The organism is Streptomyces sp. NPDC111628 (assembly GCF_055635195.1).
In genome coordinates this window covers 481,795-539,267 of record NZ_JBVKBZ010000001.1, presented here as the reverse complement: position 1 = coordinate 539,267, position 57,473 = coordinate 481,795, and the positions used below count along the sequence as shown (strand labels likewise).

Here is a 57,473-nt window from a genome sequence, read left to right as displayed (position 1 = left end):
TGTTGCCGTACTCGGAGAAGTACTTCTCCACCAGGAGCTTGCCCTCGGTCACGTTCCACTTCGCCGGGTCGTTCAGGGTCAGGGTGAGCTCGCGGCGGATGATCGTGCGGGCGACCGGCCCGTCGGCGTCGTCGGCCCGGACCAGCGGGTAGACGAAGGTGTAGTCCGCGTTGACCTTCACCACGCCCGGTTCGCCCGCGGCGAGCGTCATACGGCCCCGGACCTTCACGACGTCACCGGCCAGGCGGGTCTCGTCGGGGTCGAAGCGGGTGAAGAGCCGGAGCGGGTCGTGGTCGGCGTCCGGGTCGCTCAGTGAGCGGCGCAGCTTGGGCAGCAGCTCCGGCTGCTTCGGGTCGAGCACGTCCAGCGCCTCGTCCGGCCGTTCCCCGCGCAGTACGGCGGGGTCCAGGTTGGCGGCGACCAGGAGTTCCTTGGTGCGGCGCAGCGCGAACGCCACGTCCTCCTTGCTCATGCCGGACAGCGCCTTCGCCGCCGGCACCTCGATGGCGTCGGCGCCCTCGGCCCACCGCTCGGCGGGCGAGCCGCGGAACGGGTGCTCGCGCGTGGCACGCTCGGCCCCGGCCGCCTCCCCGGGAGCGCCGGTCGGCCGCGCCGACTCGGCCGACAGGGTCGGCGACGCGGAGGCGTCGTCCCCGCCGGGCAGCCGGTCCAGGACCAGGGAGGGCCGTACGGCGACGACGGCGAGCGCAGCCAGCGCCACCACGCCGACCACCGTGCCCACCAGGCGCCGACGGCCGCGGCCGTCGCCCTTCGGGTTGCTCTGCGGGGCACGCCAGGGCGTCGGCTCCTGCTCCTCGCGCAACCGCCGGGCCACCATCCGCGCCCGCGCCGACGGCTCCTTGGGCGCGGTGCGACCACCACCGTCGGCGGCGTCCCGCAGGAACGCCTCCAACTGCTCGTCGGAGATCGAGGGGGCCGGTTCGTCGTCGGAACGGTCGGGGGGCGGGACGGAACTCACGGGCTCTCTTTCTGCCTCGGTGCGGGCGGGCGTCGACGGTGATCCATCCTGCCCCCGAGTGAAGAAAGAGTGCCGTTCCGTGCGGAAGTTGTGACCGAACCCGTACACCTTCGCTCGACCCGCGCCACCGCTCCGCGCCACCGAACCGCGTCAGCCCCGCAGGTAGGTCAGCACCGCCAGCACCCTGCGGTGCGTCTCGGTCGCCGGGGGCAGGTCGAGCTTGGCGAGGATGTTGCCGATGTGCTTGCCCACGGCCGCCTCGGAGACGACGAGTTCACGGGCGACGGCCGCGTTGGACCTGCCCTCCGCGATCAGGGCGAGCACCTCCCGCTCGCGCGGGCTGAGCCGCTCCAGCGGGTCCCGGCGGCGGCGCAGCAACTGGCGTACCACCTCCGGGTCGACGACCGTGCCGCCGTCCGCGACCTCGGCCAGCGCGTCGACGAACTCCTCGACCTGGCCGACGCGGTCCTTGAGCAGATAGCCGACGCCGGTGCCGTCGCCGGAGTCCAGCAGCTCGGCCGCGTAGGCCCGTTGCACGTACTGGCTGAGGACGAGGACGGGCAGGGCGGGCCGCTCCTCGCGCAGGCGTACGGCCGCGTGCAGGCCCTCGTCCTGGAAGCCGGGCGGCATGCGGACGTCGGTGACGACGATGTCCGGGGCGTGCTCCGTGACCGCGGCGACGAGTGCGTCCGCGTCGCCGACGGCCGCGACGACCTCGTGGCCGAAGCGGGCCAGCAGGCCGGTCAGGCCGTCCCGCAGCAGCACACTGTCCTCGGCGAGCACTACCCGAAGCGTTCGGTCCACTCGCAAGGAATCTCCACGCTCAGCAGGGTCGGTCCGCCCGGCGGGCTGGACAGGGAGAGTCTGCCATCCAGGACCGACACCCGGTCGGCGAGTCCGGTCAGCCCGCTGCCCGCCGCGACGTCGGCCCCGCCCCGGCCGTCGTCGCGGACGCGGAGGAGGAGCCGTCCGTCCCGGTGGCCGCCGGTCACCTCCGCGCGGTCGGCGCCGCTGTGCCTGCCGACGTTGGCGAGGGCCTCGCAGACCACGAAGTAGGCGGCGGCCTCCACCGCCCGGGGCAGCCGTCCGGGCAGTTCCAGGGCGACGTCGACGGGGACGGCGGAGCGGTCGGCGGCGTCGGCGACCGCCGCGGGCAGGCCGTAGTCGGCGAGGACCTTGGGGTGGATGCCGTGGATCAGCTCGCGCAGTTCCTCCAGGGCCCTGCCCGCCTCCCCGTGCGCCTTGGCCAGCTGGTCGGCCAGCGGACCGGGCGGCGCGTCCAGGCGGGCCAGGCCGAGGGCCATCGTCAGGGCGACCAGGCGCTGCTGGGCGCCGTCGTGCAGGTCGCGTTCGATGCGGCGCCGCTCGGCCTCGAAGGCGTCCACCAACCGGGCCCGTGAGCGGGTGAGTTCGACGACCCTGGCCTCCGGGTCGCCCTCGTGCGGGGCGGCCACGAGGACGCGGGTCAGCTCGGCCCGCACGCCCGCCGCCAGGCCCAGCGCGTAGCCGCCCAGGGCGAGGAGCAGCAGCCCGAGCGCGGCGACGCCGGACGCGGCCGGCCAGGTGGTGACCGTCCACTGCTTGAGGACCTTCGCCTCCTCGCCGCCGCCTGCGGTGGCCATCACCAGCGGGGTGGCGGCCAGGTGCAGCGGCGTCCCCAGGGCGAGGACGACGGCCAGGGCGTCCAGCGGCCACAGGAAGAGGGCGAACAGCAGCGCGTGGCCCAGCTCCCGCCAGGTCGCCCGCTCGCGCAGCCGGGTGATCAGCCAGGGCCACGGCCCGGTGGCGGACGGCTGCAGTACCGGCCGGGCGGGGGCGGGAGCGCGGTCGATCAGTCGCAGCCGCTGCCGCTCCAGGCGGGCCACGGGGATACCGGCGAGGGCGGTGAGCACCAGCAGCGGCAGCCCCACCAGCACGACGGTCAGGGCGCCCCCGACGACGAGGGCGACCGCGAGGCCCACCAGTGTCGCGGCGCCGGCCATCGCCCCGGTCACCAGGTAGGCGGTCGCCCGCCACGGCCAGGCGGAGAGCAGATAGCGGCGGGCGGACAGGGCCTGCCACAGGTCGCGAGAGCGCATGCGGCTCACCGTAGGACCGCGACCGGCGGCGCGGCCATCGGCCCAGGCGGAGCAACGGGGGTGGGGCAGGCCATACCCCCGCTCTAGCCCCTGCCGCACTGCGCCGGTGCCGCCCCGCGCGGTTTCGTTGGCGCACCGGGCACCCCATCGAACAGCTCGGACTTCGGGAAATGGAGACCGATGACCAGCGACGACGCGATCCGACTGAGTTCCGTCAGTAGACGGTACGGCGCGGGCGACAGCACCGTGACCGCCCTCGACGACGTGTCCCTCTCCTTCCGCCGCGGCAGCTTCACCGCCGTCATGGGCCCCTCGGGTTCGGGCAAGTCGACGCTGCTCCAGTGCGCCGCCGGACTGGACCGGCCCACGTCGGGGTCGGTCGTCGTCGGCGGCACCGAGCTGACCGGGCTGAGCCGGCGGCGGCTGACGCTGCTGCGCCGGGAACGCGTCGGCTTCGTCTTCCAGGCGTTCAACCTGCTGCCGTCGCTGACCGCCGCGCAGAACGTGGCACTCCCGATACGGCTGGCCGGACGCCGCCCGCCGCGGGGCCGGGTGCGCGAGGCGCTGCGCCAGGTCGGTCTGGCCGACCGCGCCCGGCACCGGCCGGCCGAGCTGTCCGGCGGCCAGCAGCAACGCGTCGCCCTGGCCCGCGCGCTGATCACCCGCCCCGAGGTGCTGTTCGCCGACGAGCCGACGGGGGCGCTGGACTCGCGCGCCGGCCGCGAGGTGCTCACCCTGCTGCGCGCCATGGCCGACGGCGAGGACCGGACGGTCGTCATGGTCACCCACGACCCGGTCGCCGCCTCCTACGCCGACCGGGTGCTCTTCCTCGTCGACGGCCGGGTCCACGACGAACTGACCGGCTCCGGGGCGGACGGCATCGCCGCCCGCATGACCCGCCTGGAGGCCGCGCCGTGCTGAACCCGCGCCGACCCCACCCGCCCGTCCGTCCAGACCGGAGGCGCCCGTGCTGACCGTCGCCCTGTGCACGCTGCGCACCCGTTGGGTCACCTTCACCGGGAGCTTCGTCGCGTTGGCGCTCGGGGTCGCGCTGCTGGCCGTGACCGGACGGGCCCTGGCGGCCTCGCTGGACGCGCCCGACCCGGCGCCGGAACGGTTCGCCGCGGCGCCGGTGGTGGTCCGGGGGCAGGACACCCTGCGGGTGCCGACGCCCTCCGGTGACCGTACGGAGGAGCTGGCGCGGCCGCGTGCCGTGCCCGCCGCGGTCGTGGCCCGGCTGGAGCGGCTCGGCGGCGTCGTCGAGGACCGGTCCTTCCCGGTGCGCGGGAGGGGCGGGCGCGGGCCCGGTGAGCTGGTCGGCCACCCCTGGTCCACCGCCGCGTTCGCCCCGTACCGCCTCGACGCCGGCCGTGCGCCCCGCGCCGCCGACGAGGTCGTCGTCACCGGCAGCTGGGCCGCGCCGGGCGAGCGGGTGCGCACGGACCGGGGCACCCTGCGGGTCGTGGGGACCGTACCCGGACTCGGCTTCGAGGACGCCGTCTTCTTCACCGACGCACGGGCTGCCGAACTAGCCCCGCTCAGCGTGCAGTTGGCGGTGGACGCGGAGGCTTCCGCCGTACGGGACGCGGTGCGGGGCGCGGGGCGGGAGGGTGCGGGCGTCCGGGTGCTCACCGGCGCCGAGCGGCGGTACGCGGACGCCGACCCGCACCGGGACGAGGAGGCGCTGACCGCGCTCAACGCACTGTTCGGCACGGCCGGCGGCGTCTGTGCCTTCGTGTCGGTGTTCGTCGTGTCCTCCACCTTCGCCTTCGCGGTCGCCCAGCGCCGCCGGGAGTTCGGGCTGCTGCGCACCGCGGGCGCGACGCCGGGGCAGCTGCGGCGGACGGTGCTCACCGAGGCCGCGGTGGTCGGCGTACTCGCCTCCGGCACGGGCTGCGTGCTGGGCGCGTACGGCGCGCCGCCGCTGACGCGCCGGGTCGTCGGCGAGGGCCTGGCCCCGGCCTGGTTCACCCTCGGCGACCACACCTGGCCGTATCACCTCGCCTTCTGGACCGGGCTTTTGGTCGCCCTGTGCGGGGCGGTCGCCGCCTCCTGGCGGGCGGGGCGCACCGGCCCCGTCGAAGCGCTGCGGGAGGCGGCGGCGGACACCGGGGCGACGACCCGGGCGCGGTGGCTGGCGGGGCTGGCGCTGCTGCTGACCGCACTGGTGACGCTCGGCCTCGCCCTCGCCGCGGACCCGGGCGACCTGCTGCACCGCAAGACCTACGTCACCCGGCCGATGCTGCTGATCACCGCGGCCGCGCTGCTCGCGCCGGTCGTGGTGCGCCCGCTGACGCGGCTGCTCACCCGGCTGCCGGCCCGCCTGCCGGGCGCCACGGGCCTGCTGGTCCGGGAGAACGCCGCGACCGGTGTCCGCCGCACCGCGGCCCTGGCGGCGCCCGTGCTGGTCACGGTCGCGCTCACGGGCTCCCTGCTCGGCGCCGTCGCGACGCTGGACGGGGCGAGGGCCGCCGAGACCCGGGCGCGGACCACCGCGGCCTTCGTGGTCGCGGCGCCGTCCGACGCGGGCTTCGACACGGCGACGCTGGACCGCCTGCGCGCGGTCCCCGGGGCGCGGATCTCCCCGAGCGCGGCGGGCGATGTGTACGTCCTGGAGGACGGCGTGGCCCTCGTCCGATCCGAGGCGCGCGCCGTCGACGGCCCCGGGGCCCTCGCGGCGACCGCCCGGCTCCCGGTGGCGGAGGGCCGGGTCGCCGACCTCGACGACCACTCGATCATCGTGAACGAGGAGTGGCAGGAGCACGCGGTCGGCCGGAGCGTGCGGGTCTGGCTCGGGGACGGCACCGAGCGGGTGCTGCGCGTCGCCGCCGTGATGGACACCGGCACCGGTGACAACGGCGTCTACGTCACCGCGGCCAACGCGCCCGGTGCCCCGGTCGACCGGGTGGACGTCGCGCTCACCGACGGCGCCGACCCGGACGCGGTGGCCGCCGGGCTGCGGGCGGCGGTGGCGCCGTCCGGCGGGCGGGTGTCGAGCGGGCACGCGTGGGCCGACGCGGCGTCCGCGGGCTCGGGGGGCGCGACGCGGGCCGGTCTCCTCCTGGTCCTCGGCATCGCGCTGCTCTACACGGGGATCTCGGTGGTCAACACCGTGCTGATGGCGGCGCCCGCCCGAGTCCGCGAGCAGTCGGTCCTGCGCCTCGCCGGGGCCACCGACGGGCAGGTGCTGCGCCTGGTGGCCGCCGAGTCCCTGACGGTGGTCGCGGTCGGCGCCCTCCTGGGCCTGGCCGTCGCCGGACTCGACCTGGCCGGGATGTGGGCGGCGCTCGCCCTTCTCTCGGTGCCCGCCCCTCCGGTACTGCCGTGGGCGGCCGCCGGCACGGCCGCGGGCGTCTGCGCGGTACTCGCGACCACCGCGTCGCTCGTCCCGGCCGCGGTGGCACTGCGACGGCCCGGCGGAAGCCTCGGCGGGTGACACGGCGGAACGGGCGGCGCGGCGGCGCGGCGGAGCGGGCGGCACGGCGGAGCGGGCAGAGCGGGCGGAGCGGCGAAGCGGGCAGAGCGGGCGGCGCGGGCGCAGCACGGTGGGAGCGGCGCGGGCGCAGCACGGTGGGAGCGGCGAGGGAAAGCGAGAGGAGACGAACACTCGGCAAACGCCGTCCGGCCATCGAGTTTCCCCTCGCGTTCGGGCATACGCGCCGAGGCCCGGGGACAGGAAAGGCAGTAATCGAACGGACGGTCGCTCCCGGTGTGGCGCGGGGAGTGTTGGGGGGAATGCGTGGTCGGGGAATCACCAGGAGCGGTCCCGGACGGGGAGCGCCCCTCCCTCACCCTTCTCGGGCCGCTCCAGGTGCACGGACCCGACGGCCCGCTCCACGTGACGCCGGGACGTCAGGAGGTCATCCTCGCCGCCCTGCTGCTGCGCGCCGGCCAGGTGGTCGGCACGGACCACCTGGTCGATCTCCTGTGGGGCGACGCCCCGCCGAAGACGGCTCGCGCGCAGGTGCAGATCTGCGTCTCCCGGCTGCGCACACTCCTCGGCCGGGCGGCCCGCCCGGCGACCATCGCGACCCGGCCCGCCGGCTACGTCCTCACCACGGAGCCCGGCAACGTGGACGCCGCACTCTTCACCGCCCTCGTGGCCGAGGCCAGAGGGCTCGGCCGGCAGGGCCACCGGGAAGACGCGGTGGCCCGGCTGCGCACGGCCGCGGCGCTCTGGCAGGGGGACTGCCTCAGCGGCCTGGACAACCACCGGCTGGCCCACCGGACCCGTCACCTGGACGAGGAGCGGCTGGCGGCCACGGAACTCCGTGTCCAGCTGGAGCTGGAACTCGACCGGCACGAACACCTGGCCGGGGAACTGGAGGTGCTCGTCGGCGAGCACCCGCTGCGGGAGCGGCTGCGGGGACAGCTGATGACCGCCCTGTACCGCTCCGGGAGACGGGCCGACGCCCTGCGGACCTACCGCCGGGGCCGGGACCTGCTGATCCGGGAACTGGGGCTGGAGCCCGGGGCCGAACTCAGGGGGCTGGAGGCCGCCGTCCTGGCCGACCGCCTCTCCCTGGGCGCCGCGCCCGGCATCCCCGCCGGGAGCGCCGTGCCACCCGCGCCGCGACCGCCGGACGCCGCCTCGGGCCCCGCCTCGGACCCGCCCGGACCCGGCCCCGTGGTCCCTCGCCAGCTTCCCGCCGACGTACCCGACTTCGTGACCGGACCGGGTCGTCCGACCGAGCTGGAAGCCGTCCTGACGGGCGGCGACAGGACGGCGGGCGAGGACAGGACGGCGGGCGGCGGAACGGGGAGGAGCGGGGGGCCGGTCGTGATCACCGGCAAGCCGGGAACCGGCAAGTCGGCCACGGCCGTGCGCCTGGCCCACCGGCTGGCCGCGACGGCCTTCCCCGACGGCCAGCTCTACTGCGACCTGCGCGGCACCACCGCCTCCCCCGCGACTCCCACGGAGGTGCTCGGCCGGTTCCTGCGGGCGCTCGGCGTACCCGGCGAGCTGATTCCCGACTCCCCGGACGAGCGCGCCGAGTCGTACCGCACACGGGTCGCCGCCCGCCGCATCCTGGTCGTGCTGGACGACGCCGCGGACGAGGGGCAGGTCCTGCCGCTGCTGCCCGGCGGCGGCCCGTGCCGGGTCCTCGTCACGAGCCGCTCCGGGCTGACCGCGCTGCCCGGCGCGCACCGGGTCGAAGTCGACGTCCTCGACGAGGAGCGTGCGCTGGAACTGCTCGCCCGTGTGGTGGGCCGGCCACGCGTGGACCGGGAACGGGCGGCGGCCGAGGCGCTCGTCCGCACGGTGGGGCGACTCCCCCTCGCGCTGCGCATCGTGGCCGCGCGGCTGGCGGCCCGCCCCCACTGGACGCTGGCCTCCATGGTCCACCGGCTGACCGACGAACGGCGTCGCCTGGACGAACTGACCCACGGCGGACTCACCGTGCGGGGCAGCCTGTCGCCGACGTACCACGCACTGGAGGAGAAGGACCGGCGACTGCTGCGGCTGCTCGGCATGGCCCGGACCCCCACCCTCCCCGGCTGGCTGGCCGGGGCCCTCACCGACGACCGCCGCCCGTGCCTCACCGACCTGTTCGACCCCCTGGTCGGCGCCGGTCTGCTGGACGTCGCCGGGGTGGACGGCGCGGGCGACTTCCAGTACCGGTTCCACGAGCTCACCCGCGTCTACGCCGGGGAGCTGCTCGCCGCTCAGGACGGTACAGAGCCGCGCGGCGCGGCCCTGGCCCGGATGGCCGGCGGATGGCTGCACCTGGCACAGGAGGCACACCGCCGGGTGCACGGCGGCGACTTCACGGTGCTGCACGGCGACGCACCCCGCTGGTCCCCGCCGAAGCCGTACGTGGACCGGCTGCTGACCGACCCCGTGGCCTGGCTGGACGCGGAACGCGGCGCCCTGTGCCGGATGGTGGAGCACGCGGCGGACGAGGGGCTTGACGACCTGAGCTGGGACCTGGCAACCACCCTGGTCACCCTCTTCGAGGTGCGCGGCCACCACGACCTGTGGGAGCGCACCCACCTGCGGGCGCTGGAGGCCGTGACCCGGGCGGGAAACCTGCGCGGCACCGCGGCGGTACGCGCCGGTCTCGGGTCGCTCCACCTGCGCCGGGGGCAGCCCGCCTCGGCCCGGAACCTCCTGGAGTCGGCGCTGGGCCTCTTCCTGGTCTGCGACGATCCCCGGGGCCGGGCCCTGTGCCGCCGGGACCTCGCGCTCCTCGCCCGGCGGGAGGGCGACCACGCCACCGCCGGGGAGCTGTACGCGCGGGCCATGGAGGACTTCGCGGCGTGCGACGACCCGGTGGGCCGGGCCTGCGTGCTCACCCAGAGCACCCATGTCCTGCTGCACGAGGGACGCGAGGACGCCGCACGGCGGCAGCTGGACGAGGCGTCCGGGATCTACGCGTCGCTCGGCCACACGATCGGCCGGGCCCGGACCCTGCACCGGTCGGGCCAGCTGCTGCTGGAGCGGGGGGACGCGGAGCAGGCGCTGGCCGCCCTCACCGAGGCGCTGGAGATGAGCCGCGGTTCCGGCGACGTCGTCGGGGCCGGACACCTGCTGCACGACGTGGGCCGTGCCCTCACCGCCCTCGGCCGGACCCGTACGGCGCGGGAAGAGCACGGGCGGGAACAGTACGAGCGGGAACCGGCGGCCCGTGGCGGATCACGCACCTGAGCGGCGACGCCGGGCCCCGTGAAGGCGAGGGCGGGGCCCGGACGCGTCGCGGCGTCCGGGCCCGCGTTCCGTTCGGACGGCCCGGGTCAGCCCAGCGGCAGCGGAGCCGGGGCGGCCGGGTCCGAACCCACCACCTGGTAGTTGTCGGCGTGCGTCAGCGAGAAGCGCTCCCAGCCGGCGACGCTGTCGCTGCGGGCCCGCAGCAGGCCCTCGTCCTGCCCGGTGAAGTTGGCCTCCACCGTGACGTACTTGCCGGTGAGCTCCGACCTCAGCGCGTAGCCCAGGCTCCCCTGGGGCACCAGGGTGAACATCTCCCAGCTGTAGGGGGTTTCGGTGCGGGCGCGGAGCATGCCCGTGTAGTCACCGGTCATGTTCTTCTCGACGCTGACGTAGCGGCCGTTGGCCTCGGAACGCAGCGCCACGGTCGTACCGCCGTCACGAGTGTGCAGGGTGAACTGCTCCCAGCCGTACTTGGTGTCACTGCGCGCCCGCAGCTTGCCCGCCTGGTCGCCGGTGGCGTTCAGCTCGGTCGACACGTACTTGCCGTTCACGTTCGCCTTCAGGGCCCAGCGGGCGACCTGGACGCCGATCCAGGACGTGATGTCGTCCAGCCGGGTGCCGACGGCGTCGGTGCTCGTGACGCTCTCGTCCGTGCCGAAGCAGCCGCCCTGCGCGGAGCGGCTGCTGACCGCGACCAGCTCGGCGCCCTGGGCGGTCTCGCGCAGGACCGGGCCACCGGCGTCACCGGCGCAGACCGCGGCGCCGTCCTGGCCGGTGATGCCGACCTCGGCGGCACCGACCGTCCCCGTGGTGAAGTCGCCGCCGTGCAGCGCCAGGGGCGCCCAGGCGTCGGCGGTACGGCCGTAGCCGGTGACCCGGAGTTCCTCGCCCGCCACCGGGGCCGAGGAGGCCAGCGCGACCGGGGTGACGTTGGTGATCCGCGAGGAGAGCCTGGCCAGGACCAGGTCGCGGCCGGGGTGCGGAACGAGTTCGACGACGTCGCGGACCGCCCCCGCGGTGCCGGTCAGGTCGGCACGGCCGACGGTGGCGGTGGTCGCCGACCGGGGCGCACCGGCCGGCACGTCCAGGCTCACGGCGGGGTCCTCGGCGAAGCAGCTGGCGGCGGTCAGCAGCCACTGCGACTCGACCAGGGTGCCCGAGCAGGCGCGGGTGCCGTCGCCGATGTCGAGGCGGGCGGTGAAGGCGTAGGCGGTCTCGCCGGCCGGTGGCGCGGGCGGGTCGGGGATCTCGGTGACGGGGGTCCCGCTCACCGCACCCGCGGGGGTCGCGAGCGGACCGGCGGCCAGGACGGCGGCCAGCAGGCCGAGAAGAACAGGTCTGGTACGTCGCATGAGTCTTCCTCGGACGGGGACCGACGGGGCCGGCCCGGCGGGTGGGCTTGGGCAACCGGCGCGGGCGGTGCGCTGCCGACGTCCCGCCCGGCGCCCGCGTGCGGACCACGCCGGCGGCACCGGTGCCCCATGATCGGCCGGGAACCGTCCACCGGACGATCACGGCGCCAACTCCGCGCCTTCACGGCCACCGCCCGGGCGGCGGCCGGACCGGGCCGCACACGACGAAAGGGCCCGTACGACCGAAGTCGTACGGGCCCTTTCAGGCATCAGCCCATGTCAGGTCGGGTCGACCGACAAGCAAGCGGAGCTTACTTGTTGATCTTGGTGACCTGGCCGGCGCCCACGGTCCGGCCACCCTCGCGGATGGCGAACTTCAGGCCCTCTTCCATGGCGACGGGCTGGATGAGCTCCACCTTCATCTCGGTGTTGTCACCCGGCATGACCATCTCGGTGCCCTCGGGGAGGGTCACGACGCCGGTCACGTCCGTCGTACGGAAGTAGAACTGCGGACGGTAGTTGTTGAAGAAGGGGGTGTGACGGCCACCCTCGTCCTTCGACAGGATGTAGGCCTGGGCCTCGAACTCGGTGTGCGGGGTGACCGAGCCCGGCTTGATGATGACCTGGCCGCGCTCGACGTCCTCGCGCTTGATGCCGCGAAGCAGCAGACCGACGTTCTCACCGGCCTGGCCCTCGTCGAGGAGCTTCCGGAACATCTCGATACCGGTGACCGTGGTGGTGGTCTTCTCGGTCTTGATGCCGATGATGTCGACGGTCTCGTTGACCTTGAGGATGCCGCGCTCGATGCGACCGGTGACGACGGTGCCACGACCGGTGATCGTGAAGACGTCCTCGATCGGCATCAGGAACGGCTTGTCGACGTCGCGCTCGGGCTCCGGGATGGCCTCGTCCACGGCCTTCATGAGCTCGAGGACCGAGTTGCCCCACTCCTTGTCGCCCTCGAGGGCCTTCAGAGCGGAGACCTTGACGACCGGAACGTCGTCGCCCGGGAACTCGTACTCGGAGAGGAGCTCACGCACCTCGAGCTCGACGAGCTCCAGGATCTCCTCGTCGTCCACCATGTCGGCCTTGTTCAGGGCGACGACGATGTACGGAACGCCGACCTGGCGGGCCAGGAGCACGTGCTCCTTGGTCTGCGGCATCGGGCCGTCGGTGGCGGCGACCACGAGGATGGCGCCGTCCATCTGCGCGGCACCCGTGATCATGTTCTTGATGTAGTCCGCGTGACCGGGGCAGTCGACGTGGGCGTAGTGACGCGCCTCGGTCTGGTACTCGACGTGCGCGATCGAGATGGTGATACCGCGCTGGCGCTCTTCGGGAGCCTTGTCGATCTGGTCGAACGCCGACGCCTCGTTGATGTCCGGGTACGCGTCGTGCAGCACCTTGGTAATGGCGGCCGTGAGGGTCGTCTTACCGTGGTCGATGTGACCGATGGTGCCGATGTTGACGTGCGGCTTAGTCCGCTCGAACTTCGCCTTCGCCACTGGGGTCCTCCTGTGGAGTGGTTCTGTACGCCTTACTCATCGGCGCCAGGTGATCTTTGCTGGAAAGCCCGGGTGCCGGGGGCATTCCGCCGGGTTCGCGGCGGAATGCCCCATGCAGGCTCCGGGGTCAAGCCTAAAGCGTGTTCACGGGGTCCGTTGAACGGAGGAGTCCGTTACTCGCCCTTGGCCTTCGCGATGATCTCCTCGGCGACGTTCCGGGGAACCTCGGCGTAGGAGTCGAACTGCATCGAGTAGCTTGCGCGACCCGACGTCTTGCTGCGGAGGTCTCCGACGTAGCCGAACATCTCCGACAGCGGCACGAGGCCCTTCACGACGCGGGCACCCATCCGCTCCTCCATGGCCTGGATCTGGCCACGGCGGGAGTTGATGTCACCGATCACGTCGCCCATGTAGTCCTCGGGCGTGGTGACCTCGACGGCCATCATCGGCTCGAGGAGCACGGGCGAAGCCTTGCGCGCGGCCTCCTTGAAGGCCTGCGAACCGGCGATCTTGAAGGCGAGCTCGGAGGAGTCGACCTCGTGGTAGCCACCGTCGATGAGCGTGACGCGGACGCCCGTCATCTCGTAGCCGGCCAGGATGCCGAACTGCATGGCCTCCTGGGCACCGGCGTCCACCGAAGGGATGTACTCCTTCGGGATGCGGCCGCCGGTCACCTTGTTCACGAACTCGTACGAGGCGTCGCCGCCCTCGATCGGCTCGATCGCGATCTGCACCTTGGCGAACTGACCGGTACCACCGGTCTGCTTCTTGTGGGTGTAGTCCACGCGCTCGACGGTCTTGCGGATCGTCTCACGGTAGGCGACCTGCGGCTTGCCGACGTTGGCCTCGACCTTGAACTCACGGCGCATGCGGTCGACCAGCACCTCGAGGTGCAGCTCGCCCATACCACCGATGATGGTCTGGCCGGTCTCCTCGTTGGTGTGGACCTGGAAGGAGGGGTCCTCCTCGGCCAGGCGCTGGATCGCGACGCCGAGCTTCTCCTGGTCGCCCTTCGACTTGGGCTCGATGGCGACCTGGATGACCGGCGCCGGGAAGTCCATGGACTCCAGGATGACCGGGCTCTTGTCGTCGGACAGCGTCTCACCGGTGGTGGTCTGCTTCAGGCCCATGACGGCGACGATGTCACCGGCGCCCACCGACTCGATCTCCTCACGCTTGTTGGCGTGCATGCGGTAGATCTTGCCGATGCGCTCCTTGCGGCCCTTGACGGAGTTCAGCACCGCGGTGCCGGACACCAGGCGGCCGGAGTACACCCGGACGAAGGTGAGCTTGCCGAGGTGCGGGTCGCTCATGATCTTGAAGGCGAGCGCGGCGAGCGGCTCCTCCTCCGACGGCTTGCGCTTGACGACGACCTCGGGGTCCTTGACGTCGTGGCCCTCGATGGCCTCGACGTCGAGCGGGGTCGGCAGGTAGCGCACGACCGCGTCGAGCAGGGGCTGGACGCCCTTGTTCTTGAACGCGGTGCCGCAGAACACCGGGGTGACCGTGGTGTCGCTGGACTTGCCGGAGGCGATGGTGATGCGACGGATCGCGGCGTACAGCTGCTCCTCGGTGGGCTCCTGGCCCTCCAGGAACAGCTCCATGACCTCTTCGTCGTTCTCCGCGACGGCCTCGACCAGCTTGCCGCGCCACTCCTCGGCGGCCTCGGTGTGCGTGGCCGGGATGTCGACGGTGTCGTACATCTCGCCCTTGGCCGCGTCGGCGGACCACACGAGCGCCTTCATGCGGACCAGGTCCACGACGCCCTTGAAGTCGGCCTCGGCACCGATCGGGAGCTGCATGACCAGCGGCTGGGCACCCAGGCGGTCCGAGATCATCTCCACGCAGCGGTGGAACTCGGCGCCGGTGCGGTCCAGCTTGTTGACGAAGCAGATACGCGGCACGCCGTAACGGTCGGCCTGACGCCACACCGTCTCGGACTGCGGCTCGACACCGGCGACACCGTCGAACACGGTCACGGCACCGTCGAGCACACGCAGGGAACGCTCCACCTCGACGGTGAAGTCGACGTGCCCCGGGGTGTCGATGATGTTGATCGTGTAGTCGTTGTCCTCGAGCGGCCAGTGACAGGTGGTGGCAGCAGACGTGATCGTGATGCCACGCTCCTGCTCCTGCTCCATCCAGTCCATCGTGGCGGCGCCGTCGTGGACCTCACCGATCTTGTACGAAACGCCGGTGTAGAACAGGATCCGCTCGGTGGTGGTCGTCTTGCCCGCGTCGATGTGGGCCATGATCCCGATGTTGCGGACCTTGGCCAGGTCAAGTGAAGTGGTAGCCATAAGGCTTCAGTCTTCTCTCGGTCTCGATGTGGGTAGCGACTACCAGCGGTAGTGCGCGAAGGCCTTGTTGGACTCGGCCATCTTGTGCGTGTCCTCGCGCTTCTTCACAGCGGCACCCAGGCCGTTGGAGGCGTCGAGGAGCTCGTTGAGCAGACGCTCGGTCATGGTCTTCTCGCGACGGGCGCGGGAGTAACCGACCAGCCAGCGCAGGGCGAGCGTGTTCGCACGGCCCGGCTTGACCTCGATCGGGACCTGGTAGGTCGCGCCACCGACACGGCGGGACTTGACCTCGAGGGTCGGCTTGATGTTCTCGAGAGCGCGCTTGAGCGTGATGACCGGGTCGTTGCCGGTCTTCTCGCGCAGGCCCTCCATGGCGCCGTAGACGATGCGCTCGGCGGTGGAGCGCTTGCCGTTCAGCAGCACCTTGTTGATCAGGGAGGTCACCAGAGGAGAACCGTAGACCGGGTCGATGATGACCGGGCGCTTCGGGGCGGGGCCCTTACGAGGCATTCTTACTTCTCCTTCTTGGCGCCGTAGCGGCTGCGGGCCTGCTTGCGGTTCTTCACACCCTGGGTGTCAAGCGAACCGCGGATGATCTTGTAGCGAACACCCGGCAGGTCCTTCACACGGCCGCCGCGCACGAGCACGATGGAGTGCTCCTGCAGGTTGTGCCCCTCACCCGGAATGTAAGCGGTGACCTCGATCCCACTGGTCAGACGCACACGCGCGACCTTACGCAGGGCCGAGTTCGGCTTCTTCGGGGTGGTCGTGAACACACGCGTGCAGACGCCACGACGCTGGGGCGAACCCTCGAGTGCGGGCGTCTTGTTCTTCTCGACCTTGTCCTGCCGGCCCTTCCGGACCAGCTGCTGGATCGTAGGCACTACTTCTCCGGTTTCTGTGTGCCGAATGGTGAAGCTAACCTGGAACGTCACCGACCCACGCGGTCGGGTGTGTCGAAGCCGCGAACTCCGGCCGCGAGGCGGAAGGAGACGCGAAATGCGGTGGCCACACACGGCCCCGGTGCGGCTGTAGACACGCACGAGGGCCAGGGCACACCCCAGGCACAAGGTCTGAGCGTACCTAGCGCATTCGCTGCGGTCAAAACAAATGGGCGACACCGGCGTCGCCGCCCGGTTCATCCCACTCTGTCCTGTTCGGCGAGCGTGTCGGCGGGACCGGGCGCGTGACCGGGCGCGGGTGCGGGCGCGGGTACGGTCGCCGCCGTGTCGTGGCGGACGAAATAGGTCGGCCGGTTCTGCACCGCCGTGTATATGCGCCCGACATACTCGCCGAGCAGGCCGACACAGACCAGCTGTACGGCGCCGATGAAGACGATGCCGGTGAACAGCGAGGTCCAGCCGGGCACCGTGCGGCCCAGCGCGAACGCGGTCAGCGTGTAGACCAGCAGCCCCAGGCAGACCACGAAGGCGCCGGCGCCCAGCCAGGTGGCGATGCGCAGCGGGGCCGCGGAGAAGCCGGTGACGCTGTCCACCGCCAGGCGGATCATCCGGCCCAGCGGGTACTTCGTGCGGCCCGCCGTGCGCGGCGCGCGCTCGTACGTCACCTGCCCGCTCGGGAAGCCCAGCCAGGGCACCAGGAGCCGGTACACCCGCTGCTGGTCCGGCAGGGCCTTGAGGGCGTCCACGGCGGCCCGGCTGAGCAGCCGGAAGTCGCCCGCCTGGGCGGGGACCGAGGGTCCCGCCAGGCGCCGCATCAGCCGGTAGTACACCCCCGCCGACCACCGCTTGAACCCGGAGTCGCTGCTGCGGTCGGCGCGCACGCCGTAGACGATGTCGAGGCCCTCCGCGCGGGCCAGCGCCAGCATGTCGGGGATCTTCTCCGGCGGGTCCTGGAGGTCGGCGTCCAGGCTGACCACGTAGGCGCCGCGGGCCCGGTCGAGGCCCGCCGTGAGGGCCGCCTGGTGGCCGGAGTTGCGCCGCAGGGCGACCACGCGCAGTTCCGGCCAGCCCAGCCGGAAGGCGTCGAGCAGTTCCGCCGTGCGGTCGCCGCTGCCGTCGTCGACGGCGACGACCTCGTGCGGGACGCCCAGCTCGGTGAGGACCGGACGCAGCCTGGTGACCAGCGCGGGCAGGACGTCTTCCTCGTTGAACATCGGAATGACGACCGACAGCACGACCGGTCCGTGCTGCTCCGCGTCCCGTCCCTCGGGCACCGCGCCTCCCTCCTCATGACCTTGAGTACAGATGTGCGACTCTTGTGCGATCTTATGGCAGCAATTGACGGTTGAGGGTGGCCCGAGGGGGATGACAGCCATGGACACGGCTGCCGACGACACGGTGACCGACGGGCCGGACGGTACCGGCGAACGTCCGGCCGGCGGCGAGGGCGCGGCACGCTCCTGGCGGAGCCGGCTCCCCGCCCTCCCGCCCGGCGCCCGGCCCTACCTCGCCCCGCTGGCGCTCTACGGCGTCACGAAACTCGTCGGCCTCGGGGTCTTCGCCTCCCTCCTCACCCACGCCGGGGACTTCCGGGGGAAGAACCCGCGCTTCGGCGGCGGCGCCCACTGGTGGGACGTGCTGGCCACCTGGGACGGCTGGTGGTACCTCCAGGTCGCCGAGCACGGCTACAGCCCCGCCCTGGTCCGGCTGGACTCGGACGGCCTGTTCACGGTCCAGCAGAACTCGGTCGCGTTCTTCCCGCTCTACCCGGCGCTCATCCGCATGGTCTCGGAGTCCACCGGCCTCGGCCTGTACGGCTCCGGAATCCTGGTCTCCGTCGTCTCCTCCTTCATCGCGGCGGCGGGGATCTACGCCGTGATCTCGCTGCTCGCGGGGGCGCGGGCGGGCACCGTCGCCGCCGGACTGTGGGCGGTGGCGCCGGGCGCGGGCGTCGAGTGGGCGGTGTACTCCGAGTCGCTGTTCGTCGCCATCGCCGCCTGGACCTGCTACGCCGTGATGAAGGGCCGCTGGGTGACCGCGGGCCTGCTCGCCTTCACGGCCGGCCTGAACCGGCCCACGTCCGCCGTCCTCATAGGCGCCGTGGGGCTCGCCGCGCTGGTGACCCTGGCCCGCCCCGCGTCCCGGCGCGAGCACGGCGTACGCGGCCCCGTGTACGCGATGCTCGTCGCGCCGCTCGGCCTGCTCTCCTACATCGCCTGGGTCGGCTGGAGCACCGGCGAGGCCACGGCCTACTTCACCCTCCAGCGCGAGGGCTGGGCGCACTTCTTCGACTACGGCGCCTACACCTGGGACGTGCTGCGCAACCTCGCGGTGGGCCGGGGCGACTACCCCTTCGCCTTCTCCACCCCGGACCTGCTCTCCCTCCAGCTGGTCCTGGCACTGCCCTTCCTCATCGCGCTGATGCTGCGCAAGAGGCCCCCGCTGGTCCTGGTCGCGTACACCCTGGCGACGATCGTCACGGTCCTGGGCACCCAGCAGATGTTCGGCAACACCATGCGTTACCTGCTCCCCGCCTTCCCCCTCCTCCTGGCCCCGGCCGCGGCCCTGAGCCGCCTGAAGCTCCCGGGCCTGATCGTCTTCTTCACCACGGCCTCGATCGCCTCCGGCTGGTACGCCCACTACGTCATCTTCGAACTGGGCGTGCCGTAGCCACCGTGCCGCGCGGCGCCGTCACAGCGTGAAGAGCAGCCCCGTCACCGCCGCCACCCACATCGCGCCCATGACGGCCGTCAGGGCCGTGTCGTACCCCACCCGCCGGGTCGCCTCGAACAGCAGCATCGCGCGCTCCGGGCGGACCGTGAGCTCCTGCCCGGCTCCGGCGGAGTACGTGCAGACGGCGCCCACGTGGCCGCCGCTCGGCCAGTAGTGGCTGACGCATTCGCCCTCGACGCGGGTACCCGCGGACTCCAGCCGCCTCGCCCTGCGCAGGGCGTACAGGTTGGTGCCCAGCACCAACGACGAGCCGCGGCCCGTGCACGCCGAAGGGCGGCCACCCGCACGGGGTGACCGCCCTTCGTTCGATCTGCTACCGCTTACTGGTTGTACGGACCGTAGTCGTAGTCCTCCAGCGGAACGGCCTGGCCGGAGCCCGTGCCGAACGGCGAGTAGTCGATGTCGTCGTAGCCGACGGCCGAGTACATCGCGGCCTTGGCCTCCTCGGTCGGCTCCACCCGGATGTTGCGGTAGCGGGACAGACCCGTACCGGCCGGGATGAGCTTACCGATGATGACGTTCTCCTTGAGGCCGATGAGGCTGTCGGACTTGGCGTTGATCGCCGCGTCCGTCAGGACTCGGGTCGTCTCCTGGAAGGAGGCGGCCGACAGCCAGGATTCCGTCGCCAGCGAGGCCTTGGTGATACCCATCAGCTGCGGACGACCGGAGGCCGGGTGACCGCCCTCCTGGACCACACGACGGTTCTCGGTCTCGAACTTCGTCCGCTCGACCAGCTCGCCGGGCAGCAGCTCGGCGTCGCCGGACTCGATGATCGTCACGCGGCGCAGCATCTGCCGGATGATGATCTCGATGTGCTTGTCGTGGATCGACACGCCCTGCGAGTTGTAGACCTTCTGGACCTCGCCGACCAGGTGGACCTGGACGGCACGCTGACCCAGGATGCGCAGCACGTCGTGCGGGTTGGTGGCACCCACGGTGAGCTTCTGGCCCACCTCGACGTGGTCGCCCTCGCCCACCAGCAGACGGGCACGCTTCGAGATCGGGAACGCCGTCTCGTCGCTGCCGTCGTCCGGGGTGACGACGAGCTTCTTCGTCTTCTCGGTCTCCTCGATCCGCACACGGCCGGAGGCCTCGGAGATCGGGGCGACACCCTTCGGGGTACGGGCCTCGAAGAGCTCGACGACACGCGGCAGACCCTGGGTGATGTCGTCACCGGCCACACCACCGGTGTGGAAGGTACGCATCGTCAGCTGGGTGCCGGGCTCACCGATGGACTGGGCGGCGATGATGCCGACCGCCTCACCGATGTCGACCAGCTTGCCGGTGGCCAGCGAGCGGCCGTAACACATGGCGCAGGTGCCGACCTGGGACTCACAGGTCAGGATCGAGCGGGTCTTGACCTCCTCGACGCCGTGGGCGACCAGGGCGTCGATCAGGACGTCACCGAGGTCGACGTTGGCCGGCGCGATCACCTTGCCGTCGATGACGACGTCCTCGGCGAGCATGCGGGCGTACACGCTGGTCTCGACGTCCTCGGCCTTGCGCAGCGTGCCGTCCGCGTCGCGCGTGGCGATCGGCAGCTTGAGACCGCGCTCGGTGCCGCAGTCCTCCTCGCGAATGATGACGTCCTGGGAGACGTCGACCAGACGACGCGTGAGGTAACCCGAGTCGGCGGTCCGCAGCGCGGTGTCCGCCAGACCCTTACGGGCACCGTGCGTGGAGATGAAGTACTCCAGCACGGACAGGCCCTCACGGAAGGAGGCCTTGATGGGACGCGGGATCGTCTCGTTCTTCGCGTTGGACACCAGACCACGCATACCGGCGATCTGACGCATCTGCATCATGTTTCCGCGAGCGCCCGAGTTCACCATCATGGAGACCGGGTTGGTCTTCGGGAAGTTGTCGTTCATCGCCTCGGCGACCTCGTTGGTCGCCTTGGTCCAGATCGCGATGAGCTCCTGCGTGCGCTCTTCCTTGGTGATCAGACCGCGCTCGTACTGCTTCTGGACCTTCTCGTCCTGCGCCTCGTAGCCCTTGACGATCTCCTTCTTCGCGTCGGGAACGACGATGTCGGAGATGGCGACGGTGACGCCGGAACGGGTGGCCCAGAAGAAGCCGGCCGCCTTCAGGTTGTCGAGCGTCGCCGCCACGATGACCTTCGGGTAGCGCTCGGCGAGGTCGTTGACGATCTCGGAGAGCTGCTTCTTGCCGACCTCGTAGTCGACGAACGGGTAGTCCTCGGGCAGCAGCTCGTTGAAGAGCGCACGGCCCAGCGTGGTCTTCAGGGTGAAGGTGTCACCCTGCTGCCACTCCGGCTCACCCTCCTCGCGGGCCGGGGGTTCGAAGCCGCGGGGCGGGATGGTTCCCACCGGGAAGCGGATGTCGATCTTCGCCTGGAGCGTCAGGTCTCCGGCGTCGAACGCCATGATCGCCTCGGCGGAGGAGCCGAAGGCACGGTTCTCGCCCTTGGGGCCACGCCCCTCGGAGTCGGTGGTGAGGAAGAACAGACCGAGGACCATGTCCTGGGTCGGCATCGTCACCGGACGGCCGTCGGCCGGCTTGAGGATGTTGTTCGAGGACAGCATCAGGATGCGGGCCTCGGCCTGCGCCTCCGCGGACAGCGGCAGGTGCACGGCCATCTGGTCACCGTCGAAGTCCGCGTTGAACGCGGTGCAGACGAGCGGGTGGATCTGGATGGCCTTGCCCTCGACCAGCTGCGGCTCGAAGGCCTGGATGCCGAGGCGGTGCAGGGTGGGCGCACGGTTCAGCAGAACCGGGTGCTCCGCGATGACCTCTTCCAGGACGTCGTACACGACCGTGCGGCCGCGCTCGACCATGCGCTTGGCGCTCTTGATGTTCTGCGCGTGGTTCAGGTCGACCAGGCGCTTCATCACGAACGGCTTGAAGAGCTCCAGCGCCATGGCCTTGGGCAGACCGCACTGGTGCAGCTTCAGCTGCGGGCCGACGACGATGACGGAACGCGCCGAGTAGTCGACTCGCTTGCCGAGCAGGTTCTGACGGAAGCGGCCCTGCTTGCCCTTGAGCATGTCGGACAGCGACTTCAGCGGACGGTTGCCGGGGCCCGTCACCGGGCGGCCACGACGGCCGTTGTCGAAGAGCGCGTCGACGGCCTCCTGGAGCATGCGCTTCTCGTTGTTCACGATGATCTCGGGCGCGCCGAGGTCGAGAAGCCGCTTCAGGCGGTTGTTGCGGTTGATCACGCGGCGGTACAGGTCGTTCAGGTCGGAGGTCGCGAAGCGGCCACCGTCCAGCTGCACCATCGGACGCAGGTCCGGCGGGATGACCGGCACGCAGTCCAGCACCATGCCCTTGGGGCTGTTGCTGGTCTGCAGGAACGCGGAGACGACCTTGAGGCGCTTGAGCGCACGGGTCTTCTTCTGGCCCTTGCCGGTGCGGATGATCTCGCGGAGGCGCTCGGCCTCCTCGTCGAGGTCGAAGGACTCCAGGCGCTTCTGCAGCGCGGCGGCGCCCATCGAGCCGTCGAAGTAGGTGCCGAAGCGGTCGCGCAGCTCGCGGTAGAGCAGCTCGTCGCCCTCCAGGTCCTGGACCTTGAGGTTCTTGAACCGGTTCCACACCTCGTCGAGGCGGTCGATCTCGCGCTGCGCACGGTCGCGCAGCTGCTTCATCTCACGCTCGGCACCCTCGCGCACCTTGCGGCGCACGTCGGCCTTGGCGCCCTCGGCCTCCAGCTCGGCGAGGTCCGTCTCGAGCTTCTTGGCGCGGGCCTCCAGGTCGGAGTCGCGGCGCTGCTCGATCTGCTGGCGCTCGACGGAGACGTGGGCCTCCAGCGAGGGCAGGTCGCGGGTGCGGCGCTCCTCGTCCACGAACGTGATCATGTACGCGGCGAAGTAGATGACCTTCTCGAGGTCCTTCGGCGCCAGGTCGAGCAGGTAGCCCAGGCGCGACGGGACGCCCTTGAAGTACCAGATGTGGGTGACCGGCGCGGCCAGCTCGATGTGGCCCATCCGCTCACGGCGCACCTTGGCGCGAGTGACCTCGACGCCGCAGCGCTCACAGATGATGCCCTTGAAGCGGACGCGCTTGTACTTGCCGCAGTAGCACTCCCAGTCCCGGGTCGGACCGAAGATCTTCTCGCAGAAGAGTCCGTCCTTCTCGGGCTTGAGGGTGCGGTAGTTGATGGTCTCGGGCTTCTTGACCTCGCCGTGGCTCCACTGACGGATGTCGTCAGCGGTGGCCAGACCGATCCGGAGCTCGTCGAAGAAGTTGACGTCGAGCACTATGCGTCAATCCCTCTCAGGGTTGTAAGTCTGTGGTCTGAAACGGGGGTCGCGGGATCGGCGGGGCCTGTGGATGACAGGCCCCGCCTGACTCCCGTCAGACCTCTTCGACGCTGCTCGGCTCGCGCCGGGACAGGTCGATGCCGAGCTCCTCCGCTGCGCGGAAGACGTCCTCGTCGGTGTCACGCATCTCGATGGACATGCCGTCCGAGGACAGCACCTCCACGTTGAGGCACAGGGACTGCATCTCCTTGATGAGCACCTTGAAGGACTCGGGGATGCCGGGCTCAGGGATGTTCTCGCCCTTGACGATGGCCTCGTAGACCTTCACGCGGCCGGTCACGTCGTCGGACTTGATGGTCAGCAGCTCCTGGAGGGCGTACGCGGCGCCGTAAGCCTCCAGCGCCCACACCTCCATCTCACCGAAGCGCTGGCCACCGAACTGGGCCTTACCACCCAGCGGCTGCTGGGTGATCATCGAGTACGGACCGGTCGACCGGGCGTGCAGCTTGTCGTCGACCAGGTGGTGGAGCTTGAGGATGTACATGTAGCCGACCGAGATCGGCTCCGGGAACGGCTCACCGCTGCGGCCGTCGAACAGCCGCGCCTTGCCGGACGGGAGCACCATGCGCTCGCCGTCGCGGTTCGGGATGGTGTGCTGGAGCAGGCCGGCCAGCTCGTCCTCGCGCGCACCGTCGAAGACCGGGGTGGCGACGTTGGTGCCGGGCTCGACCTTGTCGGCGCCGATCACCTGGAGGCGCTGCGCCCACTCCTCCGCGAGGCCAGAGACGTCCCAGCCGCGGCTGGCGAGCCAGCCGAGGTGGATCTCCAGGACCTGTCCCGGGTTCATTCGGGACGGGACACCCAGCGGGTTCAGGATGATGTCGACGGGCGTGCCGTCCTCCAGGAACGGCATGTCCTCGATCGGGTTGATCTTGGAGATGACGCCCTTGTTGCCGTGCCGGCCGGCGAGCTTGTCACCGTCGGTGATCTTGCGCTTCTGCGCCACGTACACGCGCACCAGCTGGTTCACACCGGGGGGAAGCTCGTCGCCCTCCTCGCGGTCGAAGACGCGGACGCCGATGACCTTGCCGATCTCGCCGTGCGGGACCTTCAGCGAGGTGTCGCGGACCTCACGGGCCTTCTCACCGAAGATCGCACGGAGCAGGCGCTCCTCCGGCGTCAGCTCGGTCTCGCCCTTGGGCGTGACCTTGCCGACCAGGATGTCGCCGGCGACGACCTCGGCACCGATGCGGATGATGCCGCGCTCGTCGAGGTCGGCGAGGACCTCCTCGGAGACGTTCGGGATGTCCCGGGTGATCTCCTCGGGGCCGAGCTTGGTGTCACGGGCGTCGACCTCGTGCTCCTCGATGTGGATCGAGGAGAGGACGTCGTCCTGCACGAGGCGCTGCGACAGGATGATCGCGTCCTCGTAGTTGTGACCCTCCCACGGCATGAACGCGACCAGCAGGTTCTTGCCGAGCGCCATCTCACCGTTCTCGGTGGCCGGACCGTCGGCGAGGACCTGGCCCTCGATGACGCGGTCGCCCTCGGCGACGATGACCTTCTGGTTGACCGAGGTGCCCTGGTTGGACCGGGAGAACTTGGCCAGGCGGTACGTGATGTACGTGCCGTCGTCGTTGGTCGTGGTGATGTAGTCCGCGGAGACCTCCTGGACCACACCCGCCTTCTCGGCCTTGACCACGTCACCGGCGTCGGCGGCGGAGCGGTACTCCATGCCGGTGCCGACCAGCGGGGACTCGCTCTTGATGAGCGGCACCGCCTGACGCATCATGTTCGCGCCCATCAGGGCACGGTTGGCGTCGTCGTGCTCCAGGAACGGGATCATCGCGGTGGCGACCGACACCATCTGGCGCGGCGAGACGTCCATGTAGTCGACGTCGTCACCGGGGACGTAGTCGACCTCGCCGCCACGACGGCGGACCAGGACGCGGGCCTCGGAGAAGCGCATGTCGTCGTTGAGCGTGGCGTTGGCCTGCGCGATGACGAAGCGGTCCTCCTCGTCGGCGGTCAGGTAGTCCACGTCGTCCGTGACCTGGCCCTCGACGACCTTGCGGTACGGCGTCTCGATGAAACCGAAGGGGTTGATCCGGCCGTACGAGGCGAGCGAGCCGATCAGACCGATGTTCGGGCCTTCGGGCGTCTCGATCGGGCACATGCGGCCGTAGTGCGACGGGTGCACGTCGCGGACCTCGAAGCCGGCCCGCTCACGGGAGAGACCACCCGGGCCGAGGGCGTTCAGACGACGCTTGTGCGTCAGCCCCGACAGCGGGTTGTTCTGGTCCATGAACTGGGACAGCTGGCTGGTGCCGAAGAACTCCTTGATGGAGGCGACGACCGGCCGGATGTTGATCAGGGTCTGCGGCGTGATCGCCTCGACGTCCTGAGTGGTCATGCGCTCGCGCACGACGCGCTCCATACGGGCGAGACCCGTACGGACCTGGTTCTGGATCAGCTCGCCGACGTTGCGGATGCGGCGGTTGCCGAAGTGGTCGATGTCGTCGGTCTCGACGACGATCTCCCGGCCCGACTCGCCGACCGTCTCGGTCTCACCGGCGTGCAGCTTCACCAGGTACTTGATGGTGGCGATGACGTCGTCGGTGGTGAGCACGCCGGCGTCCAGCGGCTCCTCCGCGCCGAGCTTCTTGTTCACCTTGTAGCGGCCGACCTTGGCGAGGTCGTAGCGCTTCGGGTTGAAGTAGAGGTTCTCGAGCAGCGTCTGCGCGGCCTCACGCGTGGGGGGCTCGCCCGGACGCAGCTTGCGGTAGATGTCGAGCAGCGCGTCGTCCTGGCCCTGGGTGTGGTCCTTCTCCAGGGTGGCGCGCATGGACTCGTACTCGCCGAACTCCTCGAGGATCTGCTCGGTCGTCCAACCGAGGGCCTTGAGCAGGACGGTCACGGACTGCTTGCGCTTGCGGTCGATGCGCACACCGACCATGTCGCGCTTGTCGATCTCCATCTCCAGCCAGGCACCCCGGGACGGGATGATCTTGGCGGAGAAGATGTCCTTGTCGGACGTCTTGTCGATGGAGGAGTCGAAGTAGACACCCGGCGAACGGACCAGCTGCGACACGACGACACGCTCGGTGCCGTTGATGACGAAGGTGCCCTTGTTGGTCATGAGCGGGAAGTCGCCCATGAAGACCGTCTGGGACTTGATCTCGCCGGTCTCGTTGTTGGTGAACTCGGCGGTGACGAAGAGCGGGGCCGCGTACGTGAAGTCGCGGTCCTTGCACTCGTCGATGCTGTTCTTGGGGGGCTCGAAGCGGTGGTCGCGGAACGTCAGCGACATCGACCCGGAGAAGTCCTCGATCGGCGAGATCTCCTCGAAGATCTCTTCCAGACCGGACTTGGTGGGGACGTCCTGACCGGACTCCAGAGCCGACTCGACGCGAGCCTTCCACGCGTCGTTGCCGAGCAGCCAGTCGAAGCTCTCGGTCTGCAGCGCGAGAAGGTTCGGAACCTCGAGGGGCTCCTTGATCTTTGCAAAGGAGATGCGCAGCGGGGCGGTGCTGGCAGCGTTGTTCGTATTCGCGGTCGAGGCATTGCGCGAGGCGGCCAAGAGGGGGTCCTTCCGAGGGCTCGGACTCACTACGCGCGTACCGGCCCCTCTTCCGTGCACGGAGACAGGGGGTGCCTGATGTGGCTAAAGAGCCAGGTCGGGCATGCTCTGGTCGTCAGTGCTCGGGCGAGGGCAGACCCCTGGTGACGGGCAGGGGGCAGCTAACAGGCAGCGCAAAGGGTCAGTGTAGCCACTTGGCACACTGATGTCCAGTGCGGTTCTCGGGGACCGTGTTCGCTCCTCGTTGTTCTCACCACCTGTGCGGCAAGGCCTCGCCCTCAACGCACCCAGATACTGCCCTCTTCGCCGTCGATCCATGCCTCGGATTCGGATCCTTGTGACGACGCCCTGAGAATTGCGCGCTGCGTGCGGTTCGTCAAGGCCCCCCTTGCCCAAACCGGTTGCCGCAAGGGGCTCTCAGGGCCCCGGCGACGGCACGACGAAGATCACCCTACTCTTCACCGTCACACGTGCAAGGCGACCGCCGCCGGACCCCGGATACGCCGAAGAGCGACCACCCGGATGGATGATCGCTCTTCGGTGCTACGGCGTTACAGACCCTGACGGATCCGTGGTGCCGGTGCGGTCCTACTTGACCTCGACGGAGGCGCCGGCGCCCTTGAGGGACTCGGCGGCCTTCTCGGCGGCGTCCTTGGCGACCTTCTCGAGGACGGGCTTCGGGGCGCCGTCCACGAGGTCCTTGGCCTCCTTCAGACCCAGGGAGGTCAGCTCGCGCACGACCTTGATGACCTGGATCTTCTTGTCGCCGGCACCCGTGAGGATGACGTCGAACTCGTCCTGCTCGGCAGCGGCCTCGACCGGGGCGCCCGGGGCGGCGGGGCCGGCCACGGCGACCGCGGCGGCGGCGGTGACGTCGAACTTCTCCTCGAAGGCCTTCACGAACTCGGAGAGCTCGATGAGGGTCATCTCCTCGAACTGGGCGAGCAGGTCGTCCTGGCTGAGCTTCGCCATGATGGCGGTCCTTCCACTAATTCGGCAGGTGCCGGATGTACGGGGTGTGGCGGGCGTACGTCGGCCCGCTGCGATCCGCGCCGCGCTCAGGCGGCCCGGACCAGAAAGCGAGCCGAGTTACTCGGCACCGCCCTGCTCGTCCTGCTTGGCACGGAGCGCGTCCACGGTGCGGACGAGCTTCGAGGGAAGCGCCTGGAAGAGCTGCGCAGTCTGGGACTGCTTGCCCTTGAAGGCACCCGCCAGCTTGGAGAGCAGAACCTCGCGGGACTCGAGGTCCGCAAGCTTCTTGATCTCGTCGGCGGACATCGCCTTGCCGTCAAGGACACCGCCCTTGATGACGAGATTCGGGTTGTCCTTGGCGAAGTCGCGCAGACCCTTCGCCGACTCCACCGGGTCACCGGTGACGAAGGCGACGGCCGTCGGACCAGCGAAGAGCTGGTCGTCGAGCGTGATCCCGGCCTCGTTGGCCGCAATCTTGGTCAGCGTGTTCTTCACCACGGCGTACTGGGCGTTCTCACCGAGCGACCGGCGCAGCGTCTTGAGCTGCGCCACGGTGAGACCGCGGTACTCGGTCAGCACAGCGGCGTTGGAGCTGCGGAACTTGTCCGTCAGCTCGGCAACCGCGGCAGCCTTTTCGGGCGTCGCCATAGAGCCTCGGCCTCCTTCCGGGTGATTCGGACCGCGCGGACCCGAAGGAGGACTGGGGAAAACGAAACGCCCCGGCGCAGGCGCACGGGGCGTGGCTCGACCGTTCGCCTTCCGCACGGGGCGGAGACTTCCGGGAGCTCATCCACAGTCACCTGCGCGGGTCGTCCGCAGTTCAGCGGATCCTTCGGCCACCGTGTCCTCTTTCGAACACACGGCAACGACCAGCGGTCTTTGGCTTCTGTGGAAGCGTACGTGAACGGGGCAGTGTCAAGCAAATCCGCCCCCGCGGCGACCGGAGCGGGCCGGGCGCGCGACGCCTCAGCCCTGCTGGGCCTCCTTCATCATGTCGGCCAGGTCGGCGACCTCCCCGGCCGGAGGTGCGGTGACCTTCACGGGCTCGTTGACGCCGAGGAAGGTGATGGTCATGTCCAGCGGGCCCTTCTTGGCGTCGCCGCGCATGCGGAACTGCTTGGTCTGGTCGTCGCCGTCGACCCACATGTCCATCGTGAGCTTGTCGACGCCCATCTTCTCGTACTGCTCGAGGCTCTTCTGGCGCTTGTCGCGGGTGGCCTTGTCCTCGTCCCCGAGGGACTTCTCCAGGTCGGCGAGGGAGACCGTGCCCTTGTAGTGGGTGGTCTTCACGCCCTCGACGGTCTCGGTGCCGACCTTCTCGACGTCCTTGGCCCCGGTGAGGAAGGTGGACTCGGTGGCCGGGTTCTTGTCGGCCTGGGAGGCGCCGCCCAGCTGGTTCAGCTCGTCGCCGGCGCCCATCGCGGCCAGGTCGAACTTGATCCAGCTCTTGCCGTCCATCTCCTTGGCCGCCTCGGGGCCGCCGCCGATGTACATGGCCTTGTCGACGAGCCGGATCTCCGCGGTCCCCTCGGCGCCCTGGTCGAGCGCCGTCATCTTCATGCTCATCGCGAGCGTCGGCTTGATCTGCATCTGGGCCTCGGCCTTGACCCGGCCCTCCTCGGGGACCTTGCCGGTCATGCGGTAGTGGAGGGAGTTGATCGCCTCCGTGTTCTTCGCCGCCTTGGCGACGGCGGCCGCGGGCGTCATCTCCGGGGACTCGGAGGCCTTGTCCTCCTTGGCACAGCCCACCGCCCCGGCGGCGAGCAGCAGCGCGGCGAGTCCGGCGCCCACGGGCACACGTACGGAAGTCTTCATCGATATCCCCCCACGGGATTCAAGGTGCACACAGGAGCTTGCAGGGCACAGGAGACGCACCGCCGCTCCACAGCATTCGTTTGTGACAAGGACGCGAGCGTAGCCGAATCGGTTCGAACGATCTTGTGATTTCTCCGCCGGACGGGCTTCAGCGCCCCTGTGACGCCAGCAGTTCCTTGAAGTCCGCCGTGTCCGCGGCCGGCGGGCGTTCGGCGGAGACCCTGACGCCGTAGTCGCTGTAGTACGCCGTCTGGGTCAGCTCCCCGGTCTCCGTGCGGCCCCGCTCGACCTTCTTGACCAGCAGGTCCCGGTCGTCGACCCAGATGTCGACGGTCTGGGCGGTGGCCCCGCCCATCGTGCCGGACCAGTGCGTGGTGCGCCGGCCGCGTGTCGTCTCCTCGCCCACCCTGCGCACGTCCTCGGCCGTCAGCAGGAGCTTCACGGCCTGGTGGGGCGTGGTGTTGCGCATCTGGTCGGCGAATCCGGCGCCCGCGCCGCCGCCGAGGTCCTCCAGGTCCTCGTACACGTACTTGATCCAGTGCCGGCCGCCCACCCGCTCGGCGAACTCGGCGCCCATCCTTGCGTAGTAGGCGTCGGGCAGGTACCGGGCCTCCATCGCGGTGGTGCCGAGGCGGCGCATGGTCTCGGCGGTCGTGCCGCCGGTGTAGGTGATCGTCAGGGTGCCGGTGAGGCCGTCGTCCCAGCCGAGGGCGCCCGCGGCCTCCAGGGACAGCTCGCGGCCCATCACGGTGGTGGACTCCACCCGCGCCGAACCCGCCCGCCCGGTGGCCCGCTCGACGGCCCGCAGGGCGTCCGCCGAGGGTCCGGTGAGGGCCGGAGGGCGGGAGGACGCCGGAGCGGAGGCGGACGGCCGGGCCGATCCGGCGGGGCCGGTGGCATCGCCGGAGTCGTCGGATCCCCCGGGGCCGGTGCACGCGGTGACGCACGCCAGCGCGGCCGACACCGCGACCGAGACGACCGTACGGCGTGCCGTCGTGCCCGTCATCCGCCCACCCCTTGCGCCCCGTACGGCCCCTGCGCCCCATGCGCGGGTCCGTTGTCCGCACGCTAACCCAGGGCGCCGGAAAAGGGGACGGGCCAAAAGGGACGGGCCCCGCACCTCGGAAGGTGCGGGGCCCGTGAACCGGTGGGCGAGCTGCTCGCTCAGACCGCGGCCGGGTCCTCCTCGACGAGGAGGTTGCGGGTGCGGTTGGAGTCGAGCGGGATGCCCGGGCCCATCGTGGTGCTGAGGGCGGCCTTCTTGATGTAGCGGCCCTTGGCGGCGGACGGCTTCAGACGGAGGATCTCCTCCAGCGCCGCGCCGTAGTTCTCCACCAGCTTGGTGTCGTCGAACGACGTCTTGCCGATGATGAAGTGCAGGTTCGAGTGCTTGTCGACGCGGAACTCGATCTTGCCGCCCTTGATGTCGTTGACAGCCTTGGCGACGTCCGGGGTCACGGTGCCGGTCTTGGGGTTCGGCATGAGACCACGGGGACCGAGCACGCGGCCGAGGCGGCCGACCTTGCCCATGAGGTCCGGGGTGGCGACGACGGCGTCGAAGTCCAGACGGCCCTTCGACACCTCGTCGATCAGTTCGTCGGAGCCGACGATGTCGGCGCCCGCGGCGGTCGCGGCCTCGGCACGGTCACCGGTCGCGAAGACCAGGACCCGGGCGGTCTTACCGGTGCCGTGCGGGAGGTTCACGGTGCCACGGACCATCTGGTCGGCCTTGCGCGGGTCGACACCCAGGCGGAAGGCGACCTCGACGGTGCCGTCGAACTTGCTCGTGGAGGTCTCCTTGGCGAGACGGACGGCCTCGAGCGGGGCGTAGAGCTTGTCCCGGTCGATCTTGGCGTCCGCAGCGCGGAGAGACTTGCTGCGCTTGCTCACTACTGCTCCTGGTGGCTTCTGAGGAGTCGTGGTGCGGGCCGAGCAGGCCCTGCCACACTGTCCTGACCTTGCGGCTACCGCCGCTTGGCTGGCTTACGGGGGTGGAGGTCAGCCCTCGACCGTGACGCCCATGGAACGGGCGGTACCGGCGATGATCTTCTCCGCCTGGTCCAGGTCGTTGGCGTTGAGGTCGGGCATCTTGGTGGTGGCGATCTCACGGACCTGGTCACGCGTGATCTTCGCGACCTTGGTCTTGTGCGGCTCGCCGGAGCCCTTCTCCACGCCCGCGGCCTTGAGGATCATCTTGGCGGCCGGCGGCGTCTTGGTGATGAAGGTGAAGGAGCGGTCCTCGTAGACCGTGATCTCCACCGGGATGACCCAGCCGCGCTGCGACTCGGTCGCCGCGTTGTAGGCCTTGCAGAACTCCATGATGTTGACGCCGTGCTGACCCAGCGCGGGGCCGACCGGCGGAGCCGGGTTCGCGGCACCGGCCTGGATCTGGAGCTTGATGAGCCCCGTGACCTTCTTCTTCTTGGGAGGCATAGCTCTCCGGGTCCTTTCGATTCGGGTCCTGCCCGCGTTCGGGAGCTACCCGGACACAGGCATACCGCACAACGATAACGGGTATGGATGCGCGGCCAAAAACCGAGCAGGTCAGACGCCGCGCGAGCGGGCGCCTGACCTGGTCGGAAGCAGTACGTCCAGAGGAGTGCGGAGTACCGGTGAGGTACTAGTTCTTCTGGATCTGGTCGAAGCTCAGCTCGACCGGGGTCTCGCGGCCGAAGATCTCGACGAGGCCCTTGACCTTCTTCGAGTCGGCGTTGATCTCGTTGATCGTGGCCTGGAGGGTGGCGAAGGGGCCGTCGGTGACGGTGACCGAGTCGCCGACCTCGAAGTCCAGGACCTGGACCTCGACCTTGCGCTGCGGCGCCGGCTTGCCCTCGGCCTCGGCGGCCTCGCGGGCGGCCTTCTCCTCGGCCTCCGGGGCGAGCATCTTGACGATCTCGTCCAGGGTCAGCGGGTACGGGTCGTAGGCGTTGCCGACGAAGCCGGTGACGCCGGGGGTGTTGCGGACGACGCCCCAGGACTCGTTGGTCAGGTCCATGCGCACCAGGACGTAGCCCGGCAGCTTGTTCTGACGGATCGTCTTGCGGTCGCCGTTCTTGATCTGGACGACCTCTTCCTGCGGCACCTCGGCCTGGAAGATGTAGTCCTCGACGTTGAGCGAGACGGCGCGCTGCTCGAGGTTGGTCTTCACGCGGTTCTCGTAACCGGCGTAGGTGTGGATGACGTACCACTCGCCGGGCAGGACGCGCAGCTCCTGGCGGAGCTTCTCGATCGGGTCGAGCTCGGGCTCCTCGGCCGCGGGCTCCTCCTCGGACTCCTCGGCTTCCTCTGCCTCGGCTTCGGCCTCGGTGGCTTCGGCCTCGGTGGCCTCCGCGTCGGTCGCCTCGGCGGTCTCGTCCGCCTCCGCTTCCGTCGCGTCCTCGTCCGTCTCCGCGACGACCGTGTCGTCGGCAGCCTCGGCCTCGGCGGAGGCCTCGGTGTCCTCGTTGTCGGCGCCCTCGACGGTGCCGAGCTCGTCCTCGACGGACTCGACCGGCTCGATGGCGTCGTTCACGTTCGGGTCAGACACTGTGGCTGCTTCTTCCTGGATACATAGGGGTGGAACACGCGAAAGGGGCGCCGGGTACCTCGGCGCCCTTCGCTCTCGACTCAGCCGAAGACGTACTTGGCGGCGTGAGAGAAGCCATAGTCAATCAGAGTCACCAGGCCGATCATGATGACCACGAAGATGATCACCACGGTGGTGTACGTCGTCAGCTGGTTGCGGCTGGGCCAGACGACCTTGCGCAGCTCCGCGACGATCTGGCGGTAGAAGAGCGCGAGCCGCTTCAGCGGGCCCTTCTTGCCTCGCTTGCCGCCCTTGCGGGACTTCTTCTTGGAGTCCGGCGCCTCGTCCTGGGCATCAGGCATGTCGATGGAGCCCACGGCGTCCGTCACTCGTCCTCACCTGATTCCGGGTCGTGGCCGTGCCGCGCCCGGTTGGAGCCGCACGGCGGTGCATTGCTGTACGTACATGCGCACACATCCTGGCGATGGTGTGTGTAGCAGGGCCGGAGGGACTTGAACCCCCAACCGCTGGTTTTGGAGACCAGTGCTCTACCAATTGAGCTACGACCCTTTGTTCGTCCCCCAACGTACCGCATCCGCCCGAATGCTTGGTGTGCACCGGGTGATCGCGGACCGCTGAAGGCCAACGAGGTGAGAGTGTACGTGCTCACGGGCCGGGCGTCGAACAGAAAGCATGTCCGGACTGATGTTCAGGCCGTCGACCGGACTGGCGTTCAGGTCCTGGACCGGTCCGGTTCAGTCCGTGAAACCCCTGTGCCCGTGAGGTTTCCGGTCTGGAACGATGGGGTCATGAGCGCTGCAACCCCTCCCACCGAGCGCCGGGTCTCCGCCCGAGTCGGCGCGATCTCCGAGTCCGCGACCCTCGCCGTGGACGCCAAGGCCAAGGCCCTCAAGGCCGCCGGACGTCCCGTGATCGGCTTCGGCGCGGGTGAGCCCGACTTCCCGACGCCGGACTACATCGTCGAGGCCGCCGTCGAGGCGTGCAAGAACCCGAAGTTCCACCGCTACACGCCGGCCGGCGGGCTGCCCGAGCTGAAGGCCGCCATCGCCGCGAAGACGCTGCGCGACTCCGGCTACGAGGTCGACCCGTCGCAGATCCTCATCACCAACGGCGGCAAGCAGGCCATCTACGAGGCCTTCGCCGCGATCCTCGACCCGGGCGACGAGGTCATCGTCCCGGCGCCGTACTGGACGACGTACCCGGAGTCGATCCGGCTGGCCGGCGGTGTGCCCGTCGAGGTCGTCGCCGACGAGACCACCGGCTACCGCGTGACGGTGGAGCAGCTGGAGGCGGCGCGCACCGAGAAGACCAAGGTCGTCCTCTTCGTGTCGCCGTCGAACCCGACGGGGGCGGTGTACAGCGAGGCCGAGACCGAGGCGATCGGCACATGGGCCGTCGAGCACGGCCTGTGGGTGCTGACCGACGAGATCTACGAGCACCTCGTCTACGGCGACACCGTGTCCGTGTCCCTGCCGGCGCTGCTGCCCGAGCTGCGCGACAAGTGCATCGTGGTCAACGGCGTGGCGAAGACGTACGCGATGACCGGCTGGCGGGTCGGGTGGGTCATCGGCCCGAAGGACGTCGTCAAGGCCGCGACCAACCTCCAGTCGCACGCCACGTCCAACGTGGCCAACGTGTCCCAGGCGGCGGCGCTGGCCGCGGTCTCCGGCGACCTGGACGCCGTGGCGAAGATGCGGGAGGCCTTCGACCGGCGCCGCCAGACGATCGTGCGGATGCTCAACGAGATCGACGGCGTGCTGTGCCCCGAGCCGAAGGGCGCGTTCTACGCCTACCCGTCGGTGAAGGCGCTGCTCGGCAAGGAGATCCGCGGCAGGCGTCCGCAGGACTCGGTCGAGCTGGCCGCGCTCATCCTGGAGGAGGCCGAGGTCGCGGTGGTGCCGGGTGAGGCGTTCGGCACGCCGGGGTACCTGCGGCTGTCGTACGCGCTCGGGGACGAGGACCTCGTCGAGGGCGTGAGCCGGATCCAGAAGCTGCTGGCGGAGGCGCGGGACTGACCGTCCCGTCGTCCCGCGGGGCCACCCCTCAACGTTGAGGGGTGGCCCTGTTTGTTTGTGCGAGCAAGACCACGTACGGGGAAAGTGCTGTCCGGCCGGGCGTGTCGTGCGGCAGGATCACGGAATGGAGCGTGTACGTGATGTCTCTGAACTGCCCAAGGCCCATCTCCACCTGCACTTCACCGGGTCGATGCGGCCCACCACCCTGCTGGAACTGGCCGACAAGCACGGGGTGCGGCTGCCCGAGACGCTGACCGAGGCCCTGGGCCGCGGGGAGTCGCCGAAGCTGCGGGCGACGGACGAGCGGGGCTGGTTCCGCTTCCAGCGGCTGTACGACGCGGCGCGGTCGTGCCTGCAGACGCCGGAGGACATCCAGCGGCTGGTGCGGGAGGCCGCGGAGGAGGATTTGCGGGACGGGTCGGGGTGGCTGGAGATCCAGGTCGATCCGACGTCGTACGCGCCTCGGCTGGGCGGGCTGATTCCGGCGCTGGAGATCATCCTGGACGCGGTGGAGACGACCGTGCGGGACACCGGGATCGGGATGCGGATACTGGTCGCCGCGAACCGGATGAAGCATCCGCTGGACGCGCGGACGCTGGCGCGGCTGGCGGTGCGGTACGCGGAGCGGGGCGTGGTGGGCTTCGGGCTGTCGAACGACGAACGGCGCGGGATGGCGCGGGACTTCGACCGGGCGTTCGCGATCGCGCGGGACGGGGGGCTGCTGTCCGCGCCGCACGGGGGTGAGCTGACCGGTCCGGCGTCGGTGCGGGACTGCCTGGACGACCTGGAGGCGGACCGGATCGGGCACGGTGTGCGGGCAGCGGAGGATCCCCGGCTGCTGAAGCGGCTGGCGGACCGGCAGGTGACGTGCGAGGTCTGCCCGGCGTCGAACGTCGCGCTGGGCGTGTACGAGAAGCCGGAGGACGTGCCGCTGCGGAGGCTGTTCGAGGCGGGGGTGCCGATGGCGCTGGGCGCGGACGATCCGCTGCTGTTCGGGTCGCGGCTGGCCGCCCAGTACGAGATCGCGCGCGAGCACCACGGGTTCACGGACGCGGAGCTGGCGGAGCTGGCACGCCAGTCGGTGCGGGGGTCGGCGGCGCCGGAGGAGGTGAAGGGGAAGCTGTTGGCGGGGGTGGACGACTGGCTTGTGGCGTAGGTGGTTGGTGGGCTGCGGCGGGTGCGCGGGGTGCCTGCGGCGGCCTGTGCGGGTGTGGTGGGGGTGCGGGTAGCGCGGTGGGTTCGGTGGGTGGGTCGGGGTCGCGCCGGGGGGTGTCCGTCCTCGGAACGGCGCGGAATCGGTTGGCTACGGGGGTGCGGGGCGTTGACGCGCCAACCGCTGCGGGCGGACACCCCCCGGCACGCCCCCTCCTCGCCGTACGCGGCTCACCCCGCCCACGCTCCGCGTCCCCCGCCCCGCCATACGCGGCTCCCCCGCCGTCGCTGCGAGCAGCCGCGGCTGCGGATCACCGCTATGCCGCCGCCACTGCGGGCAGTCGTGCCGCTGGGGCGGCACGGGTGGGCGGTGGGGGTACCTCCCAGGCCGTTCAGGCACTGGGGGAGGCACCCCGCAACGCCGGGCCGCGCTCGCCCTCGCGCCCGCACCCACCCCGGGGGTCCCGGTAACGCCGGGCGCGCGACCTAACGGCGGCACGTGGCCGCGGGGGGCCTACAGGGCGACGCCCACCGTCACCGGTTCGTTGACCAGCGTGACGCCGAAGGTCTCGTGGACCCCGGCGACGACCTCGCGGGCCAGCGCGAGCAGGTCCTCCGTCGTCGCCCCGCCGCGGTTGGTGAGCGCGAGGGTGTGCTTGGTGGAGATGCGGGCGGGGCCGGTGCCGTACCCCTTGGTGAAGCCCGCCTTGTCGATCAGCCAGGCCGCGGAGGTCTTGACGCGGCCCTCCCCGGCCGGGAAGGCGGGCGGTTCCACGGCGGCACCGAGGCGCTCGGCGACGCGGGAGCGGAACGCGGCGAACTCGTCGTCCGTGAGGATCGGGTTGGTGAAGAACGACCCGGCCGACCAGGTGTCGTGGTCCTCGGCGTCCAGGACCATGCCCTTCCCGGCACGCAGCTTCAGCACCGTCTCCCGGGCGGCCGTCAGCGGGACCCGGTCGCCCGCCTCGACACCGAGGGCGCGGGCCGTCTCGGCGTAACGGAGGGGCGCGGAGAGCCCGTCGGCGTTCTCCAGCTCGAAGCGGACACGCAGGACCACGTACCGCTCGGGCTCGGCCTTGAAGCGGCTGTGCCGGTAGGAGAAGGCGCAGTCCGCGTTGGAGAGGGCGACCGTTTCGCGGTTCCGGCGGTCGTAGGCGGTGACCTCGGTGATCGTGGCGGAGACCTCCTGGCCGTACGCGCCGACGTTCTGGATCGGCGTCGCGCCCGCCGAGCCGGGGATGCCCGCCAGGCACTCGACGCCCGCCAGGCCCGCCGCGACGGTGCGGGCGACGGCGTCGGTCCAGATCTCACCGGCCGCCAGCTCCAGCGTCGTACCGTCGAGGCGGAAGCCGCGCGTGGCGATGTGCAGGGCGGTGCCGTCGAAGCCCTTGTCGCCGATGACCAGGTTGGATCCGCCGCCGACGAGCAGCAGCGGGGTCCCGGTGTCGTCGGCCTCGCGGACGGCGGCGATCACCTCGGCGTCGGTGGTGGCCGTGAGCAGCCGGGTCGCCGGCCCGCCCAGGCGGAAGGTGGTCAGCGGGGCGAGGGGGGCGTCGTGGAGTTCCTGCACGCGCTCAAGACTACGAGACGGCACCGACAGGACCGGGCAGCGGGAAACGCACGCACCCGGCGACGCCCCGACCGGTGGGGCCGGGGCGTCGCCGGGGGTGCGTGCGGGTGCGTCCTCACGTCAGGCGCCTGCGCACCTCCGCCCAGCTCACCGGGAGCTCGTCGCTCGACGCCGGCCAGGAGGCGAACTTCGCGTCCCGCATCTGCGCCGACAGCCCGCGGGAGGCCGGTGCGTGGGTGCCGGAGCGGGCGAAGGTCTTGAGGGCCTCGGGCGACTCCCAGGCGGAGAGCGTCCAGAAGGTCCGTTTGAAGGGTTCCGCCTTCAGTGAGGCGCCGTACGCTCCGGGCGCGCTGCCGACCTGCCGCCACACGCCCGGCGTGCGCGCCAGGAACTTCAGCGCTCCCCACAGGGTGCGGGTCTCGAAGCGGGAGGCGAAGACGTGCACCTCGGTGGCGCGGGGAGGCTCGTTCGGCACGGTCCAGGGGAGGGTGGGCATGGCGTGCTCCTCTCGTGTGCTGTGTCGTCGGGCCGTCAGTGCTGGGGGGTCGGTGCCGTCGGTGCCGTCGGTGCCGTCGTGGCGAGGGCCGGTTCCGTCGCCGGTTCGGTCGTCGGCTCCGTCTTCGGCCCGGCCGTGGGGCCCTGGCCCCCGGTGCGGCGGCGGCCCGGGATCGCCAGGGCCGCCATGCCGCCCAGGGCCACCACCGCGGCGCCCACGGCGATCGCGGGCCGCAGTCCGTCCACGAAGGTCTGCGCGGACTCGTAGCCGCCCTGCGCCGCGAAGATGGACGACATGACCGCGATGCCGAGCGCGCCGCCCACCTCGCGCAGTGCGTTGTTGGCGCCGGAGGCGATGCCCTGCTCCTTCGCGGCGACGCTGGACATCACCAGGGCGGAGGCGGGCGCGAAGTAGAGGGCCATGCCGATACCGCTGATGATCAGACCGGGCAGCTGGACCGCGTAGGAGGCGTCGGCCGTGATCACGGAGGCCAGGTAGCCGAGACCGGCCGCCTGGAGGAAGAGTCCGGTCGCGACGACCGGGCGGCCTCCGATCCGGTCCGAGAGGATGCCGGCGATCGGCGCGACCAGCATCGGCATGCCGGTCCAGGGGAGCATGCGCAGGCCCGCCTCGGTGGGCGAGTAGCCGAGGACGCCCTGCATGTACTGGCTCAGGAGGAAGATCGAGCCGAACATGCCCAGGAACATCAGCAGGCTCGCCGCGTTGACTCCCGTGAAGGCACGGGAGCGGAACAGCCGCATGGGGAGCATGGGGTTCCGGGCACGGGTGCTGTAGAGGACGAAGCCGGCGAGCAGCGCGGCCCCGGCGAACAGGGCGGTCAGCACCACGGAGCCGGTCCAGCCGTCCACGGGTCCGCGGACCAGGCCGTAGACGATGCCGAAGAGTCCGCCGCTGGCGAGCAGGGTGCCGGGTAGGTCGAGCGGGGCGCCGGTGCCGTGCGACTCGGCGAGGCGGAGGCGGGCGAGGGGCAGCAGGGCCAGGCCCAGCGGAACGTTCAGCCAGAAGATCCACTGCCACGAGATGTGCTCGGTGAGACTCCCGCCGACCAGCGGACCGGAGGCCACGGCGAGTCCGTTGACGGCCCCCCAGATGCCGTACGCCATCCCGCGGCGTTCGGCGGGTACCGCGGCCGTGAGCAGGGTCAGCGTCAGCGGCATCATGATCGCCGCGCCGACGCCCTGCACCGCGCGGGCGGCGATGAGCGAGTCGATGCCGGGCGCCATGGCCGCGGCGGCGGACGCCCCGGTGAAGACGGTGAGGCCGACCAGGAAGAGCCTGCGGCGGCCGAAGCGGTCGCCGAGTGCCGCGCCGAACATCAGAAGGACGGCGAAGGTGAGCGTGTAGGCGCTCACGGTCCATTCCAGGTCGTGCAGCGCGCCGCCCAGGTCCTCGCGGATGGAGGGCAGGGCGGTGGTGACGACGAGGTTGTCCAGGGCCGCCATGAAGCCGGCGACGCTGGTGATGACGAGGGCCCAGACCGCTCCCCCGCCGCGGGTGTTCCGACGTGCTCCTTGCTGTGACATCTCTCCCCCAGAGGGTGTGCACTGCCGTGATGTGGTTAGTTATTGATGACTAACTTTGTGGGGCGTGCAGAACCGGCACAGGACCGCTCCCGCATGTTTCCCCGCGCGCCGCTACGCGTCTTCCGGGCCGGGCTTGGCCTGCCCCGACTCGTAGATACCGCCGTAGACGCGGTGCCCCGGCGGGAACCCCATGCCGACCAGGGTGTTGATCAGCATGCCGTAGGCCAGGAAGGTCGTCGTCTGACCGATGTCCGCCCCCAGCGGCAGGTGCACGGTGTCCCAGATCTCGAGCCAGCCCTTGCGCACCATCTCGCCGAACTCGTGATCCCCGGCCGCCTCGGCGGCGGCGACGGTGACGTACACCTGCAACTGCATCTGGAGCTTCTCGGGATGGTCCGCGATCAGCTGCGAGTAGGCCTCGGCCATGGCGTGCAGAGCCTCTTCACCGTGCAGGCCCTCGGACGCCTTTTCGAAGACCTCGCGGGTGTCCCGCAGGCAACGCTCCGCCACCGCGAGGAAGATCGCCTTCTTGCCCGGGAAGAGACGGAAGAGGTACGGCTGGGAGACTCCCACCCGCTTGGCGATGACGTCCGTGGACGTGCCGTGGTAGCCACCCCGGGCGAACTCGCTCGTCGCCGCGCGGATGACGCTCTCGCGCCGCTCCTCTGCGCTCATCCTGACCATGCAAGTAAGTTAGTGCTCAATCACTAACTTCGTCAAGGCGATACGCACGGCAGGCGGTGGATCGTCAGCGCGGGCGTCGCTGCACGACGCCGGCGAGCACCGTGTCGACCAGCTTGCCGACGGCCGCCGCGGCCGGCGGGCGGCCGGGATCGCGGTCCGCGAACAGCAGATGTCCCCCTCCGACGAGGGAGAGGGTGAGCGAGTCGATGTCGGCGTCGGCCGAGATGCGACCCCTCGCGCGCTCCTCGGTCAGGTAGCCGGAGACCGCGGCCGTGACCTGGGCGAGGATCGCGATACCGCCACCGGGCATGGCCTGCCGCAGCCGCGCGCGCAACTCGTCCCGGAAGGTGATGAGCGGAATGATCGCCACGGGGACCGGTCCGAACAGGGTGGTCAGCGCGCCGGTGAGGTTGTCCGCCACGGTGCCGGAGCCCACGGCCTCCCGCAGCGCCAGCGCCTGCGCGTCGAGCCGCGCGGCCCGGTCGAGTACAAGTTCGGCGAGGAAGGCGTCGAAGTCGGTGAAGTGCCGGTGCAGGACGCCTTTGGCGCAGCCCGCCTCGTCCGTGACGGCCCGGCTGGTCAGCCCGTTCGGGCCGTCCCGCAGAAGCACGCGTTCGGCGGCGTCGAACAGCTGCTGCCGCGCGTCGCGGAGGTGCACTCCCGTCGGCACTCGCGGATCCTCTCTCGCCTGCTCACTCATTGGCTTGTGGGCGCTCGCCCACTAAAGTGAACGCATGCCCACTCTATCCTCTCCGGAGCAGCCGGAGCCGCAGGAGCCGACACCGCCGCATCAGGCCCGGCAGACGGCCGAGTCCTTCGGCACCGACGCGCAGCGCTACGACCGGGCCCGACCGCCCTACCCCGACGCCCTGGTGGCGCGTGTCGTCGCGGGGAGTCCGGGGCCCGACGTCCTCGACGTCGGCTGCGGCACGGGCATCGCGGCCCGCCAGTTCCAGGCCGTCGGCTGCGCCGTACTCGGGGTCGAGCCGGACGCGCGGATGGCCGATTGCGCCCGGGGCCGCGGACTGCCGGTCGAGGTGGCGGCCTTCGAGGCCTGGGAGCCAGCCGACCGAACCTTCGACACGGTGATCGCCGCCCAGTCGTGGCACTGGGTGGACCCGGCCGTCGGCGCCGTGAAGGCGGCCCAGGTACTGCGCCCGGACGGGCGCCTGGCAATCTTCGGGCACGTGTTCGAGCCACCGGCCGAAGTGGCCGAGCCGTTCGCGGCCGCCTACCGTCGGGCGGCACCCGAATCGCCGTTCAGCGGTCAGCCGGCGCGACGTCCGCTGGAGACGTACCTGGCGGGGTACGCGCAGATCGCCGACCGGATCCGCGAGTCCGGGCGGTTCCACGAACCGGAGCAGTGGCGGTTCGACTGGGAGCGGTCGTACACGCGCGACCAGTGGCTGGAGCTGCTCCCCACCACCGGCGGCCTCACCCGGCTCCGCCCCGGTCAACTGGCCGGAATCCTGGACGCGGTGGGCCGCGCGGTCGACGCCCTGGGCGGCCGCTTCACGATGCGGTACACGACGCTGGCGACCACGGCGGCACGCGCCGGCACCCGCTGACCCGCTCCCCCTGGACCGGCCAGCACCGGCCAGGACCGGCCCGGCCAGGGGGTCGGCGCTGGGGCCGGGAGACGGCTGGTCAGCCCAGTCGTACGACCGCGCGGGACATGCCGAGGACCTTCTGGCCGGCGCTGGTGGCCGTGAGGTCGACACGGACGGTGTTGTCGTCGAGCTTGGCCGCCACCTTGCCGCTGACCTCGATCACGGCACCCCGGTCGTCGTTCGGGACGACGACGGGCCTGGTGAAGCGGACGCCGTACTCCACGACCGCGCCCGGGTCGCCGGTCCAGTCGGTGACCACCCGGATCGCCTCGGCCATGGTGAACATGCCGTGCGCGATGACGTCCGGCAGACCCACCTCCTTGGCGAACCTCTCGTTCCAGTGGATCGGGTTGAAGTCTCCGGAGGCGCCCGCGTACCGCACGAGCGTGGCGCGGTCCACGGGGAAGCTCTGGGCAGGCAGTTCGGTGCCGACCTCGACATCGCTGTATGCGATCTTCGACTGCATCGCGCTCACGCCTCCTCGGCCGCGCGGGCCACGAGTTTGGTCCAGGCGGTCACGACGTGCTCGCCGGCCTCGTCGTGGACCTCGCCACGGATGTCCAGGATGTCGTTGCCGGCCATCGACTTGATCGCCTCGATGGTCGAGGTGACCGTGAGCCGGTCACCGGCCCGGACCGGGCGGGCGTAGGCGAACTTCTGGTCGCCGTGCACCACGCGGCTGTAGTCCAGCCCGAGCTGCGGGTCCTCGATGACCTGACCGGCCGCCTTGAACGTGATGGAGAACACGAAGGTCGGCGGGGCGATCACATCCGGATGCCCGAGCGCCTTGGCGGCCTCGGCGTCGGTGTACGCCGGGTTGGCGTCCCCCACCGCCTCCGCGAACTCGCGAATCTTCTCCCGGCCCACCTCATAGGGCGCGGTGGGCGGATAGCTCCGCCCCACGAACGACTGGTCGAGCGCCATGGGCTCGCAACCTCCTGCTGCTGCTCTTCGTAGCGGTGCCGACGAATGCCTGTGACAACGACACGAGGCCGCCCCCAGACCTCGGGGACGACCTCGTGTACGAGCCTGTTCTGTTCTATCGCGTTTCGCGGTGCGCGGTGTGCGCGTTGCAACGCGGGCAGTGCTTCTTCATCTCCAGTCGGTCCGGGTTGTTACGCCGGTTCTTCTTGGTGATGTAGTTCCGCTCCTTGCACTCCACGCAGGCCAGCGTGATCTTCGGGCGGACGTCGGTGGCAGCCACGTGAGTGCACTCCTTGACGAACGGATTGATGGTATTAACGCAAGAAAGAGTAGCCGATTGAAGGACCGACCCCGCAATCGGCTACTGAGAGTAGCGGTGACCGGACTTGAACCGGTGACACAGCGATTATGAGCCGCTTGCTCTACCGACTGAGCTACACCGCTGTGATGCGATCGGGCCCCGCCTCGCGACGGGAACCTCTCACACCAGAGCCCCAAAACGGAATCGAACCGTTGACCTTCTCCTTACCATGGAGACGCTCTGCCGACTGAGCTATTGGGGCGAGCGATGAAGACATTACACGGTCGCCCGCCGTTCGCCCAAATCCGTTTCGCCGACCCTGTCCCGTCCCGTCCCGACCGCACAGCGGGGCGGCCCGACCGCGTGGACGGCAGCGGGACGGCGCCGGTACGACTATTGCGCTCCTCCGCGCCACGGGCTGATCACCGTCCTAGGCTCGACTCACTCTGCGTGATCTTGCGTCCCCCACTGCGCAGCCCCGAGCCCAGAGGAGCGCGATGCCCGACAGCCAGCCGCAGCCGCCCCACTCGCCCTCCCCCTCGGACCCCGCCGACCGCGGCTCGCTCCTGCTCTCCGGGGCGCGGCTCACCGACGGCCGGACCGTGGACGTACGGCTCCACGGCGGACGCATCGAGGCGGTCGGCACGGCCGGCAGCCTGACCCCGGGCCGCGCGTCCGGCCCCGGCGGCCACCTTGACCTGGGCGGCTACCTGCTCCTGCCCGCCCCGGCCGATCCCCACGTCCACGCCGACACGGCACTCACGGCCGACGTCCCCGGCCCCGTCTCCTACGCCCCCGAGGACGTCCAGCGCCGGGCCACCGAGGCCGCCCTGCTCCAGCTGGCCCACGGCGCCACCGCGCTGCGGGCGCACGTGCGGGTGGGCGACGTCGCCGGCCTGGGTGCGCTGACCGCCGTACTGCGGACCCGGCGCTCCCTGCGCGGCCTCGCCGAACTGAGCGCGGTGGCGATGCCGAGGGTGCTGACCGGGGCGGCCGGTGCCGACGGGCTCGCGATACTGCGGGACGCGGTCAAGATGGGCGCGGACGTGGTGGGCGGGTGTCCTGACCTGGACCCCGATCCGGCGGGGTACGTGGAGACGGTCCTGGAGGTCGCCGCCGAGCACGGCTGCCCGGTCGACCTGCACACCGACGCCGCCGACCCGGCGCGGCTGGCCCGGCTGGCGGCCACGGCGGGCGGGTTGCGCCCGGGGGTCGCCATCGGCCCCTGCGACGGCCTGGGCCGGCTGCCCGCCGAGGCGGCCTCCCGGGCCGCGGACCAGCTCGCGGCGGCCGGTGTGACGGTGGTCTGCCTGCCGCAGGGCGCCTGCGGGACGGTGGACCACCCCGACGGCACGGCTCCGGTACGGCTGCTGCGGGCGGCCGGGGTGCGGGTCGCCGCCGGGAGCGGCGCACTGCGGGACGTGTCCAACCCGGTCGGGCGCGGCGACCCCTTGGAGGCGGCGTACCTGCTGGCCTCCCGGCACGGGCTGCGCCCCGAGGAGGCGTACGACGCGGTGAGCGCGGCGGCGCGGTCGGCCCTCGGCCTGCCGGAGGTGCGGGTGGAGGCGGGCTTCCCGGCCGAACTGGTCGCCGTACGCGGGGACCGGCTGGCGGGCGCGCTGTCGCTGGCGTACAGCCGGATCGTCGTGCACCGGGGGCGCGTGGTGGCGCGGACCAGCGCGGTACGGGAGTACGGCGACTCGACCACCGCGTCCGACCTGGGGCTGCCGCGGCAGGGGGGTGCGGGGCGGGGACGGCGCGACGGGCGCGGCGGACCTGGCCGGCGTGGGGACACGGGCTGAGGATGGCCGGGGCTGAGGATGGCCGGGGCGGAGGATGAGCGGGCGGAGGGCGGACGACCCGGTGGCGGGGTGGCCGAAGCCGTGCGGCGCGGGTGGTCGTCGGGGCGTACGGTCGAAGGCATGCGCATTGTCATCGCTGGTGGTCATGGTCAGATCGCGCTGCGGCTGGAGCGGTTGCTCGCCGCGCGCGGTGACGAGGTGGCGGGCATCGTCCGCAAGGCGGAGCAGGCCGACGATCTGCGTGCGGCGGGCGCCGAACCGGTCGTGCTGGACCTGGAGTCGGCCTCGGTCGAGGAGGTGGCGGAGCGGCTGCGGGGCGCGGACGCGGTGGTCTTCGCGGCGGGAGCGGGGCCCGGCAGCGGGGTGGCCCGCAAGGACACGGTGGACAAGGCGGCGGCGGTCCTCTTCGCGGACGCGGCGGTCCGGGCCGGCGTCCGGCGCTTCGTGATCGTGTCGTCCATGGGCGCCGACCCGGCGCACCGGGGGGACGAGATCTTCGACGTCTACCTGCGCGCCAAGGGCGAGGCGGACGCGTACGTCCGCTCACTGGACGCCTTGGACTGGACGATCCTGCGCCCCGGCGCCCTGACCGACGACGCGGGCACGGGCCTGGTGCGTCTGGAGGCACACACCGGCCGCGGCCCCGTTCCGCGCGACGACGTCGCCGCGGTCCTGGCCGAACTGGTCGACACCCCGGCCACGAACGGCCTGACCCTGGAGCTGATCAGCGGCTCGGCGCCCGTGTCGGTGGCGGTGAAGTCGGTGGCCGGGAACTGAGGGCACGGCTAGAAGAGGGGCAGCTGTCCGGGGAAGTCGGGGACGACGTATCCGTCCAAGGACGGCTGCGCCGCCCCGAGTTGCGCCGACCTGCGCGAGCCCGGACAGGACACCAGCTCACCGCTCCCCCGGGCGCCGGGGGGATCGTGGCGCGCGTACCGCCCCGCGACGACGGCGATCTCGCGACGGCACTCCGGGCAGGTTCTGCGACGGGAGGACAAGGTCATACCGCCAGTCTGCCCGCCCGGCCGACACCCCGAGCCGCGCCCACGGCGCTTCGTCAACGGGCGGGGAACGCCGAGGTCTCGTGAGCCCGTGAACGACGAAAGGGTCTGTGATCAGCATTGCTGCTGATCACAGACCCTTTCGGTCGTGTGGCGGCGCCAGGATTCGAACCTGGGAAGGCTGAGCCGGCAGATTTACAGTCTGCTCCCTTTGGCCGCTCGGGCACACCGCCGGGGTTTGCTGCTCGTCGAACCGCTCTTCGGCGGCGCTCCGTGGCAACGACGTAAACAATACCTGATGTGGAGGGGTGCTTCGCCACCCGATTGATCGCCGCTCGGATCGCGGCGGGTGGCTAGGCTTGTCCGGATGCGGCCGAGGACCCCGCGGGGCCCGGCGGCCGCCGACGTATGCCGGTACGGACCCGATACGCGGCCCGACACGCACCCAGATACAAGGAGCCACAGGACATGGCCGACTCCAGTTTCGACATCGTCTCGAAGGTCGAGCGGCAGGAGGTCGACAACGCCCTCAACCAGGCCGCCAAGGAGATCTCGCAGCGCTACGACTTCAAGGGCGTGGGCGCCTCGATCTCGTGGTCCGGGGAGAAGATCCTCATGGAGGCCAACTCCGAGGACCGGGTGACCGCGGTCCTCGACGTCTTCCAGTCCAAGCTGATCAAGCGCGGCATCTCGCTCAAGGCTCTGGACGCGGGCGAGCCCCAGCTCTCCGGCAAGGAGTACAAGATCTTCGCGTCGATCGAGGAGGGCATTTCCCAGGAGAACGCGAAGAAGGTGGCCAAGCTCATCCGCGACGAGGGCCCCAAGGGCGTGAAGGCCCAGGTGCAGGGCGAGGAGCTGCGGGTCTCCTCGAAGAGCCGGGACGATCTGCAGACCGTGATCGCTCTGCTGAAGGGCCAGGACTTCGACTTCGCGCTGCAGTTCGTCAACTACCGGTGAACTGCTGAGCAGGCGACGCGGTGGCTCGGTGGCGCGTAGGCCTTCGTTGACGGAAAAGGGTGGGCACCCCGACGGTGCCCACCCTTTCTCGTCCGGTCCGCGCGTATGTCAGTCGCGGGAGTTGCCGAACAGGAGCCGGTAGGCGACCAGGAGCACCAGCGAACCGCCGATCGCCGCCGCCCAGGTGGCGCCGTCGTAGAAGTCCTTGCTGATCGGGTGGTCCAGCCAGCGGGCCGATATCCAGCCGCCGAGGAAGGCGCCCGCGATGCCGATGAGGGTGGTGCCGATGAGCCCTCCGGGGTCGCGGCCCGGCAGCAGGAACTTGGCGATGGCTCCGGCCAACAGTCCGAGGATGATCCAGCTGATGACGGTCATGCCGTGACCCTGCCCTTTCTTCCTGTGCCCACACTGTGCCAGTGCTGCGGGCCCGTTCCTCCGCGGTGTTCATGTCCTCTTGGTGGCGAGGACGTTCCGACCGCGCCGGGTGGTTGCGCTGATCAGTAGGGTGCGACCCATGACACCTGCGGGTTCGGAGCTGCGTCGCACTCTTGGCCTGGGCGACGCCGTCGTCGTGGGACTCGGTTCCATGATCGGCGCCGGAATCTTCGCCGCCCTGGCACCGGCCGCCCACGCCGCCGGCCCGGGCCTGCTCCTCGCCCTCGCCGCGGCAGCCGTCGTCGCGTACTGCAATGCCACGTCGTCGGCCCGGCTGGCCGCCCGGTATCCGGCCTCGGGCGGCACCTACGTCTACGGACGTGAACGGCTCGGGGAGTTCTGGGGCTATCTCGCGGGCTGGTCCTTCATCGTCGGGAAGACGGCCTCCTGCGCTGCCATGGCGCTCACCGTGGGCGCGTACGTCTGGCCGGAGCAGGCGCACACCGTGGCGGTCGCCGCCGTGGTGGCGCTGACCGCGGTGAACTACGGCGGCATGCAGAAGTCCGCCTGGCTGACGCGGGTGATCGTGGCGGTGGTTCTCGCTGTCCTCGCTTCCGTGGTGGTGGGGTGTCTCGGGTCCGGGCGGTCCGACGCCGGACGGCTGGACATCGGCTTGTCGGGCGGAGCGGGCGGGGTCCTTCAGGGGGCCGGCCTGCTGTTCTTCGCGTTCGCGGGGTATGCGCGGATCGCGACCCTCGGTGAGGAGGTTCGGGACCCGCGGCGCACCATTCCGCGGGCGATCCCTCTGGCGCTGGGCCTCACCCTGGCGGTGTACGGGTGTGTCGCGGTCGCTGTCCTTTCCGTGCTGGGTCCGGTCGGTCTGGGGCAGGCGACGGCGCCCCTGGCCGACGCGGTACGGGCGGCCGGCCTGCCGGGGCTGGTGCCCCTCGTGCGGGCGGGCGCCGCCGTGGCCGCGCTGGGCTCGCTGCTGGCGTTGATCCTGGGCGTTTCCCGGACGACGCTGGCCATGGCCAGGGACCGTCATCTGCCCCGGGCGCTGGCCGCGGTGCACCCGCGTTTCCAGGTGCCGCACCGGGCGGAGCTGGCCGTGGGCGCGGTGGTCGCGGTCCTGGCGGCGACGGTGGACGTGCGTGGGGCGATCGGCTTCTCCTCCTTCGGTGTGCTGGCGTACTACGCGGTGGCCAACGCGTCGGCCTGGACGCTCGACCCGTCGAGGCTGTCGCGGGTCGTACCGGTGCTGGGGCTGATCGGATGCGTGGTGCTCGCGTTCTCGCTTCCGGCGGTGTCGGTCGTGGTGGGTGTGGGTGTACTGGCCGTGGGTGTGGTGGCGTACGGGGTGCGGGGGCAGCAAGTCCCGCGGTGAACGGCAGTTGCCTCAGGACGCCTGTGCGGGCGACGTGCCGGTCGGGGCGGCCCGTCTTCCGGTGCGGAGGGCGAGGGCGGTCCACGGGGTCGGTTCCGGGCCCTCGTGGGACTCCTCGTACCAGCCCGTGCCCTCGAGCCAGGTGCGCAACCAGCCGGCGAGGCTCGGGGCGTCGACGTACCAGGCATGGTCGGCGTCGCCCGCGTTGGGCTCGAAGAGGAGGACGGTGGCCTCGGGGGAGCGGCAGTCGACGCACGCGTACATCGCGCAACCCCAGTGGGATATGGGCAGGACGCCCTCGGGCCAGGGCCAGTCGGGGTCCTTCGCACCGCTGTCCCGGTTGGCCAGGTACTGGGCGACGGCGGCGGGCTCGCCCGAGGGTGCGTTGTCGAGCAGCGGCAACAGGCCGTATTCCGGGCCGAATCCGCCGTCTCCTATGCGCAGGTACAGCTCGGCGAGCAGTGCGGGGAGAGGGAAGCCCAGGGCGGCCTCGGCGCGGTCCGGCGCCTCCGCGTCCACGGGCTCGGGCAGGGAACCCCAGCCCCACGGTCGAGTGCTCCGCGCCTTGGCGGCGACCCTTTCCAGCAACTGCTCGCTCTCGGTCATGGATTCATGATGCAGGCCGCCACCGACATCCGGTCGGGCCTGTGGACAACCGTCAACTTGACCCGGTCCTGAAGGACCGGGCTTGGAGGTAGTGCCCAGCCGGCTGCTGGGTGGGCTCCTCCGTCCAGACACTCCCTTTACGGGGTGGCAGGGACGCGTGACTCACGCCCCGCGTTCCACACGCTCTCGCCACGGGTGGCGATGTTGTGGGAAGCGTTCCGGTCGGCGTGGGCAACGACCCCGCACCCCCGGCAGATGAAAAGCCCCTGGTCGACACGGTTGCGCTTGTCGTGGCCGCACTCGGCGCACTGCTGCGACGTGTATGCGGGATCAACGAAAACCAGGGGCACGCCCGCCCTCTTGGCCTTGTAGACGAGGAATTCTCCGAGCTGGGCGAAGGCCCAGGAGTGGAGCGCGACCCGTTGGGGCTTACGGAGCCGTACCCGGTTGCGGATTCCCTTGAGTTCTTCCAGGGAGATCCCGCGCCCGGTGCGTTCAACCTCGGTCACGATCGTCTTGGCTATGACGTGGTTGGTGTTCTTGACGCGCCGCTGTTCGCGGCGGGAGCGCTCCTTGAGTCGCCGTTTGGCGGACTTGGTTCGCTTCTTCTGCAGCTTCCGCCGCAGGGTGAGCGGTCGCTTGCGGTAGCGGTTGAGGCAGCGTCCGGCGGCCTGGTAGCCGGTGGACGCGGTGGCGATGTTGACGATGTCGAGGTCCACGCCGATGAAGCCGTCCGGCTCGTACCGCTCGGCCTCGGGCACCTCACGGGTGGCGATCAGGTAGAACACGCCGTCGCGCTCGACCAGGTCTGCCTCGCCCTTGCGGTACTTGCGGAGCATCGTGAGCGCGTCGGCGGAGCAGACGAAGCGGACGTTCTTGAGGCGCCCGGCAGTTGTCCAGACGGACACGGTTTGCGCGTCGTACTGCCAGGACAGGCACCGATCGTCGTACGGCTGCGCGGCCTCGGGCCGGAACGTGACCGGCTTGGCCTCCACCTTGCGTCGGCGACCCGGGCTTGCCGTAGTTCCCGGCCCGCATATTGGCGTGCAGTGTCGTGTACGCGTCGCGAACCTTCTTTACCGCGCGCAGGGTGCGCTCGAGCACGGATGCCTGCACGGCATCCGGCACGAGCTTGACCTGCGTCACGACCTTCACGATCACCGAGCGTAGACACCCGCACCACCCTCCACCACACGTTCCCCACCCACCACCCCATCGAGTGACACCCCACCCCCGGGATCGCATCCGTCCCGCCCCGAAAGAGCGAGACCCGGCCGCTGCGCCGCCGGACACACACAGCGACACCGCGGCGCCGCGCGCCGCGGTGCACGAGGATGCGATTCCTCCCGGGGCTAAAGCCCCGGGGTTCCTCGCAAGAATGAGCGAAGGTGTGGACAACGAGGGCCACGAAGGCCCATGAAGGCCCCCTTTACCAACCGGTCCGCTGCGTCGCTGCCGCGGCGGTGAACGGCTGGTCCGTGCGCACGATCTCGCGGCCCAGCGGGAGCAGTGAGACGGGGATCAGCTTGAAGTTGGCGATGCCGAGCGGGATGCCGATGATCGTGACGCACAGCGCGATGCCGGTGACGATGTGGCCGAGGGCCAGCCACCAGCCGGCGAGGACGAGCCACAGCACGTTCCCGACGCAGGAGGGTGCTCCGGCGCCGCGCCGCTCGACCGTGGTGTATCCGAAGGGCCACAACGCGTAGACGCCGATGCGGAAGGCCGCTATGCCGAAGGGGATGCCGATGATCGTGATGCAGAGGAGCGCGCCCGCGAGCAGGTAGCCGAGGAACAGCCAGAAGCCGCTGAGCACGAGCCAAATGACGTTGAGAATGGTCTTCACTGCTGACGACCTGCCATCTTTTCGAGTCGGGCGATTCGCTCCGCCATGGGCGGATGGGTGGAGAACATTTTCGAGAGCCCCTGTCCCGGGCGGAAGGGATTGGCGATCATCATGTGGCTGGCCGTCTCGAGCCGGGGCTCCGGGGGCAGCGGAAGCTGCTTGGTGCCGAGTTCCAGTTTCCGCAGGGCGCCGGCCAGGGCGAGCGGGTCGCCGGTCAGCTGGGCGCCGGACGCGTCGGCCTCGTACTCCCGGGAGCGGCTGATCGCCAGTTGGATGACGGTGGCGGCGAGCGGTCCGAGCAGCATGATGAGGAGCATGCCCAGCAGACCGGGTCCGTCATCGTCGTTGGACCGTCCTACGGGGATCAGCCAGGCGAAGTTGACCAGGAACATGATCACCGAGGCGAGGGCGCCGGCGACGGAGGAGATCAGGATGTCGCGGTTGTAGACGTGGCTCAGTTCGTGCCCGATGACGCCGCGCAGTTCGCGCTCGTCCAGCAGGCGCATGATGCCCTCGGTGCAGCACACGGCCGCGTTGCGCGGGTTGCGGCCGGTCGCGAAGGCGTTCGGGGCGTCCGTCGGCGAGATGTACAGGCGGGGCATCGGCTGTCGGGCCTGGGTGGAGAGCTCGCGGACCATGCGGTACAGCGCCGGGGCCTCGAACTCGCTGACCGGGCGCGCACGCATCGCGCGCAGGGCGAGTCTGTCGCTGTTCCAGTACGCGTACGCGTTGGTGCCCAGGGCGACGAGGACGGCGACGACGAGCCCCGCTCGGCCGAAGAAGCTGCCGATGACGATGATGAGCGCGGACAGTCCCCCGAGGAGTACTGCGGTCCTGAGCCCGTTGTGCCGGCGGTGCACGGTACGCCCTCCAAGTCGTGCAGCAGGGGAACCCTTTGCTTGCTGGTCTCGCTCGCTGTGGCTGCTTCCTGGTCTCCGGTGCCACCGGTGCCGTGGTGACACGTCCAGTGGACCCTTCCGTACTGGTCAACGCCAGGCGAGGGCCACCAGTTCCCCGGCGCCCGGCGCGGGGCGTGTGGTCCGTACGGGTGACGGCCGCGGCGGGCGGCCCGCGCGGCTGCGTTCAGAAGAGCCCGGTGTCGGCGAAGCGCAGGATCAGCTGGGGTGCTCCGGAGAGGGCGACGGCGAGGACCGCTGTCACGGTGATCGCGGCCGTGAGGGGGGCGGGGGCGCGGTGACCGGCGGTCGCGTCCTCGGGGGCCCGGAACAGGAGCGCCGTCCATTGGAGGTAGTAGAAGAGCGCGATCACGACGTTGACGGCCATGACGACGGCCAGCCAGCCGAGTCCGGCGTCGACGGCCGCGGAGAAGACCGTGACCTTGGCGAAGAGGCCGATGATGCCGGGCGGCAGTCCGGCGAGGCAGAGCAGGAAGAAGGCCAGGAGCAGGGCGGTGAGGGGGTTGGACGCGTACAGGCCGCGGTAGTCCGCCACGCGGTTCAGCGCCTTCGTGCGGCCGACGAGCGCGGCCACCGCGAAGGCCCCCAGGTTCACCGCGGCGTACATGAGGGCGTAGGCGACGGTGGAGCCGATGGAGTGTTCGGGGTCGTCCGAGTACGCGGCGGCGGCGATCGGCACCAGGAGGTAGCCGGCCTGGCCGACGGACGACCAGGCGAGCAGGCGTACCGCGCTGTACGCGCGCGTGGCCTGTTGCCTCAGGGCCCCGACGTTGCCGACCGTCATGGTGAGCGCGGCCAGTGCCGCGAGGGCGGGTCCCCAGACGTCGGCGTAGGACGGCAGGGCGACGACGGTGACCAGGATGAGGCCGGAGAAGCCGACCGCCTTGCCGATCACGGACAGGTAGGCCGCGATCGGCAGGGGGGCGCCCACATAGGTGTCGGGCACCCAGAAGTGGAAGGGGACGGCGGCCGTCTTGAAGGCGAAGCCGACGAGGGTGAGGACGACGCCGGTCTGGGCGAGGGTGGTGAACTGCCCGTCGACGTGCTGGATGCGGTCCGCCACCTGGGTGAGGTAGAGGGTGCCGGTGGTGGCGTATACGAAGCTGATGCCCATGAGGCTGACCGCGGTCGCGGTGACCGAGGACAGGAAGAACTTCAGGGCCGCTTCGGAGGACCTGCGGTCGCCCTGCCGGAGGCCGACGAGGGCGAAGGCGGGCAGGGAGGCGACCTCCAGGGCGACGATCAGGGTCGCGAGGTCTCGGGAGGCGGGCAGGAGGGCGGCGCCGGCCGCGGAGGAGAGCAGCAGGAACCAGAACTCGCCCTCCGGAAGCCCCCGGTCCTCCTTCACCGCGGTGACGGACAGGAGGGCGGTCAGCAGGGCGCCGCCGAGGACCAGGAACTGGATGGCGAGGGTGAAGGTGTCCGCGGTGTAGCTGCAGGCGCCGGGCTCGCCCGTCAGGCAGAACGTCGAGCGGTCGTCGTTGACGAGCGGCAGCAGCATGAGGGCGGAGGCGGCGAGTCCGGCGACCGAGACCCAGCCGAGCAGGCTCTTGCGGGCGTCCTTGACGAACAGGTCGGTGACGAGGACGACGAGTCCCACGACCGCCGTGATGGTGGGCGGCGCGATGGCGAGCCAGTCGACGGACTGGACGAGGTTCTGGGCCAGTGGCTGCGCCAGGACCGCCTCGGCGAGGGGCTGGGCCGAGGAGCTCATCGGGTGCCTCCTGAGAGGAGCTGCTGCACGGCCGGGTCGGTCAGCCCGAGGAGGGTCCTGGGCCACAGTCCGGCGACGACGGTGAGGACGACGAGCGGCGTCCAGGCGGCGAACTCGTAGGTGCGCACGTCGGCGAGCTTCGGCTGCGGGACGTCCTGCGGTACGGCGCCCATGCAGACGCGGCGGACCACGATCAGCATGTACGCGGCGGTCAGCAGGGTGCCGAAGGCGGCGATCGCCATGAAGGTGAGGAAGGCGGGGCGGCTGAGGTCGTCGTGCGGGTCGAAGGCGCCGAACAGGGCCAGCATCTCGCCCCAGAACCCGGCCAGGCCGGGCAGGCCGAGCGAGGCGACCGCGGCGAAGGCGAGCAGTCCGCCCAGGCGCGGTGCCTTGCCGTACAGGGCGTGGCCGGACCCCTCGGCGAGGGTGTCGAGGTCGGTCGTTCCGGTCCGGTCCTTGAGCGCGCCGACCACGAAGAAGAGCAGGCCGGTGATCAGCCCGTGGGCGATGTTGGCGAAGAGGGCGCCGTTGACGCCGGTCGGGGTCATGGTCGCGACGCCGAGCAGGACGAAGCCCATGTGGCCGACGGAGGAGTAGGCGATGAGGCGCTTGAGATCGCCCTTCGCGCCCTTTCTGGCGAGGGCCAGGCAGGCCAGGGAGCCGTAGATGATGCCGACGACGGCGAAGGCGGCGAGGTAGGGCGCGAAGGTGCGGAAGCCGTCCGGCGCGACCGGGAGCAGGATGCGGACGAAACCGTACGTGCCCATCTTCAGCAGGACGCCGGCCAGCAGGACCGAGCCGACGGTCGGCGCGGCGGTGTGGGCGTCGGGCAGCCAGCTGTGCAGCGGCCACATCGGGGTCTTCACCGCGAGCCCGAGCCCGATCGCCAGAACGGCGATGACCTGCACGGATGTGGTCAGCGACCGGCCGTTGTCAGTGGCGAGTGCCACCATGTCGAATGTGCCCGCCGTGATTCCGACGAGGAGCAGGCCGAGCAGCATGACGACGGAGCCGAGGAGCGTGAAGAGGATGAATTTCCAGGCGGCCCCGGCCCGTCCCTCGCCGCCCCAGCGGGCGATGAGGAAGTACATCGGGATGAGGACCATCTCGAAGGCGAGGAAGAAGAGGATCAGGTCGAGGACGGCGAAGGTCGCGAGGGTGCCGGACTCGAGGACGAGCAGCAGCGCGACGAATGCCTTCGGGTTCGGGCCCGGGGGCCGCGGCGTCAGCCGGTCGTGTCGCTGCTTGAAGTACGAGTAGAGCGCGCAGAGGAAGGTCAGCAGCGCGGTCAGGACGAGCAGGGGGAGGGAGATGCCGTCGATGCCGAGGTGGATGCGTACGTCGAGTGCGGGGATCCAGCTGATGTCCGTGCTGGCCTGCATCTTCGACGGATGGTCGTGGTCGAAGCCGAGCACGAGGACGATCGCCGCGAGGAGGACGGCGCCGGTGACGGTGACGCCGTGCCGGAGCACGGCCTGCTCGGGCGACTTTCCCTTCAGTCCGGGCGGGGCCGGCAGAAGAGCGGCGACGGCACCGAGGAGCGGGCCGACGACGAGGAACGCGAGAAGGACCTGCATCACGGACTCGTTGATATCGATCACGTCTGCTCACGCTCCCGCGGCGACGAGGACGGCGGCGACCGCGAGGACGACGGTGCCGGCGAGCAGCGCGCTCACATAGGTCTGCACATTGCCGGTCTGGGCACGTCGTACGGCGGCCCCGAGCAGGCGGGGCAGGACGCCCGCCGCGCGTACGTAGGTGTCGACGACCTCGCGGTCGAGGAACCGGACGAGGCTTGCGCCTGCCTGGACCGGGCGGACGAAGAGGGTCGCGTAGACCGCGTCCAGGTGAAAGCCCGCGGCCGCGTGCCGGTGCACCGGGCCCAGCAGGAGCCGTCCGGGATCCGACGGGTCGGGCGCGGAGGCCAGGTCTCCGTAGGCGGCCCGGTGGGCGGCGATCGCCTCGGCCTCCACCAGGCCGGCGTCGCCCTCGGGATGGGCCGCGACGGCGCCCAGCGGGGTCCGGTCGGCGAGCGCCGTGGTGTGCCGCCAGGCGGCGTAGGTGACGATGCCGCCGACCAGGGCCACGCCCGTGCCGAGCACGGAGGTGGTGAGGGTCGGGGTGAGGTCCTGGCCGTCGAACCAGTCGGGCAGCAGGCGGAAGGCGAGTCCGCCCAGTGCGAGTGAGGGGAGGGCGAGCACCCAGAGCACGGCGTTCATGACCAGCGGCTGCCTGCCGTGGTCGGGGGCCTCGGCGCCTCGGCCGCGGAAGGCCAGCAGCCACAGGCGGGTCGCGTAGGCGGCGGTGAGCAGGGCCGTGATCAGGCCGGCGACGAGCACGGTCCAGCCCGCGGCGCCGGGCGCGTGCTCGGTGTGGCCGGTGGCGACGTGCTCCGCGGCGCCGAGGACGGACTCCTTGGAGAAGAAGCCGCTGAAGGGCGGGATCGCGGCGAGCGCGAGCAGGGCCACGGTCATCGTCCAGTAGGCGTCCGGGACGCGGTCGCGCAGGCCACGCATCCGGGACATGGCAGCCAGCGAGTTGGTGCCGGCGGCGTGGATGATCACGCCGGCGGCGAGGAACAGCAGCGCCTTGAAGGCGCCGTGGGAGACGAGGTGGAAGACGGCGGCACCCCGGTCGCCCGTGGCGAGGGCGCCGGTCATGTAGCCGAGCTGTCCGATCGTCGAGTAGGCGAGGACGCGTTTGATGTCGTCCTGGGCCAGGGCGGCGAGCGCGGAGCCGAGCATCGTGACGGCGGCCATGACGGCGAGGACGACCATCGCGGCCCGCGAGGCCTCGAAGAGCGGAAGGAGCCGGGCGACGAAGTACACACCGGCGGCGACCATCGTCGCGGCGTGGATCAGCGCGGAGACGGGCGTCGGGCCCGCCATCGCGTCGGGAAGCCACGTGTGCAGCGGGAACTGCGCCGACTTGCCCGCGACTCCGGCGAGGAGCAGCAGCGCGATCAGCGTCGGGTGGTCGAGCGAGCCGCTCGCGACCGCTCCGAGGATCTTGGTGATGCGGAAGGAGCCTGCCTCGGTGGCCAGCGCCAGCAGACCGATCAGGAAGGGGACGTCGCCGAGCTTGGTGACCAGGAAGGCCTTGAGGGAGGCGGCGCGCGCCTCCGGAGTCTCCCAGTAGTGGCCGACCAGGAAGTACGAGCAGATGCCCATGACTTCCCAGCCGACCAGCAGCACCATCAGGTCGCCGGAGTAGACGACGAGGAACATGGCGGAGGTGAACAGGGAGACGAGAGCGGCGTACGAGGCGTAGCGCGGGTCGTCGCGCAGGTAACCCGTGGAGTAGATCTGCACGCAGGTCGCGACGGTGCCGACCAGGACGGCGACGAGGGCGGCGAAGCCGTCGATGTGCAGGGCGAGTTCGACGGGGACCGAACCGGTGGGCGTCAGCTCGGTGACGGCGTCGAGGGCCCGGCCGCCGCCCTGACGCGCCGCGACGAGTACGGCGAGGACGAGGGCAGCCAACGTCGGCAGGACGGCGAGGGGGCGGACGAAACCAGGGGCCGACCGGCCCAGGAGAAGACCGGCGGCTGCCCCGAGGAAGGGAAGGAGGGGGACGAGTACGGCGAGGGTGGTCGTGGTCACGCGGTGGCCTCAGCCTTCTCGGCGGCCGTCCCGGTCGCGGGAGTGTCGGTGTCGGGGCCGTCCGGCTCGTGGCCCTCGGCGGTGTCGCGGAGCTTGTCGATGTCCGAGGTGCCGCGGTTGCGGTGGACGGCGAGGACGATCGCCAGGCCTATGCCGATCTCGGCGGCCGCGATGGCGATCGTGAACAGGGTCAGGGCCTGGCCGGAGTGCAGGGTCTCCTCGGCGGCCCTGCTGAGCCAGACGTCGAAGGCGACCAGGTTGAGGTTGACGGCGTTGAGCATCAGCTCGACCGACATCAGGACCAGGATCGCGTTGCGGCGGGCGAGGACGCCGTAGAGACCCGTGCAGAAGAGGAGGGC

Annotated in this window: 48 protein-coding genes, 4 tRNA genes and 1 pseudogene (2 of these 53 only partly in view); 11 read left to right on the top strand and 42 right to left on the bottom strand. The window is 70.9% G+C overall.

Going from position 1 to position 57,473, the window contains the following annotated elements; genetic code table 11:
* The 3 genes from ACZ7MF_RS02605 to ACZ7MF_RS02595 form a co-directional block, all read right to left on the bottom strand.
* Nucleotides 1-979, bottom strand: partial view of a hypothetical protein gene (locus tag ACZ7MF_RS02605; RefSeq protein WP_471474079.1) — the 5' portion only. Its footprint begins 161 nt before the window's first position; the window shows 979 of its 1,140 coding nt (coding positions 1-979); its start codon is at nt 977-979; its stop codon lies beyond the left edge, outside the window.
* 150 nt (nt 980-1,129) lie between these two features.
* Nucleotides 1,130-1,762, bottom strand: a complete 633-nt coding sequence (locus ACZ7MF_RS02600; protein WP_471474077.1) for a response regulator — start codon at nt 1,760-1,762, stop codon at nt 1,130-1,132.
* Complete coding sequence (locus tag ACZ7MF_RS02595; RefSeq protein WP_471474076.1) at nt 1,762-3,057, bottom strand: sensor histidine kinase; 1,296 nt, start codon at nt 3,055-3,057, stop codon at nt 1,762-1,764. Before ACZ7MF_RS02595 ends, ACZ7MF_RS02600 begins: the two co-directional genes overlap by 1 nt.
* Before the next feature lie 180 nt (nt 3,058-3,237).
* On the opposite strand from ACZ7MF_RS02595, the gene ACZ7MF_RS02590 reads away from it, so the two are divergent.
* The 3 genes from ACZ7MF_RS02590 to ACZ7MF_RS02580 all read left to right on the top strand — a co-directional run bounded on the left by ACZ7MF_RS02590 (nt 3,238) and on the right by ACZ7MF_RS02580 (nt 9,706).
* Nucleotides 3,238-3,978, top strand: coding sequence for an ABC transporter ATP-binding protein (locus tag ACZ7MF_RS02590; RefSeq protein WP_471474075.1), 741 nt, complete (start codon nt 3,238-3,240; stop codon nt 3,976-3,978).
* 46 nt (nt 3,979-4,024) lie between these two features.
* Complete coding sequence (locus ACZ7MF_RS02585) at nt 4,025-6,493, top strand: ABC transporter permease (protein WP_471474073.1); 2,469 nt, start codon at nt 4,025-4,027, stop codon at nt 6,491-6,493.
* Between the two features lie 303 nt (nt 6,494-6,796).
* Entirely contained in the window at nt 6,797-9,706 is a 2,910-nt protein-coding gene (locus tag ACZ7MF_RS02580; protein WP_471474072.1) for an AfsR/SARP family transcriptional regulator, read from the top strand.
* Nucleotides 9,707-9,792: 86 nt separating this feature from the next.
* Here ACZ7MF_RS02580 and ACZ7MF_RS02575 read toward each other — a convergent pair whose 3' ends face one another.
* The 6 genes from ACZ7MF_RS02575 to ACZ7MF_RS02550 form a co-directional block, all read right to left on the bottom strand.
* Nucleotides 9,793-11,058, bottom strand: a complete 1,266-nt coding sequence (locus tag ACZ7MF_RS02575) for a trypsin-like serine protease (protein ID WP_471474070.1) — start codon at nt 11,056-11,058, stop codon at nt 9,793-9,795.
* Nucleotides 11,059-11,369: 311 nt separating this feature from the next.
* On the bottom strand, nt 11,370-12,563 hold the full coding sequence (gene tuf, locus ACZ7MF_RS02570; protein WP_385348197.1) for an elongation factor Tu: 1,194 nt from the start codon (nt 12,561-12,563) through the stop codon (nt 11,370-11,372).
* 173 nt (nt 12,564-12,736) lie between these two features.
* On the bottom strand, nt 12,737-14,863 hold the full coding sequence (fusA, locus tag ACZ7MF_RS02565; RefSeq protein WP_361010168.1) for an elongation factor G: 2,127 nt from the start codon (nt 14,861-14,863) through the stop codon (nt 12,737-12,739).
* Between the two features lie 39 nt (nt 14,864-14,902).
* A complete protein-coding gene (gene rpsG, locus ACZ7MF_RS02560; RefSeq protein WP_003974303.1) occupies nt 14,903-15,373 on the bottom strand; it encodes a 30S ribosomal protein S7 in 471 nt (156 codons plus the stop codon).
* Between the two features lie 2 nt (nt 15,374-15,375).
* The gene (gene rpsL / locus ACZ7MF_RS02555; RefSeq protein WP_003948652.1) at nt 15,376-15,747 is read right to left on the bottom strand and encodes a 30S ribosomal protein S12; all 372 of its coding nucleotides are present in this window, start codon (nt 15,745-15,747) and stop codon (nt 15,376-15,378) included.
* 254 nt (nt 15,748-16,001) lie between these two features.
* Complete coding sequence (locus ACZ7MF_RS02550) at nt 16,002-17,039, bottom strand: glycosyltransferase family 2 protein (RefSeq protein ID WP_471474068.1); 1,038 nt, start codon at nt 17,037-17,039, stop codon at nt 16,002-16,004.
* Between the two features lie 100 nt (nt 17,040-17,139).
* On the opposite strand from ACZ7MF_RS02550, the gene ACZ7MF_RS02545 reads away from it, so the two are divergent.
* Nucleotides 17,140-18,435 carry a hypothetical protein gene (locus ACZ7MF_RS02545; RefSeq protein WP_471475173.1) on the top strand — a complete coding sequence of 432 codons (1,296 nt, stop codon included), beginning with the start codon at nt 17,140-17,142 and terminating at the stop codon, nt 18,433-18,435.
* A 21-nt stretch (nt 18,436-18,456) separates the two neighbouring features.
* Here ACZ7MF_RS02545 and ACZ7MF_RS02540 read toward each other — a convergent pair whose 3' ends face one another.
* The 12 genes from ACZ7MF_RS02540 to ACZ7MF_RS02485 all read right to left on the bottom strand — a co-directional run bounded on the left by ACZ7MF_RS02540 (nt 18,457) and on the right by ACZ7MF_RS02485 (nt 33,163).
* Entirely contained in the window at nt 18,457-18,738 is a 282-nt protein-coding gene (locus tag ACZ7MF_RS02540) for a hypothetical protein (protein WP_471474067.1), read from the bottom strand.
* Nucleotides 18,739-18,818: 80 nt separating this feature from the next.
* The gene (locus tag ACZ7MF_RS02535; protein WP_471474065.1) at nt 18,819-22,718 is read right to left on the bottom strand and encodes a DNA-directed RNA polymerase subunit beta'; all 3,900 of its coding nucleotides are present in this window, start codon (nt 22,716-22,718) and stop codon (nt 18,819-18,821) included.
* Between the two features lie 97 nt (nt 22,719-22,815).
* A complete protein-coding gene (gene rpoB, locus ACZ7MF_RS02530; RefSeq protein ID WP_361010139.1) occupies nt 22,816-26,301 on the bottom strand; it encodes a DNA-directed RNA polymerase subunit beta in 3,486 nt (1,161 codons plus the stop codon).
* Nucleotides 26,302-26,889: 588 nt separating this feature from the next.
* Complete coding sequence (rplL, locus tag ACZ7MF_RS02525) at nt 26,890-27,273, bottom strand: 50S ribosomal protein L7/L12 (RefSeq protein ID WP_003974310.1); 384 nt, start codon at nt 27,271-27,273, stop codon at nt 26,890-26,892.
* 117 nt (nt 27,274-27,390) lie between these two features.
* Nucleotides 27,391-27,921, bottom strand: a complete 531-nt coding sequence (rplJ, locus tag ACZ7MF_RS02520; protein WP_003974311.1) for a 50S ribosomal protein L10 — start codon at nt 27,919-27,921, stop codon at nt 27,391-27,393.
* A gap of 318 nt (nt 27,922-28,239) precedes the next feature.
* Nucleotides 28,240-29,088, bottom strand: coding sequence for an SCO4651 family lipoprotein (locus tag ACZ7MF_RS02515; RefSeq protein ID WP_471474064.1), 849 nt, complete (start codon nt 29,086-29,088; stop codon nt 28,240-28,242).
* Between the two features lie 148 nt (nt 29,089-29,236).
* A complete protein-coding gene (locus ACZ7MF_RS02510; RefSeq protein ID WP_471474063.1) occupies nt 29,237-30,094 on the bottom strand; it encodes an SCO4651 family lipoprotein in 858 nt (285 codons plus the stop codon).
* Between the two features lie 158 nt (nt 30,095-30,252).
* The gene (rplA, locus tag ACZ7MF_RS02505; protein WP_003974314.1) at nt 30,253-30,978 is read right to left on the bottom strand and encodes a 50S ribosomal protein L1; all 726 of its coding nucleotides are present in this window, start codon (nt 30,976-30,978) and stop codon (nt 30,253-30,255) included.
* Nucleotides 30,979-31,086: 108 nt separating this feature from the next.
* A complete protein-coding gene (gene rplK, locus ACZ7MF_RS02500; protein ID WP_003974315.1) occupies nt 31,087-31,521 on the bottom strand; it encodes a 50S ribosomal protein L11 in 435 nt (144 codons plus the stop codon).
* A 187-nt stretch (nt 31,522-31,708) separates the two neighbouring features.
* Entirely contained in the window at nt 31,709-32,614 is a 906-nt protein-coding gene (gene nusG / locus ACZ7MF_RS02495) for a transcription termination/antitermination protein NusG (RefSeq protein ID WP_471474062.1), read from the bottom strand.
* Between the two features lie 80 nt (nt 32,615-32,694).
* Complete coding sequence (secE, locus tag ACZ7MF_RS02490) at nt 32,695-32,982, bottom strand: preprotein translocase subunit SecE (protein ID WP_007443916.1); 288 nt, start codon at nt 32,980-32,982, stop codon at nt 32,695-32,697.
* A 108-nt stretch (nt 32,983-33,090) separates the two neighbouring features.
* A tRNA-Trp gene (locus ACZ7MF_RS02485) sits at nt 33,091-33,163 on the bottom strand.
* 239 nt (nt 33,164-33,402) lie between these two features.
* On the opposite strand from ACZ7MF_RS02485, the gene ACZ7MF_RS02480 reads away from it, so the two are divergent.
* Together ACZ7MF_RS02480 and ACZ7MF_RS02475 are read left to right on the top strand one after the other, a co-directional pair.
* On the top strand, nt 33,403-34,629 hold the full coding sequence (locus ACZ7MF_RS02480) for a pyridoxal phosphate-dependent aminotransferase (protein ID WP_356855277.1): 1,227 nt from the start codon (nt 33,403-33,405) through the stop codon (nt 34,627-34,629).
* Nucleotides 34,630-34,753: 124 nt separating this feature from the next.
* Entirely contained in the window at nt 34,754-35,785 is a 1,032-nt protein-coding gene (locus ACZ7MF_RS02475; RefSeq protein WP_471474061.1) for an adenosine deaminase, read from the top strand.
* Between the two features lie 510 nt (nt 35,786-36,295).
* On the opposite strand, the gene ACZ7MF_RS02470 is transcribed toward ACZ7MF_RS02475, so the two are convergent.
* The 5 genes from ACZ7MF_RS02470 to ACZ7MF_RS02450 all read right to left on the bottom strand — a co-directional run bounded on the left by ACZ7MF_RS02470 (nt 36,296) and on the right by ACZ7MF_RS02450 (nt 40,745).
* Nucleotides 36,296-37,351, bottom strand: coding sequence for a UDP-N-acetylmuramate dehydrogenase (locus ACZ7MF_RS02470; RefSeq protein ID WP_471474060.1), 1,056 nt, complete (start codon nt 37,349-37,351; stop codon nt 36,296-36,298).
* A 115-nt stretch (nt 37,352-37,466) separates the two neighbouring features.
* Complete coding sequence (locus tag ACZ7MF_RS02465) at nt 37,467-37,847, bottom strand: DUF3291 domain-containing protein (protein WP_471474059.1); 381 nt, start codon at nt 37,845-37,847, stop codon at nt 37,467-37,469.
* Nucleotides 37,848-37,882: 35 nt separating this feature from the next.
* Complete coding sequence (locus tag ACZ7MF_RS02460) at nt 37,883-39,391, bottom strand: MFS transporter (protein WP_471474058.1); 1,509 nt, start codon at nt 39,389-39,391, stop codon at nt 37,883-37,885.
* Between the two features lie 111 nt (nt 39,392-39,502).
* On the bottom strand, nt 39,503-40,075 hold the full coding sequence (locus ACZ7MF_RS02455) for a TetR/AcrR family transcriptional regulator (protein ID WP_471474057.1): 573 nt from the start codon (nt 40,073-40,075) through the stop codon (nt 39,503-39,505).
* 64 nt (nt 40,076-40,139) lie between these two features.
* Nucleotides 40,140-40,745, bottom strand: a complete 606-nt coding sequence (locus ACZ7MF_RS02450) for a TetR family transcriptional regulator (protein WP_471474056.1) — start codon at nt 40,743-40,745, stop codon at nt 40,140-40,142.
* 64 nt (nt 40,746-40,809) lie between these two features.
* Here ACZ7MF_RS02450 and ACZ7MF_RS02445 point away from each other — a divergent pair, with 64 nt between their 5' ends.
* Nucleotides 40,810-41,643 (top strand): class I SAM-dependent methyltransferase, encoded by an 834-nt coding sequence (locus ACZ7MF_RS02445; protein WP_471474054.1) that lies wholly within the window; start codon nt 40,810-40,812, stop codon nt 41,641-41,643.
* Between the two features lie 79 nt (nt 41,644-41,722).
* Here the strand turns inward: ACZ7MF_RS02445 and ACZ7MF_RS02440 are convergent, their stop codons facing one another.
* The 5 genes from ACZ7MF_RS02440 to ACZ7MF_RS02420 form a co-directional block, all read right to left on the bottom strand.
* Complete coding sequence (locus ACZ7MF_RS02440) at nt 41,723-42,151, bottom strand: MaoC family dehydratase (RefSeq protein WP_011029785.1); 429 nt, start codon at nt 42,149-42,151, stop codon at nt 41,723-41,725.
* 5 nt (nt 42,152-42,156) lie between these two features.
* Nucleotides 42,157-42,609, bottom strand: a complete 453-nt coding sequence (locus ACZ7MF_RS02435; RefSeq protein ID WP_115743674.1) for a MaoC family dehydratase N-terminal domain-containing protein — start codon at nt 42,607-42,609, stop codon at nt 42,157-42,159.
* 115 nt (nt 42,610-42,724) lie between these two features.
* On the bottom strand, nt 42,725-42,889 hold the full coding sequence (rpmG, locus tag ACZ7MF_RS02430; RefSeq protein WP_003948671.1) for a 50S ribosomal protein L33: 165 nt from the start codon (nt 42,887-42,889) through the stop codon (nt 42,725-42,727).
* Between the two features lie 91 nt (nt 42,890-42,980).
* Nucleotides 42,981-43,053: transfer RNA gene (locus ACZ7MF_RS02425), tRNA-Met, on the bottom strand.
* A gap of 46 nt (nt 43,054-43,099) precedes the next feature.
* A tRNA-Thr gene (locus ACZ7MF_RS02420) sits at nt 43,100-43,172 on the bottom strand.
* Nucleotides 43,173-43,407: 235 nt separating this feature from the next.
* On the opposite strand from ACZ7MF_RS02420, the gene ACZ7MF_RS02415 reads away from it, so the two are divergent.
* Nucleotides 43,408-44,712 carry an amidohydrolase family protein gene (locus tag ACZ7MF_RS02415; RefSeq protein ID WP_471474053.1) on the top strand — a complete coding sequence of 435 codons (1,305 nt, stop codon included), beginning with the start codon at nt 43,408-43,410 and terminating at the stop codon, nt 44,710-44,712.
* A gap of 120 nt (nt 44,713-44,832) precedes the next feature.
* Nucleotides 44,833-45,489 (top strand): SDR family oxidoreductase, encoded by a 657-nt coding sequence (locus ACZ7MF_RS02410; RefSeq protein WP_471474052.1) that lies wholly within the window; start codon nt 44,833-44,835, stop codon nt 45,487-45,489.
* A gap of 8 nt (nt 45,490-45,497) precedes the next feature.
* Here ACZ7MF_RS02410 and ACZ7MF_RS02405 read toward each other — a convergent pair whose 3' ends face one another.
* A complete protein-coding gene (locus ACZ7MF_RS02405; protein ID WP_471475172.1) occupies nt 45,498-45,710 on the bottom strand; it encodes a hypothetical protein in 213 nt (70 codons plus the stop codon).
* A 154-nt stretch (nt 45,711-45,864) separates the two neighbouring features.
* A tRNA-Tyr gene (locus tag ACZ7MF_RS02400) sits at nt 45,865-45,946 on the bottom strand.
* Between the two features lie 235 nt (nt 45,947-46,181).
* Between ACZ7MF_RS02400 and ACZ7MF_RS02395 the strand changes: the two genes are divergently transcribed.
* Entirely contained in the window at nt 46,182-46,670 is a 489-nt protein-coding gene (locus ACZ7MF_RS02395; protein WP_059299986.1) for a YajQ family cyclic di-GMP-binding protein, read from the top strand.
* 108 nt (nt 46,671-46,778) lie between these two features.
* Here ACZ7MF_RS02395 and ACZ7MF_RS02390 read toward each other — a convergent pair whose 3' ends face one another.
* Nucleotides 46,779-47,045: a GlsB/YeaQ/YmgE family stress response membrane protein gene (locus ACZ7MF_RS02390; protein WP_003974334.1), complete on the bottom strand. Its 267-nt coding sequence runs from the start codon at nt 47,043-47,045 to the stop codon at nt 46,779-46,781.
* Between the two features lie 139 nt (nt 47,046-47,184).
* Between ACZ7MF_RS02390 and ACZ7MF_RS02385 the strand changes: the two genes are divergently transcribed.
* Nucleotides 47,185-48,429 carry an APC family permease gene (locus ACZ7MF_RS02385; RefSeq protein ID WP_471474050.1) on the top strand — a complete coding sequence of 415 codons (1,245 nt, stop codon included), beginning with the start codon at nt 47,185-47,187 and terminating at the stop codon, nt 48,427-48,429.
* 12 nt (nt 48,430-48,441) lie between these two features.
* Here the strand turns inward: ACZ7MF_RS02385 and ACZ7MF_RS02380 are convergent, their stop codons facing one another.
* The 8 genes and pseudogenes from ACZ7MF_RS02380 to nuoK all read right to left on the bottom strand — a co-directional run.
* Entirely contained in the window at nt 48,442-49,035 is a 594-nt protein-coding gene (locus ACZ7MF_RS02380) for an SMI1/KNR4 family protein (protein ID WP_471474048.1), read from the bottom strand.
* Between the two features lie 137 nt (nt 49,036-49,172).
* A pseudogene (locus ACZ7MF_RS02375) lies at nt 49,173-50,190 on the bottom strand (RNA-guided endonuclease InsQ/TnpB family protein).
* A 274-nt stretch (nt 50,191-50,464) separates the two neighbouring features.
* Nucleotides 50,465-50,881: a YccF domain-containing protein gene (locus ACZ7MF_RS02370; RefSeq protein ID WP_356855309.1), complete on the bottom strand. Its 417-nt coding sequence runs from the start codon at nt 50,879-50,881 to the stop codon at nt 50,465-50,467.
* Nucleotides 50,878-51,741, bottom strand: coding sequence for a zinc metalloprotease HtpX (gene htpX, locus ACZ7MF_RS02365; protein ID WP_361010086.1), 864 nt, complete (start codon nt 51,739-51,741; stop codon nt 50,878-50,880). Before htpX ends, ACZ7MF_RS02370 begins: the two co-directional genes overlap by 4 nt.
* Nucleotides 51,742-51,964: 223 nt before the next feature.
* Entirely contained in the window at nt 51,965-53,512 is a 1,548-nt protein-coding gene (locus ACZ7MF_RS02360) for an NADH-quinone oxidoreductase subunit N (protein ID WP_471474047.1), read from the bottom strand.
* The gene (locus tag ACZ7MF_RS02355; protein ID WP_471474045.1) at nt 53,509-55,113 is read right to left on the bottom strand and encodes an NADH-quinone oxidoreductase subunit M; all 1,605 of its coding nucleotides are present in this window, start codon (nt 55,111-55,113) and stop codon (nt 53,509-53,511) included. The genes ACZ7MF_RS02360 and ACZ7MF_RS02355 overlap by 4 nt, the downstream gene beginning before the upstream one ends.
* Nucleotides 55,114-55,119: 6 nt before the next feature.
* Nucleotides 55,120-57,114, bottom strand: coding sequence for an NADH-quinone oxidoreductase subunit 5 family protein (locus ACZ7MF_RS02350; RefSeq protein WP_471474044.1), 1,995 nt, complete (start codon nt 57,112-57,114; stop codon nt 55,120-55,122).
* Nucleotides 57,111-57,473 carry the 3' portion of an NADH-quinone oxidoreductase subunit NuoK gene (gene nuoK / locus ACZ7MF_RS02345; protein ID WP_011029757.1) on the bottom strand. 30 nt of this gene lie beyond the right edge of the window, so only the last 363 of its 393 coding nucleotides appear in the window; the start codon falls outside the window, past its right edge; the stop codon is at nt 57,111-57,113. Before nuoK ends, ACZ7MF_RS02350 begins: the two co-directional genes overlap by 4 nt.

Excerpts from the sequence above, each read along its gene's own strand:
- ACZ7MF_RS02595 (WP_471474076.1), bottom strand. The coding sequence starts at position 3,057 with ATGCGCTCTCGCGACCTGTGGCAGGCCCTGTCCGCCCGCCGCTATCTG.
- ACZ7MF_RS02590 (WP_471474075.1), top strand. The coding sequence starts at position 3,238 with ATGACCAGCGACGACGCGATCCGACTGAGTTCCGTCAGTAGACGGTAC.
- ACZ7MF_RS02575 (WP_471474070.1), bottom strand. The coding sequence starts at position 11,058 with ATGCGACGTACCAGACCTGTTCTTCTCGGCCTGCTGGCCGCCGTCCTG.
- fusA (WP_361010168.1), bottom strand. The coding sequence starts at position 14,863 with ATGGCTACCACTTCACTTGACCTGGCCAAGGTCCGCAACATCGGGATC.
- rpsG (WP_003974303.1), bottom strand. The coding sequence starts at position 15,373 with ATGCCTCGTAAGGGCCCCGCCCCGAAGCGCCCGGTCATCATCGACCCG.
- ACZ7MF_RS02545 (WP_471475173.1), top strand. The coding sequence starts at position 17,140 with ATGGACACGGCTGCCGACGACACGGTGACCGACGGGCCGGACGGTACC.
- rplL (WP_003974310.1), bottom strand. The coding sequence starts at position 27,273 with ATGGCGAAGCTCAGCCAGGACGACCTGCTCGCCCAGTTCGAGGAGATG.
- rplJ (WP_003974311.1), bottom strand. The coding sequence starts at position 27,921 with ATGGCGACGCCCGAAAAGGCTGCCGCGGTTGCCGAGCTGACGGACAAG.
- ACZ7MF_RS02515 (WP_471474064.1), bottom strand. The coding sequence starts at position 29,088 with ATGAAGACTTCCGTACGTGTGCCCGTGGGCGCCGGACTCGCCGCGCTG.
- ACZ7MF_RS02510 (WP_471474063.1), bottom strand. The coding sequence starts at position 30,094 with ATGACGGGCACGACGGCACGCCGTACGGTCGTCTCGGTCGCGGTGTCG.
- rplK (WP_003974315.1), bottom strand. The coding sequence starts at position 31,521 with ATGCCTCCCAAGAAGAAGAAGGTCACGGGGCTCATCAAGCTCCAGATC.
- ACZ7MF_RS02480 (WP_356855277.1), top strand. The coding sequence starts at position 33,403 with ATGAGCGCTGCAACCCCTCCCACCGAGCGCCGGGTCTCCGCCCGAGTC.
- ACZ7MF_RS02475 (WP_471474061.1), top strand. The coding sequence starts at position 34,754 with ATGGAGCGTGTACGTGATGTCTCTGAACTGCCCAAGGCCCATCTCCAC.
- ACZ7MF_RS02465 (WP_471474059.1), bottom strand. The coding sequence starts at position 37,847 with ATGCCCACCCTCCCCTGGACCGTGCCGAACGAGCCTCCCCGCGCCACC.
- ACZ7MF_RS02460 (WP_471474058.1), bottom strand. The coding sequence starts at position 39,391 with ATGTCACAGCAAGGAGCACGTCGGAACACCCGCGGCGGGGGAGCGGTC.
- ACZ7MF_RS02455 (WP_471474057.1), bottom strand. The coding sequence starts at position 40,075 with ATGGTCAGGATGAGCGCAGAGGAGCGGCGCGAGAGCGTCATCCGCGCG.
- ACZ7MF_RS02445 (WP_471474054.1), top strand. The coding sequence starts at position 40,810 with ATGCCCACTCTATCCTCTCCGGAGCAGCCGGAGCCGCAGGAGCCGACA.
- ACZ7MF_RS02440 (WP_011029785.1), bottom strand. The coding sequence starts at position 42,151 with ATGCAGTCGAAGATCGCATACAGCGATGTCGAGGTCGGCACCGAACTG.
- ACZ7MF_RS02435 (WP_115743674.1), bottom strand. The coding sequence starts at position 42,609 with ATGGCGCTCGACCAGTCGTTCGTGGGGCGGAGCTATCCGCCCACCGCG.
- ACZ7MF_RS02415 (WP_471474053.1), top strand. The coding sequence starts at position 43,408 with ATGCCCGACAGCCAGCCGCAGCCGCCCCACTCGCCCTCCCCCTCGGAC.
- ACZ7MF_RS02410 (WP_471474052.1), top strand. The coding sequence starts at position 44,833 with ATGCGCATTGTCATCGCTGGTGGTCATGGTCAGATCGCGCTGCGGCTG.
- ACZ7MF_RS02395 (WP_059299986.1), top strand. The coding sequence starts at position 46,182 with ATGGCCGACTCCAGTTTCGACATCGTCTCGAAGGTCGAGCGGCAGGAG.
- ACZ7MF_RS02390 (WP_003974334.1), bottom strand. The coding sequence starts at position 47,045 with ATGACCGTCATCAGCTGGATCATCCTCGGACTGTTGGCCGGAGCCATC.
- ACZ7MF_RS02385 (WP_471474050.1), top strand. The coding sequence starts at position 47,185 with ATGACACCTGCGGGTTCGGAGCTGCGTCGCACTCTTGGCCTGGGCGAC.
- ACZ7MF_RS02380 (WP_471474048.1), bottom strand. The coding sequence starts at position 49,035 with ATGACCGAGAGCGAGCAGTTGCTGGAAAGGGTCGCCGCCAAGGCGCGG.
- ACZ7MF_RS02360 (WP_471474047.1), bottom strand. The coding sequence starts at position 53,512 with ATGAGCTCCTCGGCCCAGCCCCTCGCCGAGGCGGTCCTGGCGCAGCCA.